Here is a 54,191-nt window from a genome sequence, read left to right as displayed (position 1 = left end):
CAGGTCCTCGACCGCCTCCTCGAGGAAGGTGGTGCGGCGCAGCAGCGGCTCCACCAGCGTGATCCGCAGGTCCGGCCGGGCGATCGCCAGCACCAGCCCCGGCAGGCCGGCTCCGGACCCCAGGTCGCACACCGTCGAGCCCTCCGGGATCAGCTCACCGAGCACGGCGCAGTTCACCAGATGCCGCTCCCACAGCCGGGGCGCCTCGCGGGGGCCGATCAGGCCGCGGACCACCCCGTCGGTGGCCAGCAGCTCGGCGTACCGCTCGGCGAGCCCCAGGCGCGCACAAGGGAACACCCCCCGCGCCAGCTCCGGCGCGGAGGGTGTTGTTTCACGTGAAACGTCGTCGTCCATCAGCTCACTCCGGGAGGACCACCACGTAGCGCCTCGGCTCCGCGCCCTCGGACTCCGAGGAGAGCCCGGCCGCGGCCACCGCGTCGTGCACGACCTTGCGCTCGAACGGCGACATCGGCTGGAGCGACACCGGCTCGCCGTGCTCCCTCACCCGCGCGATGGTCTCCTCCGCGAGCTCGAGCAGCTCGGCGCGCTTGCGGGCCCGGAAGCCGGACACGTCCAGCATCAGCCGGGAGCGCTCCCCGGTCTCGCGGTAGACCGCGAGCCGGGTCAGCTCCTGCAGGGCGTCGAGGACCTCGCCGTCGGCCCCCACCAGCTGGCTGAGGTCGGCGCCGACGATCGACACCGCGGCCCGGTCGCCCTCGACGTCCATGTCGAGGTCGCCGTCGAGGTCGGCGATGTCGAGGAGCTCCTCGAGGTAGTCCGCCGCGATGTCACCCTCGCGCTCCAGCTCGCGCACCCGGTCGTTGGCCGGGGCCTCGTCGCCGGTCAGCTCGGGGTCGGAGGCCTGGCTGGGGTTCTGGGCGTCGGTCTCGCTCACTGCTGCTCTCCCTCGGAGTTGGGCTGGTCGGTGGGACGCCCGCCACCGGACTTCCGGCGCTGCTGACGGGTCTGCCGGCGGGGCTGCTGCCGTTGGGCGGAGCGCCGCTCCTGCTCGGGCTGCTCGGACTCGACGACCTCGGCCGCCGCGGGGGCGTCGTGCCGGGCGGCCTTCGCGCGGTCGCGCTCGGCCTTCGCCGTGAACGCCGGGGTGCCCGGCGCCGGGTTGTTACGGATGACGTAGAACTGCTGGCCCATGGTCCACAGGTTCGAGGTGGTCCAGTAGAACAGGACGCCGATCGGGAACGCGATGCCACCGACGGCGAAGACGACCGGGAGCACGTAGAGCAGCATCTTCTGCTGCTGGGCGTAGGGGCCGCTCATGGCGTCCGAGGGCATGTTCTTGCTCATCAGCTGGCGCTGGGTGGTGAACGTCGTGGCGGTCATCGCGACCACCAGGAAGGCCGCCAGCACCTGGACCGCGACGCTGCCGGCCGGGCTGACGAAGGTCGCGTTGATCTTCATGACCCCGAAGATCTCGGAGTCGCCGAAGCTCTTGGCCAGCGAGTCGGTCAGGAACCCGTTGCCCTGCTGATTCTTGGCCGCGTGGTCGAGCAGCCTGAACAGCGCCAGGAAGATCGGCATCTGGATCAGGATCGGCAGGCACGAGGCGAACGGGTTGGTTCCGCTCTCCTTGTACAGCTTCATCGTCTCCTGGGCCAGCTTCTCCCGGTCGTGGCCGTACTTCTTCTGCAGCTCCTTGACCTTGGGCTGGATCAGCTGCATGTTCCGGCTGGACTTGATCTGCTTCACGAAAAGCGGGATCAGCGCGGCGCGGATCACCAGGGTCAGCCCGATGATCGACAGCACCCAGGACATCCCGCCGTCCGCGGGCAGGACCAGGGACAGGAGCGAGTGCCACGCGACCAGCACGGCCGAGATCGCGTAGTAGAGCGGGGTCATGATGAAGTGACCGATTGCGCCCAGGTTTCCCACGGGGTCAGGCTCCTTGCGTCGAGGGAGGCCCCGCGTCTGCGCGGGGAGGACTCTGTCGGACCGGCACCGGGTCGTAGCCGCCGGCCGCCCACGGGTGGCAGCGGGCCAGCCGGCGCACCGCCAGCCAGCTCCCACGGATGCTGCCGTACTCCCGCACCGCGTCCAGCGCGTAGGCCGAGCACGAGGGGTAGTAGCGGCAGACCTGGCCGTAGAGCGGGCTGATCAGCGTGCGATAGGCCCTCAGGAGGCCGATCAGGACGTACTTCACGACGACATCACCCGCCCGAGGCAACGCGTCAGGTCGCTGCCGAGTTCCGGGTACGACGCAACGGCTGCCGCCGGCAGCGCGCGCACGACGAGCACAGCAGAGCCCGGGAGCGACGACACGTGCTCCCGGGCCAGGTGGCGGAGTCGGCGCTTCACGCGATTGCGGGTCGCGGCATTGCCGACCGCCTTGCTCACCACGAAGCCCACACGCACCGCGCCCGGCGCGGCCGCCCCCGCAGGGGAGGCCGTCCCGGGCTCGGGTGCGAACAGGTGGACGACGAGGGTGCGCGACCCCGCCCGCCGGCCCTGGCGCACCGCGGTCCGGAAGGACGCGGCGTCGCGAAGCCGGTGGGTTGAGGTCAGCACAGGGCGGGTCGGCCGGCCGGAGCCGGTCTCAGACCGCCAGGCTGTTGCGGCCCTTGCGGCGCCGCGAGGACAGGATGGCGCGGCCGGCGCGGGTGCGCATGCGCAGGCGGAACCCGTGCACCTTGTGACGGCGGCGGTTGTTCGGCTGGTACGTACGCTTGCTCACGAGCTTCTCTCCATGGTGTGACAGGGCAGCCACGCCGGTGGATCGGCGATGCCTCGGAGCTCGGCTCCGTGACGCCATGTTTCGGCAGGCACCGCCCACCCACGAGCGGCAAGGCTGCGTGGACATGCGGCACCGGTCGACACCGGGTGACCGGCCAACGGTACGCGCTGGCGTTCGACAGGGTCAAACCACGGTCCGGGGGCGGTCCACCGGCCTGTGGATGACGTCTTGCTGTGCCGCCCGGGGGCTTGTTACTTTCGCTGTCTCCGAGGTTCCCTCACACCCCGGACGGCTGGGGATCATCCACCGCTTGTGACGGCGGTCACGTCCACGCGAAAAGCGGGTCTGACCTGCAACGATGATGATCACGAAGCTGTCGCGGTGCGTCTCGGGCCCAGCCTCTCCACAGGGAGAGGCCCGGGTTCACAGCCTGTGGACAAGGCTGTGGAGACTTAGACCGGCCCCGGCCCGGGCCCGATCGTTTCGCTGCGAGCGCGACGGTGGTGACCGAGCATGGGGACTTCGAGCGGCACCGATGAACACGGAAGCGAGGCGGGAACCCCGTGGAGCAGAGCACCTCGGATCTCGGCACGGCCTGGCGCGGGGTCGTCGCGGACCTCCAGCCCAACCAGCGGGCCTGGCTGCGGGCCAGCGAGCCGGTGACGCTGCACGAGAGCACCGCGATCATCGCGGTGCCCAACGACTTCACCCGCACCCAGCTCGAGGGCCGGCTACGCGGCCAGCTCGAGGACGCGCTCACGGTCGCCTTCGGCCGGGAGATCCGGATCGCGGTCACCGTGAACCCTCAGCTCGAGGAGCGGGTGGTCACCACCGAGGACCACGCCCCGGCCACCGAGACCCCGAGAAGTCGACATGACGACTTGTCGATGAATGCCTCGCCGGCGATGCCGGCGCCGGTCCCGGCGCCCGTCCCGGCCGTGGGTGAGACCAGGCCGGCGACCGCCCTGGAGACCAGGCTCAACCCCAAGTACACCTTCGAGACCTTCGTGATCGGCTCCTCGAACCGGTTCCCGCACGCCGCCGCGGTCGCGGTCGCCGAGGCGCCGGGGAAGGCCTACAACCCGCTGCTGGTCTACGGCGACTCCGGGCTGGGCAAGACGCACCTGCTGCACGCGATCGGTCACTACGTGCGCAGCCTCTACAGCGGGGCGAAGGTGCGCTACGTCTCCAGCGAGGAGTTCACCAACGAGTTCATCAACGCGATCCGCGACGACCGGCAGGACCGGTTCAAGCGGCGCTACCGCGACGTGGACGTGCTGCTGATCGACGACATCCAGTTCCTGGAGGGCAAGACCCAGACCCAGGAGGAGTTCTTCCACACCTTCAACACCCTGCACAACGCCAACAAGCAGATCGTGCTGACCTCCGACCGGGCGCCGAAGCGCCTCGAGGCGCTCGAGGACCGGCTGCGCAACCGGTTCGAGTGGGGGCTGATCACCGACGTCCAGCCGCCCGACCTGGAGACCCGCATCGCCATCCTGCGCAAGAAGGCCGCCATGGACCGGCTCACCGCGCCGCCGGACGTGCTGGAGTTCATCGCCTCCAAGATCCAGACCAACATCCGCGAGCTCGAGGGTGCGCTGATCCGGGTGACGGCGTTCGCCAACCTCAACCGCCAGGAGGTCGACATGACCCTGGCCGAGATCGTGCTCAAGGACCTGATCCCCGAGGGTGGCGAGCCGGAGATCACCGCGGCGCTGATCATCGCCCAGACCGCGGCGTACTTCGGGCTGTCGATCGAGGAGCTCACCGGCCCCAGCCGCGGCCGGCACCTCGTGATGGCCCGTCAGATCGCGATGTACCTGTGCCGCGAGCTCACCGACCTCTCGCTGCCGAAGATCGGCGCGCAGTTCGGCAACCGCGACCACACCACCGTCATGTACGCCGACCGCAAGATCAACCAGCTGCTCGCCGAGCGGCGGGCCGTTTTCAACCAGGTCAGCGAGCTGACGAACCGGGTCAAGATGCAGGCCCGCCAGGGCTGAGACCCCCCGGAATCGTTCTCCCAGCGACGATCTGGACCCCGCGGCCGGCGCCCGCACCGCACTCGCCGCCACCGGCGGGGTCCCAGAATCGTTCCCTCACAACGATTCCGGCCTGCTCGGCAGGCCTCGAATCACAGGCACCCGGCCTGTGGAGCGCCTGTGGTCGGCGGCCACCGATCCCGGGACGGCCTGTGGACAACCCGGTGGGCGTCGCCCGGCGCCGGACCCGACTGCACATTTCTTGTGACTCCTCCCGAGGCTGCTCCACACCCCCTGTGCACCCGACTCGCCACGCTGACCTGCGCGGACGGGAGTTATCCACAGTTTCCACGGTTGCTGTGACTCCCACGGACCGTCAACTGGATCGAATCCCGGTGAACATCCACTCCGCCCCCTGCCTGGGGACAACCTCCTAGGTCCACCCCCTCGGGCAACCCCCGTCAGGACCCACGAGGACCCACCACCAGCGGCCCCCGCCGGGCCCTGCCCCGGGCCCTCCTCGGGGGAATCCCCACCGAACCTCCCGCGCCCTCGCGGCGCATGGCAGGATGCACACCCCAGACCTCGCAGCCACAACGTGCACCGTTGTGATTCCACGAACCGAAGGAACACCCACTGTGAAGTTCCGCGTCGAGCGCGACGTGCTCGCCGATGCCGTCGCCTGGGCTGCCCGCAGCCTCCCCGTCCGTCCGAGCGTCCCGGTGCTCGCCGGCCTGCTGATCGAGGCGAGCGACGAGGGCCTGGTCCTCTCGACCTTCGACTACGAGACCTCGGCCCGCGCCACCCTGCGCGCGGACGTCAGCGACGAGGGCCGCGCGCTGGTCAGCGGCCGGCTGCTCGCCGACATCTGCCGCAGCCTGCCCGCCAAGCCGGTCGAGATGGTGCTCGACGGCTCCCGGGTGTCCCTGACCTGCGGCTCGGCGCGCTTCAGCCTGCAGACGATGCCCGTCGAGGACTACCCCACGCTGCCCGAGATGCCCGCCGCGACCGGCACCGTGCAGAGCGACGAGTTCGCCCACGCCGTGGCGCAGGCGGTCACCGCCGCGGGCCGCGACGACATGCTGCCGGTGCTGACCGGCGTCCGGATCGAGATCGAGGGCTCGAGCATCTCGCTGCTCGCCACCGACCGGTTCCGGCTCTCCCACCGCGAGCTCGGCTGGAACCCGCGCACCCCCGACGAGTCGCTGGCCGCGCTCGTGCCGGCGAAGGTGCTCGGCGACACCGCCAAGTCCCTGACCGCCGGCAGCGAGGTCACCATCGCGCTCGCCGCCTCCGGCTCGGGCGAGGGGATCATCGGGTTCGAGGGCGCGGCGCCCGGCGGCGTACGGCGGACGACGACCCGGCTGCTGGACGGCGAGTTCCCCAAGGTCCGCAGCCTGTTCCCCAGCGAGCACCAGACCAAGGCGCTGGTCGACAAGGGTGCGCTGATCGAGTCGGTCAAGCGCGTGGCGCTGGTCGCCGAACGCAACACGGCCGTCCAGCTCGCGTTCAGCGACGGCGTGCTCACCCTCGACGCTGGCTCCGGCGACGAGGCCCAGGCCTCGGAGTCGATCGAGGCGACCGTCAACGGCGAGGACATCACCACGGGCTTCAACCCGCAGTTCCTCCTCGACGGCCTGGGCGCCATCGACCAGCCGGTCGTCGAGCTGGCCTTCACCCAGGCGTCCAAGCCGGTCGTGATCAGCGGGTCCACGGGCGAGGACGGCGGCGAGGACTCGCCGTTCCGCTACCTGCTGATGCCGCGTCGACTGCTCTCCTGAGCCGGCCCCGACCGGTCCCGACGGGATGGCCACCGGCTCGACGAGCGGTGGCCGACGGGGTGGCCGGCGGGGTGGCCGGCCCGGCGTACCCCGCGGGGAACTAGCCTGACGAGCACCTGCAACCTTGAGGAGCACACGCATGGAGATCGGACTCGTCGGACTCGGCAAGATGGGCGGGAACATGCGCACGCGGCTGCGCGACGCCGGGCACACGGTGGTCGGCTACGACCGCAACGCCGAGCTCTCCGACGCCTCGAGCCTGGAGGACATGGTCGGCAAGCTGCCGGCCCCGCGCGTGGTCTGGGTGATGGTGCCGGCCGGTGACCCGACCCGCGAGACCGTCCGGACGCTGCGCGACCTGCTCGACGAGGGCGACCTGGTCGTCGACGGCGGCAACTCGCGCTGGACCGACGACCAGGAGAACGCCGCGCTGCTGGCCGAGCGGGGCATCGGGTTCGTCGACTGCGGGGTCTCCGGCGGGGTGTGGGGGCTGAAGAACGGCTACGCGCTGATGTGCGGCGGCTCCGCGGAGGACGTCGCCAAGGTCCAGCCGGCCTTCGACGCGCTCAAGCCCGAGGGCGACTCGGGGTTCGTGCACGCCGGCCGGGCGCCGGGCGCGGGCCACTTCGCCAAGATGGTCCACAACGGCATCGAGTACGCCATCATGCAGTCCTACGCCGAGGGCTTCGAGCTGCTGGAGAAGGTCGACCTGGTCGAGAACGTCACCGAGGTCTTCGACTCCTGGCGCGAGGGCACCGTGATCCGCTCCTGGCTGCTCGACCTGCTGGTCGAGGCGCTCAAGGAGGACACCCACCTCGACCAGATCGCCGGCTACGCCGAGGACTCCGGCGAGGGCCGGTGGACGGTGGAGGCCGCGATCGACCACGCGGTCCCGCTCAACGTCATCGCCGCGTCGCTGTTCGCCCGGTTCACCTCCCGCCAGGAGGAGAGCCCGGCGATGAAGGCGATCGCCGCGATGCGCAACCAGTTCGGCGGCCACGCCACCCGCACCGCCCCGCCTCCGGGCGGGGACGCCTCCTGACCCGACCCCTGGCTGGCCCGCGTTGTACGTCTCGCACCTGGTCCTGCACGACTTCCGCTCGTACGCCGCCGCCGACGTCCGGCTGGAGCCGGGCGTCACCGCGTTCATCGGCCGCAACGGGCAGGGCAAGACCAACCTGGTCGAGGCCGTCGACTACCTCTCCCGGCAGTCCTCCCACCGGGTCGCCACCGACGCGCCCCTGGTGCGCGCGGGGGCGGACCAGGCGGTGGTCCGAGCCGCCGTCGTGCGCGACGGCCGCACCGCGGTGCTCGAGATCGAGCTCAACCCCGGGCGGGCGAACCGCGCCCGGGTGAACCGGTCGCCGCTGCCCCGGTCGCGGGACCTGGTCGGGATCCTGCGCACCGTGGTCTTCTCCCCCGAGGACCTGACCCTGGTCAAGGGCGACCCGTCGGACCGGCGCCGCTTCCTCGACGACCTGCTGGTGCTGCGCACGCCCCGGCTGGCCGGCGTGCGCAGCGACTACGACCGGGTGCTCAAGCAGCGCAACTCGCTGCTGAAGAACCTCGGCGCCGCGCGCCGGGGCGGCCGGGACGCCCAGGAGGCGGCGCTGGGCACGCTGGCCGTGTGGGACGAGCACCTGGCCCGGACCGGCGCCGAACTGCTCGACGAGCGGCTGGCGCTGGTGCGGGCGCTCACGCCGTACGTCGGGGCGGCGTACGAGACCGTGGCCCGCGGCGCCTCCCGCGACGACGCGGGCCTGGAGTACCGGCCCTCGTTCACCCTCCCCGGCGACGCCGGCGAGGCGCCCCCGGACCGGGAGACGCTGGCCGGGGCGCTGCTGGCCGAGGTCGAGCGGCGTCGCCGGGAGGAGATCGACCGCGGGCTGTCGCTGGTGGGTCCGCACCGCGACGACCTGCTGCTCTCGCTCGGCCAGGGCGAGGCCGGCACCCGGCTGCCGGTGAAGGGCTATGCCTCGCACGGCGAGTCGTGGTCCTTCGCGCTCGCGCTGCGGCTGGCGTCCTACGACCTGCTGCGCGCCGACGGCGACGACCCGATCCTCATCCTCGACGACGTCTTCGCCGAGCTCGACACCGAGCGCCGGGCCCGGCTCGCCGAACTGGTCGCCGGCGCCGAGCAGGTGCTGGTCACCGCGGCGGTGGGCGCCGACGTGCCCGCGGCCCTGCAGGGCGCCCGGTTCGTGGTCGCCGGGGGCGAGGTCCGCCCCGAGGTGGATCCCGAGGTCGACCCCGAGGTGGATCCAGGGGTGGACCCCGGCGAGGACGCGGCCCGCGGAGAGCTGTCCGGGGTCGACGATGGTCGGTGACCGCCCGCTGCTTCCGACCGGGCCGACCGAGGGCGCCGGCGACGGCCCCGGCGCGCCGTCGGAGGACGGGGTGGACGCCGGCACGCCGGCCGACCACCAGCGGGACGGCCGGGGGGACGGCCAGGGGGACGGCCAGGAGGACGGCCAGGAGGAGCACCACGACGACGGGCTGGACCTGGCCCGGACCCTGGCCCGGGCGACCGCGCGCGCGGGCGGCGACCCGGCACGCCGGCGGCCGCGCCAGGGCGGGGGCCGCCGGGCGCGGCCGCGGGCCTCGGGCGCGCACCCCGACGACCGGGACCCGCAGCTGCTGGAGACCACGCTGGACCGCCTGGTCGGCGACCACGGGTGGGACCTCGACCTGCGGGTGCACGGGGTCTTCGGACGGTGGCCCGAGCTGGTCGGCGACGAGGTCGCCCAGCACTGCACCCCGGAGTCGTTCGCCGAGGGCAAGCTGGTGGTGCGGACCGACTCCACCGCCTGGGCCACCCAGCTGCGCCTGCTCGCGCCGACGCTGGTGCGGCGGCTGAACCAGGAGCTGGGCCACGGCACCGTCGCCCTGATCGAGGTCCTCGGACCCCACGGCCCGACCTGGAAGAAGGGTCCCCGTTCGGTCCGCGACGGCCGGGGCCCGCGGGACACCTACGGCTGATCCGGTTTCACATGAAACCACCGGCCGGGGGCGGCCCGCGGGAGGACCGCACGAGACGGCTCAGCGGGCCGGCGGACGTACAGGGACCTGACCGAGCCCCTGTTCGGCCGCCCGGGAGGCCCTCAGGAGCCGCTGTGACCGCATTTTCCTCCACAGATCCCCTCCCCGTGCGGCTCGGGAGGTGGAATGCGGGCCTCCAGCGGCTATCATGGATGCCGGGTCGCTGGCCTCTTGTCGCCGCGGCCCTCTGTATGTCCTCGCCCGATCCGGACCCCGGCGGGCCCAGCTGAAGAGGTGCGTGTGACCGACGAGCAGACCGTCGAGAACCCCGTCGAGATCCCGGTCCAACCGATCGGGGGCACCGCACCACCCGACGCCTTCTCCTACGACGCGTCCGCGATCCAGGTCCTCGAGGGCCTCGAGGCGGTCCGCAAGCGGCCCGGCATGTACATCGGCTCCACCGGTGAGCGCGGTCTGCACCACCTGATCTGGGAGATCGTGGACAACGCGGTCGACGAGGCGCTGGCCGGGTTCTGCGACCGGATCGTGCTGACCCTGCAGGCCGACGGCGCGATCCGGGTCGAGGACAACGGTCGCGGCATCCCCACCGACACCGCGCCCGGCGCCGACATGCCCGCGGTCACGATGGCCCTGACCATGCTGCACGCGGGCGGCAAGTTCGGCGGCGGTGGCTACAAGGTCTCCGGCGGCCTGCACGGTGTCGGCGTCTCCGTGGTCAACGCGCTCTCCAGCCACCTGGTGGTCGAGGTCAGGAACCGCGGCCATCTGTGGCGGCAGAGCTTCAGCCTCGGCGTCCCCGACGGCGACCTGGAGCAGGTCCGGCCGATGGAGCCGGGCGAGCGCACCGGCACCACCGTGACGTACTGGGCCTCCACCGACATCTTCGAGTCCACGACGTACTCCCTGGAGACCATCACCACCCGCATCCGGGAGATGGCCTTCCTCAACAAGGGCCTGGAGATCGTCGTCCGCGACGACCGCCCGGCGGCCTCGGAGATCGTCGACGCCGTCGAGGACGAGACCGTCTCCCACCAGGTGGACGAGGCCGGCAGCGACGCGATCAGGCGCGGCGAGGGCGGCGGCATCGAGCAGGTCTTCCGGTTCGAGCGCGGGCTGGTCGACTACGTCGACCACCTCAACCGCCGCAAGGACAAGGCGAACCCCACGGTCATCTCGTTCGAGGCCGAGACGCCCGCGACCGTCGAGAACCACATGAGCCTCGAGGTGGCGATGCAGTGGAACACCTCGTTCACCGAGTCGGTCCACACCTTCGCCAACAACATCAACACCCACGAGGGCGGCACCCACGAGGAGGGCTTCCGCGCGGCGCTCACCAGCCTCGTCAACAACTGGGGCGAGGAGTGGGGGATGATCAAGAAGCGCGAGGACCGGCTCTCCGGCGACGACATCCGCGAGGGCCTCACCGCGATCATCTCGGTCAAGCTCGTCGAGCCGCAGTTCGAGGGCCAGACCAAGACCAAGCTCGGCAACACCGAGGCCAAGGGCTTCGTGCAGCGCGTGGTCAACGACCAGCTCGGCGCCTGGCTGGAGCAGAACCCCGCCGAGGGCAAGGAGATCCTCCGCAAGGCCCAGGCCGCGGCCTCGGCCCGGATCGCGGCCCGCAAGGCCCGCGACCTCGCGCGCAACCGCAAGGGGCTGCTCGGCGGCGGCGGCCTGCCCGGCAAGCTGTCGGACTGCCAGTCGACCAACCCCGGCGAGTGCGAGGTCTTCATCGTCGAGGGTGACTCCGCGGGCGGCTCCGCCCGGCAGGGCCGCGACCCCCGGATCCAGGCGATCCTGCCGATCCGCGGCAAGATCCTCAACGTCGAGAAGGCGCGCATCGACAAGGTCCTGGGCAACCAGGAGGTGCAGTCGATCATCTCCGCGCTCGGCACCGGCATCCAGGAGGAGTTCAACCTGGAGAAGCTGCGCTACCACAAGGTGGTGCTGATGGCCGACGCCGACGTCGACGGCCACCACATCAACACGCTGCTGCTGACGCTGCTGTTCCGGTTCATGAAGCCGCTGATCGAGCACGGCCACGTCTACATGGCCCAGCCGCCGCTCTACCGGCTGCGGTGGAACAAGCCGGCCGAGCACGAGTTCGTCTTCTCCGACGCCGAGCGCGACGCCCTGCTCCGCGAGGGCCAGGCCGCCGGCAAGAAGCTGCCCAAGGAGAACCCGGTCCAGCGCTACAAGGGCCTCGGCGAGATGAACGCCAAGGAGCTGTGGGAGACCACGATGGACCCCGAGCAGCGGCTGATGCTGCAGGTGACGCTCGACGACGCCGCCCAGGCCGACGAGATCTTCTCGATCCTGATGGGCGAGGACGTCGAGCAGCGCCGTTCCTTCATCCAGCGCAATGCCAAGGACGTCCGATTCCTGGATATCTAGCCGTCTAGCGACAGCCCTAGATCCCAGTAGACGCGACCAGAGAGAGCAATCGTGACCGAGACCCCCACCGACGGCACGCCCCCGCAGGGGCCGGGCGGCCGGATCGAGCCCGTCGAGCTGCAGACCTCGATGCAGCGGGCCTACATCGACTACGCCATGGCGGTCATCGTCGGGCGCGCGCTGCCCGACGTCCGGGACGGCCTCAAGCCGGTGCACCGCCGGGTGCTCTACGCGATGTACGACGGCGGCTACCGGCCGGACCGCGGCTTCTCCAAGTGCTCCCGCGTGGTCGGTGACGTCATGGGTCAGTACCACCCCCACGGCGACACCGCGATCTACGACACCCTGGTCCGCCTCGCCCAGCCGTGGGTGATGCGCGCGCCGCTGGTCCAGGGTCAGGGGAACTTCGGCTCGCCGGGCAACGACTCCGCCGCCGCGATGCGGTACACCGAGTGCCGGATGGCGCCGCTGGCCATGGAGATGGTCCGCGACATCGACGAGGAGACCGTCGACTTCCAGCCCAACTACGACGGCCGCTCCCAGGAGCCCGTCGTGCTGCCGGCGAGGATCCCGAACCTGCTGGTCAACGGCTCGGCCGGGATCGCGGTCGGCATGGCCACCAACATCCCGCCGCACAACCTGCGCGAGGTCGCCGAGGGCGCGAAGTGGGCGCTCGAGCACCCCGACGCGACCCGCGAGGAGCTCCAGGACGCCCTGATCGAGCGGATCAAGGGCCCCGACTTCCCCAACGGCGCGCTGATCGTGGGCCGCCAGGGCATCGAGCAGGCCTACCGCACCGGCCGCGGCTCGGTCACCCAGCGCGCGGTGATCGAGGTCGACGAGGACAGCAAGGGCCGCACCTGCCTGGTGATCACCGAGCTGCCCTACATGGTCAACCCCGACAACCTGGCGCTGAAGATCGCCGAGCTCGCCGACTCCGGCAAGGTGCAGGGCATCTCCGACGTCCGCGACGACACCTCGGACCGCACCGGCCAGCGCCTGGTCATCGTGCTCAAGCGCGACGCGGTCGCCCGGGTGGTGCTCAACAACCTGCTCAAGCACACCGAGCTGCAGACCAACTTCAGCGCCAACATGCTGGCGCTGGTCGACGGCGTGCCGCGCACGCTCTCGATCGACGCGTTCATCAGCAACTGGGTCACCCACCAGATCGACGTCATCCGCCGGCGCACCGAGTACCGCCTGCGCAAGGCCGAGGAGCGCGCCCACATCCTGCGCGGCCTGGTCAAGGCCCTCGACATGCTCGACGAGGTGATCGCGCTGATCCGGCGCTCCCCCGACGTCGCCGACGCGCGCCAGGGCCTGATCGAGCTGCTCGACATCGACGAGCTGCAGGCCAACGCGATCCTCGACATGCAGCTGCGGCAGCTGGCCGCGCTGCAGCGCCAGAAGATCATCGACGACCTCGCCGAGATCGAGGCCAGGATCACCGACCTGAAGGACATCCTGGCCAACGTCACCCGCCAGCGGCAGATCGTCGCCGACGAGCTCGGCGAGATCGTGGAGAAGTACGGCGACGACCGTCGTACCCAGATCATCGCCGCCGACGGGGACCTGTCCATGGAGGACCTGATCCCCGACGAGGAGCTCGTCGTCTCCATCACCCGCGGCGGCTACGCCAAGCGCACCCGCGCTGACCAGTACCGCACCCAGCGGCGGGGCGGCAAGGGCGTGCGCGGGGCCTCGCTGCGCGGCGACGACGTCGTCGAGCACTTCATCGCGACCACCAACCACCACTGGCTGCTGTTCTTCACCACCGCCGGCCGGGTCTACCGCACCAAGGCCTACAACCTGCCCGAGGCCTCGCGCGACGCCAAGGGCGGCCACGTGGCCGGGCTGCTGTCGTTCCAGCCGGACGAGAACATCGCCCAGGTGCTGGCGATCCGCGACTACGAGCAGGCGCCGTACCTCGTGCTGGCCACCCGCAACGGCCTGATCAAGAAGACCCGGCTCGCCGACTACAACAGCCCGCGCCAGGCCGGCGTGATCGCGATCAACTTCCGCGAGGACGACGACCAGCTGATCGGGGCGGAGCTGGTGAGCTCCGAGGACGACATCCTGCTGGTCTCCCGCAAGGGCCAGTCGATCCGGTTCCGGGCCGAGGACACCCAGCTGCGCCCGATGGGCCGCGCCACCTCGGGTGTGTCCGGCATGAAGTTCCGCGACGGCGACTCGCTGCTGTCGATGTCGGTGATCCGGGCCGAGCAGGTCGCGGCCGAGGAGGCCGCCGCCGCCGAGCTGGTCTCCGAGGGCGGGGCGCCCGAGGCGATCGCGCCCGGCGACCTGCCGGGGGTCAAGGAGCAGTACGTCTTCACGATCACCGACGGCGGCTACGCCAAGCGCACCCGGATCTCGGAGTACCGCCTGCAGTCGCGCGGCGGCCTGGGCATCAAGGCGATGTCGCTGGCCAACCAGGAGCGCGGTCAGCTGGTCGGCGCCTTCATCGTGGAGGAGGGCGACGAGATCCTCTCGATCACCCAGAACGGCCAGGTCGTGCGCAGCCCGATCGACGAGCAGTTCCGGGCCACCGGCCGCTCCACGATGGGCGTGAAGTTTGTGACGCCGAAGTCCGGGGATGCTGTCGCTGTGGTCGCTCGCTCGGTGGAGGCCAGGGACGACGAGGAGACCGAGGAGGAGATCTCCGGGGACAACTCCGGGGACAACTCCGGCGAGGTCCTCGCGGAATCGCCGTCCTCAGGTGAGGATGCAACAATCGACGGATCCGTGGAGGCCCAGGCCTCCGAGGAGACCGACTCCAGCGAGACCGGCACGCAGGACGCCGGCGAGAGTGAGGACCGATGACGGAACGTCCCGTCGAGCGCACCTCCCCCCGCACCGCTCGTGGTGGGGGGCGCGCCGGACAGACCTCCGGCCAGGCCCCCGCCCGTCCGCCGATCGCTGAGCGCATCTCGGCCAAGCTCGGCAGCGCGGCGGACGAGCACCGGGCCAACGCCAACCCCGAGTCCCGCTCGGTGGTCGGCAAGGCGGCGGCCGGCCGGCGCCCACCGCGCCGGGCGCGGCTGCGGCTGACCCGGCTCGACCCGTGGTCGGTGATGAAGACCGCGTTCCTGCTCTCGATCGCCTTCGGCGTCGTGACGGTGGTCTCGGTGCTGATGGTGTGGTCCGTGCTCGGTGCGGCCGGGGTCTGGGACTCGATCAACCAGACCGTCCAGGACGTCGTCGGCGGCCAGGACTCCGCCGGCTTCGACGTCCAGAACTACCTCGGCACCTCCCGGGTGCTCGGCTTCACGATCCTCGTGGCGGCCGTCGACGTGGTGCTGCTGACCGCGATCGCCACGCTCGGCGCCTTCCTCTACAACATGGCCGCCGCCCTGCTCGGCGGCATCGAGGTGACGCTCGCGGAGGACGAGGGCTGAGACCCGGCGCCGCGCGGACGCCGTTTTGTCGGCCCGCTCGGCGGTGGGGTAATGTCCGCTCCGGTCGCTGGTCGACCACCCCCTGGCACAGCCAGGTCCCGGGCCTATAGCTCAGACGGTTAGAGCGCTTCCCTGATAAGGAAGAGGTCACAGGTTCAAGTCCTGTTAGGCCCACCACGCCAGTTCTCTCCCGGCCAATTCTCCTGGCCGGTTCTCCACCGGCCAGTTCGTCAGGCCAGGTCCCTCCCGGCCCGGGCGGAGCCGATCCGGCTCCCGGCCCGTGCCGCCGCGGCACCCCCGCGGCCGGGCGACTCGCCTGAGCAGCCGCCCGGCCGCGAGGTGCCCGCAGGGTCAGGCAGCGACCATGCCGTGCGGGTCGATGACGTACTTCTTGGCCGCTCCCTTGTCGAACTCCTGGTAGCCCTTGGGGGCCTCGTCCAGGCTGATCGTGGTGGCGCTGACCGCCTTCGCGATCTGCGCCTTGTCGGCCAGGATCAGGTTCATCAGCTGCCGGTTGTAGCGCTTCACCGGGCACTGGCCGGTGGCGAACGCGTGTGACTTCGCCCAGCCGAGGCCGAGTCGCACGCCGATCTGGCCGACCTTGGCGTGCTCGTCGACCCCACCGGGGTCGCCGGTCACGTAGAGGCCCGGGATGCCCAGCGAGGCCCCGGCCCGGGCCACGGTCATCATGTCGTTGAGCACCGTGGCCGGCGCCTCCTCCGCGCCGGCGCCGTGCCCGCGGGCCTCGAAGCCGACCGCGTCGACCGCGGCGTCGACCTCGGGCTCCCCGAGGATCTGCTCGATCATGTCCGGCAGCTCACCGCCCGAGCTGAGGTCGACCGTCTCGCACCCGAAGCTCTGCGCCTGGCGGAGCCGCTCGGCGTTCATGTCCCCGACGATCACCACGGACGCCCCGAGCAGCTGGGCCGAGTGCGCCGCGGCCAGTCCGACCGGGCCGGCCCCGGCGACGTACACCGTCGACCCGGTCGTCACCCCGGCCGTGTAGGCGCCGTGGTAGCCGGTCGGGAAGATGTCGGAAAGCATCGTCAGGTCGAGGATCTTCTCCAGCGCCTGGTCGCGATCGGGGAACTTCAGCAGGTTGAAGTCCGCGAACGGGATCATGACGTACTCCGCCTGGCCGCCGAGCCAGCCGCCCATGTCCACATAGCCGTACGCCGCCCCGGCACGCGCGGGGTTGACGTTGAGGCAGATGCCGGTCTTTCCCTCGTTGCACATACGGCAGCGCCCGCAGGCGATGTTGAACGGCACCGAGCAGATGTCGCCCTCCTTGACGAAGAGCACGTCGTCGCCGACCTCGACGACCTCGCCGGTGATCTCGTGCCCGAGGGTCTGGCCCACGGGCGCCGTGGTCCGGCCACGGACCATGTGCTGGTCGCTGCCGCAGATGTTGGTGGTGACCAGCTTCAAGATGGCGGCGTGTGGAGCCGCCTTCTTCAGGCCCAGCCCCGTCACGACGTCCTGGGGGACCTCGAGCTTCGGGTAGTCGATCGTCTCGACCGCGACCTCTCCGGGGCCCTTGTAGACCACGACTCGGTTACCTGGCATGACGGCTTCCTCCTTTGTTGGTGGCTTTGATGGTGGCTTCGTCGGTGGCTCAGTCCTGGTCGGTGGGTGCCTGGGTCGGGGCCGGCGACCCCGGCGACCCAGGCGGCTGGGGGGCCGACGGGGTCTCGGCTGTGTACGAGGCCTCGGCCGCGGCCCGCTCCGCGGGGCGGGTCAGGGCGAGGAGGTCGTAGACGAGGACCGCGGCGATCCCGCCCAGCAGCGGGCCGACGACGTAGACGCCGTACTGGGACCACGGCACGTCGCCGCCGAAGACGCTGAGGGTGAGGTAGGGGCCGAAGGTGCGTGCGGGGTTCACCGAGCCCCCGGTCAGGGGACCGATGAGCAGGATCTCCAGGGCGACGGCCAGGCCGATCATCAGGCCCGCCCAGCCGATCGGCGCTCGCGTGTCGACGGCCAGGGCCATCACCGCGAACAGCAGGATGAAGGTCCCGAGCGCCTCCGCGACGATGCCCTGCCAGTAGGGCACGCCACTGGCGAGCGTGGTCGCGCCCATGCCGAGGTCGACGGCGTCGGTGCCGAAGGCGGCGACGACGAGCAGGCCGCCGACGAACCCGCCGACCAGCTGGGCCGCCACGTAGGGACCCACCTCCGCCCAGGGGAAGCGCCGGGTCACGGCCAGCGAGATCGAGACCGCGGGATTGATGTGGGCCCCGGACACCGGCCCGAAGCCGTGGACGACCAGGGCCACCACGATGGCGAAGGCAAGGGCGACGAACCCCAGGTCGGCGTACCCCAGCTGTCCGCCGCCCACGGTCAGCGTGGCCACCACGGACCCGGCTCCGAAGAGCACCAGCAGGGCCGTCCCCACCAGCTCGGCGGCCAGCCGCCGCAGGAGATGAGTCTGCATCCCCGTCCTCCCCGTAGTAGGACGGCCCGAGCGGCGCGACTCCGGTGTCGGATGCGGGTCACGTCACAGGCCCCCGTGTCCTGCACGGTAGGTCGGTCCCTGCCGCGAGACAAGCCCCTCCGGCCCTGCCCCGGGCTCGGCGGATTACCCGCGGGCCGACCCCGATTGCTAGCCTGTGCGCCGGGTCGACCCCGGAACAGGGGACACCGGGCCGGGTCCGCCCGGTCCCCGCGACCACACCCACGTCCGACCCCTGCCAGTCCGGCAGGCGCCCCGACCCAGTTTGGGAGTCACCGTGAAGAAGCTCGTCCTGGTCCTGCTGGCCGCCGCCGGTGCGGTGATCGCCAAGAAGAAGATCGACGAGGGCAAGGCCGAGCAGGCCCTGTGGGCCGAGGCCACCGACAACGTCGAGCGCGGCTGACCCTCCCTCTTGGGGCCTTGGCGCAATTGGTAGCGCACCTGCTTTGCAAGCAGGGGGTTAGGGGTTCGAGTCCCCTAGGCTCCACCAGCACGTCGTCCGCACGCCCCTCGCGGCGCCCGAGGGTGGCGGGCGCCCTGGTCTCGGCAGCGCTCCTGCTGGCGCTGGCCGGCTGCGACGACGTCCCGCCGCCGGACGCGGACTCCTCGGCACCGCCGGCCCGGCTGAGCGGCACCCCGGCGTACGACGCGGGCGCGGAGCCGGCCGAGGCCGTGCTGCCGCTGGTGCCCGCCGACGCCACCACGCTGACGGTCACCGACCTCGACGAGGTACGCCGCCAGCTCGGCGTCCCCGACCTGACCGGCGCGGACCTGAGGACCGACCGGTCCGAGTTCTGGGCGCGGGCGGCGACCGAGGCGCCGCTGCTCACCGAGGGGCAGCTGCGGCCGGAGACCTCCCGGCTCGACCTCGACTACGGCTTCACCGAGGACGACGTCGACTGGGAGGCGCACTTCCGCGGCCCCGACGGCACCGGCTACGTGCTCGCGCTGCGCCCCGGGCTCGATCTCGAACCGGTCCGCCGGGCGGTCCGGGACGGTGTCGCGGGCCTCGCCGGCGCCCGGGTCGTCGCCGGCGAGCACCTCGTGGTCTCCGGCACCACCGCCGACTCGGTTGCCAGCTGGGCGACGGACCCGGCGGTCGTCGGCCTGGTGGGTGACCGCGCGGAGGCGACCTACGTCCGTCGCGGCTGCGTGCCGCTCACCGACGCGCTCGGCCCGGATGCCGACGCCGAGCAGCAGGACCGGGTCGCCGCCCGGGTCACGCAGCTCGACGGCCTCGACGCGTTCGCGGTCTCCTTCGGCGACCACCTGGCCACCGTGCGGATGGCGACCGGGCGCACCGACCTCTTCGACCGCCTGCACCTCGGCGACCACTGGCCGGCGGGTGAGTTCGGCGAGGCCTTCCGCAACGGTGTCGGCGACCCCGCCACCGGCCGGATCGGCTACCAGGTGCCGCGCCCGGCGCTCGCGGCCCGCCTGGTGCTGGGCGAGGAGCTGCCGTTCGCCGTCTGCGACGAGGTGACGCCGATCCCGGAGCCGACCGGCCCCTGATCCGCCGAGTCGGCGCTGGTTGACGGCGTGTGTACGCCGAGTCGGCGCTCGTTGACGCCGTACGCACGCCGAGTCGGCGCTCGTTGGCGCCGTGTTCCCGTGTGGAACGTCAACATGCGCCGACTCGGCGACAGGAGGCCCCGCCCGGTGGGCACCGTCGCCGCGCCGGCGCGGAGGGGTTCGTAGACTTCCCCACGTGCCCTCCCCGCTCGCCCCGCGCTACTGGGGCGTGCACCTGCTGGCGCTGGTGCTGACGCTGGCCGCCGTGGGTCTCGGGGTCTGGCAGTACGACGCGTGGGGGGCCCGCCGCGCGGCCGAGGCCCAGGACCTGACCCGCTCCGCCCCGGTGCCGCTGCGCTCGGTGATCGGGCCGGACGCGCCGTTCCCCGGCGACCGGGTCGGCCAGCCGGTGGTCCTGGACGGCACCTGGGTGCCGGGCGGCACCGTCTACGTCTCCGGACGCGAGCACGACGGCCAGGACGGCTACTGGGTGGTGACCCCGCTGGCGATCCCCGGCGCCCACGACCCCGCGATCCCGGTCGTGCGGGGCTGGGTCGCCCGGCCCGCGCAGGCACCGGCCCCCCCGACCGGCACCGCCCGGATGGTCGGCTGGCTCCAGCCCTCGGAGGGCTCGGGGGAGATGGACAAGGACCCCGGCGACGACGTGCTCCCCCAGCTGCGCACCGCCGACCTGCTCCAGCACGTGCACCAGGACCTTTACGGCGCGTACGCCGTCGTCGCCGACCGGGCCGCGCCGGGCGACTGGCCGGTCGGCGCGGCCGCGACCAACGACGGCACCAGCGGCCTGGTGCACGCCGACCTGCAGCAGCTGCCCCCGGCGGGAGCGTTCACCGCGCTGCGCAACCTCTTCTACGCGATCGAGTGGTGGTTCTTCGCCGGGTTCGCGGTCTTCATCTGGGGCCGGTGGGTGCGCGACGTGCGTCGCGAGGGCGAGCCGGTGGAGACCCAGGCCACTCCCGGGGACCGGGTCGGGGGTGAGCCGGCGGGCGGCCGCGGCGGGTCAGTAACCTCGAGGACGTGAAGAACCTCTTCAACGCCTACCGCGTGCTGGCGATCATCGTCGGCGTGCTGCTCGCGTTCTGCGCGCTGGTGGCGCTCCCCCTGAAGTATCTCGCGACCGAGGGCAGCAGCCTGCAGCGGTTCGGCGAGTCCGCGAGCATCCTGTGGGTCGCCCACGGATGGGCGTTCATGATCTACGTCGTGGTGGCGTTCTTCCTCTCCCGGCGGGCCCGGTGGAGCGCGACGTTCACCGTCGTCGCCCTGGCCGCCGGCCTGATCCCGCTGCTGATCTTCTGGGTCGAGCACCGGGTCACCCAACGGCTGCGGGCCGAGCACCCCGAGCTGGTCTCCACCGCCGAGGCGAGATAGTCCGTGACGTTCCGGCCCCTCCCGAGCCCCGGACGGGGCCATTTCGTCACGGACTACCCGAGGTGACCGCGTGACGACCGCGTTCGTGCTCGGCGGCGGCGGGGTCCTGGGCGCGGTCGAGGTCGGCATGCTGCGGGCGCTCTTCGACCACGGCATCCGCCCGGAGCTGGTGCTCGGCACCAGCGTCGGCGCGCTCAACGGCGCCATGGTGGCCCGGGACCCGTCGCCGGCGGTGATCGGGCGGCTCACCGACCTGTGGCGCGGCGCCAGCGAGGCCCGGCAGGAGGTGTACGGCGACCGCCCGTTCCGGACCGTGCGCCGGGCGGTGTCCACCGGCACCCACATCTACTCCGCGAAGCCGCTGAAGAAGCGGCTGCGCGAGGAGTTCGGCGACACCCGGATCGAGGACCTCCCGGTCCGGTTCCAGGTGTGCGCGGCCAGCATCGAGCGGGCCTGCGAGCACTGGTTCGACTCCGGTCCGGTGGTGGACGCGGTCGTCGCCAGCGCCGCCGTACCCGGGCTGCTGCCGCCGGCCAAGGTCGGCGACGAGCACTTCCTCGACGGCGGCATCGTCAACTCGATCCCGGTCGCCCGGGCGGTGCGGCTGGGGGCGACGCGCATCTTCGTGCTGCAGGTCGGTCGGGTGGACCGGCCGCTGCAGGTGCCGCGCCGGCCCTGGGAGGTGGCCCGGGTCTCCTTCGAGATCGCCCGCCGGCACCGGTTCGTCCGGGAGATGTCCGAGCTGCCCGACGACGTGGAGGCCCACGTGCTGCCGGCGCGCGGCACCTCCACCCGCGACGACAGCCTGCTGGGCAGCCGGGACTTCGCCGGCGTGCAGCGGCGCATCGACGAGACCTACGAGGCCTCCGGCGCCTACCTCCGCGAGCACCTGGCCGGGCCGGGCGCCCGGTGAGCGGCCCGGGGACCTGGCTGCTGCGCCGTCTCGTCCTCGCCCCGGCCGTGGTGGCGCTGACCGGCCTGGTGTGGGTGACCCTGCCGCTGTGGCTGATCGCGGCCGCGGCCCTCTCCCCGCTCCTCCCCGGCCGGCTGCGCGCCGGGCGGTTGCTGTGGGTGGCGATCCTCTACCTGACCTGCGAGTCGCTGCTGCTCGTGGTGATGCTCGGGCTGTGGCTCGCGTCGGGCTTCGGCCGGCGGATCCGGACGCCGTACTTCGAGGGCATCCACTACGACCTCGTCCAGGGCGTGACGTGGGTGTTCTTCCGGGAGGCGCGGCGGGTGCTGGGCCTGCGGATCGTCACCGACGGGCCCTCGCCGGACGCCCACCCGGGCGTCCCGCTGGTGGTCTGCTGCCGGCACGCCGGGCCCGGGGACTCCTTCACGCTGATCTACGCGCTGATGCACTGGTACTCCCGCGAGCCGCGCGTCGTGCTCAAGGACACCCTGGCCTGGGACCCGGCGATCGACGTGCTGCTGAACCGGATCCCGGCGCGGTTCATCACCCCCCACCCCGGCGACGGCGAGGACCTCGAGAGCCAGGTGGCCAGCCTCGCGCAGGGGCTCGACGACAACGACGCGTTCGTGATCTTCCCCGAGGGCGGCAACTTCACCCCCGAGCGGCGTCAGCGCGCCATCGACCGGCTGCGCCGGCTGGGCATGGAGCGGATGGCCCGGCGGGCCGAGCAGATGACCCACGTGCTGGCCCCCAAGCCGGGCGGCTTCCTGGCCGCGCTCGACGCCGCACCCGACGCCGACGTGGTGATGGTGGCCCACACCGGCCTGGACCACCTGCGCACCGTGGCGGACGTGTGGCGGGAGCTGCCGATGGACAAGGTGCTGATCATGCGCTGGTGGCAGGTCCCCCGCGCCGAGATCCCCGAGGGCCGCGAGGCCCGCATCGACTGGCTCTACCGATGGTGGGAGCAGATCGACGCCTGGGTGGAGCAGAACCGGCCGGAGGATCTCTCCTCCGGCCGGTCCAGGCGGCCTACGCCGAGCTGAGGCCCGGCCGCGGGTGGCTCAGGCCCCGTCGCTCAGGCCTTGTCGTCGCGGGCGGCGTCGAGGTCCACGACCTCGGCCGGGTCGTCCGGCGTGGTCACCGGGTGCGGCGCGTCGACCTGGTCGGCGACGGCCTCGTCGGGGGAGGCCCCGCCGGTGTCGTCGTCGGTGTCACCGGAGGCGCCCGACATGGGGGCGGCCGGCGACGCCGGGGCCGGGCTCGGCGCCGGGGTGGGCGCCGGGGCCGGGGTGTAGGCCGACTGCCAGTTGTCGCCGCCGCCACCCTTCAGCTTGCGGGCCAGCAGGCCCAGCGCGGCCGCGAGTGCGCCGATCAGGACGACCTTCTTCAGCTTGCCGCCCTTCTTCTGCTGGTGAGCGGCGTTGACCTCGGCCGCCCTGGCCGCAGCCTCGTCGGCCTTCGCCGCGGCGTAGCCGGCCCCCTTGGCGAGCTTCTCGGTCGCGACCGCGGCGCCGGCGGCGAGCACCGGCGCAGCCTTGGCGCGGGCGTCGGCGATCGCCGGGCCGGCCTTCTCCCGCGCGTCGGCGAGCGCCGGGCCGGCCTTCTCCCGCGCCTGGGCGACGTAGGGGGCGGCCTTCTCCCGGGCGTCGGCGAGGTAGGGACCGGCCTTGTCGCGGGCGTCGGCGAGGTAGGGACCGGCCTTCTCCCGGGCGTCGGCGACGTACGGCGCGGCCTTGTCCCGGGCGTCGGCGAGGTAGGGAGCGGCCTTCACCCGCGCGTCGGCCAGCGCGGGGCCGGCCTTCTCACGAGCCTCCGCGATCAGCGGCACGGCACGCTCACGGGCCTCCTTGGCGGCCGCCTTGGCGGTCACAGCGGCGGTCTGGGCGGCCGACTCCACGTGTGGGCGCACGGTCTCGACGTACTCAGAGGCTTGGTCGATGAGCGACTTCTTCTTGCGCAGGCCCATGGGCGTGACACTTCCTTATCGTCGGTGGCTTCCATTCGATCATGTCTCGCCCGACCCAACCAGCCTCGACCGGTACGGCTCGGGGAGCACCTCGTGGCACCGGTGTTGGCGTGCGTGCGAGGATCGGGGTCGCACGACATCGATGCGGATCGACCTCCACGTCGTACCCACTTCACGCGAGAGGCAGTCATGGCTGACCTGCAGGCCATCTTGAAGACCAACAAGGGCGACATCACGCTCAACCTGTTCCCCGACCACGCGCCGGAGACCGTGGCCAACTTCACCGGCCTGGCGGAGGGCACCAAGTCCTACGACGCCGGCAACGGGAGGAGCGGCCCGTTCTACGACGGCCTGGGCTTCCACCGGGTGATCGAGGGCTTCATGATCCAGGGCGGTTGCCCGCTGGGCACCGGCACCGGCGGCCCGGGCTACACCTTCAAGGACGAGCCGCACCCCGAGCTGACCTTCGACAAGCCCTACCTGCTCGCGATGGCGAACGCCGGTCCGGGCACCAACGGCTCGCAGTTCTTCATCACCCTGGGCGCCACCACCTGGCTGAACTTCAAGCACACGATCTTCGGTGAGGTGGCCGACCAGGCCTCCCGCGACGTCGTCGACGCGATCGGCACCGCGCCGACCGGCCCGGGCGACCGTCCCACCGAGGCTGTGGTCATCGAGCACGTCGAGGTCGTGCGCTCCTGAACAGCAGCCCGACCCCGACCGGGGTGCCCACCTGCTACCGGCACCCCGGTCGCGAGACCTACGTCACCTGCCAGCGCTGCGGCCGGCCGATCTGCCCGGACTGCATGCGCGACGCCGCGGTGGGCTTCCAGTGCCCGCAGTGCATCGACGAGGGCGCCCGGACCACGCGCAGCGGGCGCACGGCGTACGGCGGGCTCCGGCCGGGCAACCCCGGCCTGACCTCGATGGTGCTGATCGCGATCAACGCCGCGGTGTGGCTGCTGGTGCTGGCGACCGGGGGTGCGGCCAGCACCCTGCTCAACCGGCTGATGCTGCTGCCGACCGGCGTGTGCGGCTCGAACGCCTACCCCAGCCGCGCCTACCCGCTCTTCTCCCAGCAGGCGTGTGCGCTGGGGACCAACCCGCCGGGGGACGGCCACTGGTACCCGGGCGTCAGCGACGGCGCCTGGTGGCAGCTGCTCACCAGTGCGTTCACGCACGTCGAGATCTGGCACATCGGCTTCAACATGCTGGCCCTGTGGTTCCTCGGCCCCCAGCTCGAGATGGCCATCGGGCGCGCGCGGTTCCTCGCGCTCTACCTGCTCTCCGCGCTGGCCGGCTCCACCATGGCCTACTGGTTCTCACCCCCGCACGGCGCCACGCTCGGCGCCTCGGGGGCCATCTTCGGCCTGATGGGCGCCCTGCTGGTGCTCGCGATCAAGGTGCGCGCGAATCCTCAGCAGATCCTCCTGTGGATCGGCATCAACTTCGTCATCACCGTCACCTCGCCCAACATCTCCTGGCAGGGGCATCTCGGCGGCTTCCTCGGCGGCGCCCTGATCGCCGCGATCCTGGCCTGGTCCCCGCGCCCGCGCCGGGTGCTGTGGCAGACCGCCGGACTCGGTGCGGTCGGCGTGGGGCTGGTCGTCGCGGTCCTCGCCCGGACCGCGGTCCTGGGCTGAGCCGGCTCCGGCGGCGACTCGGGGGCCGAGGCTGCGCAGGGGGTGCCTCCGCGGTTTGAACAAATGTATGTTCAAACCGCGGAGGCACCCTCCGCTCGCGCCCACCCACGCGCGCCCCGGGCCCACGGCCAGCCGCCGCCCCCGCCAGCCGCCGTCCCGCCAGCCGGCCGCCGTCCCCCGGAGGACCGGACCGGACCAGACCAGACGGTCACCTGCCGTTTCCGCATACCCGATCTGGGGGAAGCGTCCTTCTCATGGCGTCGGTGCTCCGCCATCCTCGGGAGGGTTGATGCACAACTGTGGAGACGTCTGTGGAGAATCACATCGATGTAGTTCTCCACAGGAGTTATCCACAATGTGCAAAACCGCCGGACCATTCTGACGAACGGTCCGGCGGTTCCAGGTGGCAGCCTGTGGACAAGGTCGGGCCCCGGCCGCCGCCGCTGTGGATGAGGCCCGCGGTCGTCCACATGTCGTGGACAAACCTGTGAGGTGGCCTACACGGCGCTGGGCGGGTGTCGACAACAGCGGGTCAGCGCCCGGACCGGCGGGTCACTCCCACCGGGTGGCGTAGACGAAGCCGACGGCCATGAAGCCGATGCCGACCAGCAGGTTCCGCTGGCCCAGGTCGTCGAAGACCGGCAGCGCGCTGATGTCGTTGCTGATCACGTAGAACGTGCAGATCCACAGCAGCCCGAGCACGAAGCAGCCGAGCATGCCCACCACGACCCCGCTGCCCCGGCCCAGCGGCGTGCTCGGGTGCGCGGCGAGCACCAGGCCGAGGAAGAGCAGCCCGAAGCCGATCAGGTAGTTCCAGTCACCCAGGTCGGCCATCCAGGAGGGGCTGCCCGGCTTCGGCGCGGGGACCGCGGTGGGGTCGACCCGCACCGCGGCGTAGTAGTAGGCCATCCACGCGATGCCGAGGACCACCAGGACCAGGACGGCCACGAAGCGTGCGGACACCACGGGTCCGCGGGTCGAGTTGAGGTAGTCCGGCTGCTTGGCCTTCGGCTTGGACACGAGATCGCTCCTCGGTGACGGCCCCCGGCGGGGCCGGGATATCGGCTAGCACCAGTGGCGCAGCGCCACGGGTTTCGGGCTACCTTAGTCCGCGTGACACCCGGTTCCCACGCGCGGCCCGCCGACGACGAGGCCCCAGCCCCCCGCCGTCCGCGACGGGGCTGGCGAGCGTGGCGGATCGGCACCCCGCTGGTCCTGCTGCTGTGCGGGGGCCTGTTCGTGGTGAGCGCCGCGAACAGCGAGGGCACCGACCTGCGTCCGGGGCGTTACACCAACCTCTCCTCGCTGGTCAGCGGGGAGGCCCGGGACTACCAGCACCTCGAGCAGCGCGTGAAGGACCTCAACTCCGAGGTCGTCTCGCTGACCGACGCGGTCAACGACCGCGACGTCCAGCGCTCCCAGCGGCGCATCGAGAAGCTCAAGGACCCCGCCGGGCTGGTCCCGCGCTCCGGCCCCGGGGTCACGGTCACGCTGTCCGACGCCCCCGAGGACGTCATCAACTCCACCACCCGCGACCTGAAGTACCTCGTCGTGCACCAGCAGGACATCCAGGCCGTCGTCAACGCGATGTGGACGGCCGGGGCCACCGCGGTCACCGTCCAGGGCCAGCGGATCGTCAGCACCACCGGCATCAAGTGCGAGGGGAACGCCGTCCAGCTGCAGGGCGTGCCCTACTCCCAGCCCTACGTGATCTCCGCGGTCGGCGACCAGGCCGCGTTGCTCGGCGCCATCGACGGCAACCCCTACCTGCAGCTCTACCGCGCGCAGGCCGCCGACCCCACGATCTCGGTCGGCTGGGACCTGCAGCTGGAATCCGACATCACGGCCCCGGCGTACGACGGGCTCCTCGACCTCAACTACGCCAAGCCGCTCGACAACTGACCCGCCCGGCCGCGGCCGGCGTCAGTGCGCCCGACCCGGCGCCGACCGCCGGCCGGTGGGGCTCGGCGGCCCGGTCGGCAGCGGCGGGGACGTGGTCGGCGGACCGGACGGGGGCCCGGTGGGCGACGCGGACGGCGAGCCGGTCGGCGACGGCGACTCGCTGGGCTGCTGGAAGCTGGAGACCACCAGCGTCACCGTCGAGCCCTGGCTGGCCTTCTCCCCGCGCTTCGGGCTCTGCCGGATGACCGTGCCCTCGGGCTTGGTGGTGTCGGAGGTCTTGACGACGTCGGGGGTGAAGCCGGCGTCCCGGATCGCCTGCTCGGCGGCCTTGCGGTCCATGCCGACCACGGCCGGCACCGTCTCGGGGCCGTCGGACCAGTAGACGGTCACCTTGGTGCCCTCGGGCACGCTCTGGCCCGGGGCCGGGTCGGTGGAGAGCGCCTGGCCGCGGGGATCGTCGGAGTCCCTCATCGAGAACGTGACCCGGAGGTTGTCGCCCCGGAGCGTGGAGGCGGCTGCGGCGCGGTCGAGCCCGACGACCGACGGCACGCTGATCAGCGGCTTGCCGGTGGACACCACCAGGTCCACGTCGGAGCCCGGGGCCACGTAGGCGTCCTTGGTGGGGTCGGGGTCCTGGCTGATGACCTGGTTCTTCTTCACGCTGTCGTCGGACTGGTAGTCGACGTTGCCGATGCCCAGGCCCGCGTCGCCGATCTCGGCGCGCGCCTTCTTCTCGCTCAACCCGGTCACCGACGGCACCCGGACCTGGTCCGGCGGGCTGTTGAACAGCTTCGGCACCAGGAACACCGCCGCGGCGATGAGCACCAGGAGCAGCAGCCCGAGCCCGACCAGCAGGCCGGTGCGCGGGCCGCGGCCCGCCGGCTCCTCGGGGGGTACGGCGGCCCGCACCGCGGTCGCGTCGGCCGCGGCCTCCACCGGCGCGATGACCGAGGTCGGCGGCGCCGGCGGCACCACCGCGTGCACCGGCCGGCCGGCCAGGTAGCGCTCGATGTCGCTGCGCATCGCCGCCGCGGACTGGTAGCGGTCCTCGAGGCGCTTGGCGAGCGCCTTCATCACGATCGCGTCGATCTCGGGGGGCAGGTCGGTGTCGTGGTCCGACGGCGGCGCCGCGGGCTCGCGGACGTGCTGGTAGGCGACGGCCACGGGACTGTCGCCCACGAACGGCGGCCGCCCGGTCAGCAGCTCGTAGAGCAGGCAGCCCGCGGAGTAGACGTCGGAGCGCGAGTCGACCGTCTCGCCCCGGGCCTGCTCGGGGGAGAGGTACTGCGCGGTGCCGACCACCGCCGCGGTCTGGGTCATCGTCGAGGAGGCGTCGCTGATCGCCCGGGCGATGCCGAAGTCCATCACCTTGACGTCGCCACTGGGCGTGAGCATCACGTTGCCGGGCTTGATGTCGCGGTGGATGATGCCCGCGCGGTGGCTGTAGTCCAGCGCCGAGAGCACGCCGCTGGTGATCTCCAACGCCCGTTCGGGGAGGATCTTGCGGCCCTCGCGCAGGATGTCGCGCAGCGTGCGGCCGGCGACGAACTCCATCACGATGTAGGGCTGGGCGACCCCGTGACCGTCCTCCTCGGCGTACTCCTCACCCGTGTCGTAGACCGCGACGATCGCGGGGTGGTTCAGCGAGGCCGAGGACTGGGCCTCGCGGCGGAACCGGGCCTGGAAGGTGGCGTCGCTGGCGAGATCGGTGCGCAGCCGCTTGACCGCCACCACGCGCCCGAGCCGGGTGTCGATGCCCTTGCGGACCTCGGCCATCCCGCCGCGGCCGAGCAGCTCGCCGAGCTCGTAGCGTCCGCCGACCAGGGTCGGCTGCGGGTTGCTCATCAGCGGGTGACCTTTCCGTCGTCGGCCGGCACCGACCGACGGCTGCTGGTGCTGCCGGCGGTGCTCGGGGAGGAGGTGGCGGGAGCTGGGGACTGGCCGGAGGCCGCGGTGGACCCCCGGCTGGCGGGGGCGCTGGCGGTGGGGGTGGCGCTGGCGGAGGGGCTGGCCGGGGTCGTCGGGCTCGTGGTCGGGGAGCTGCTCGTCGAAGCGCTCGGGGAGGTCGAGGGCGACGAGGGCGCCGAGGTGCTCGGCGAGCCGGTGGGTGACGTCGGTGCCGTCGAGCTCGGCGAGGCGCTCGGGGACTCGGTCGGGGAGCTGCTCGAGGACTCGGTGGGCGACGGTGCGGTCGTGCTCGCGGAGCGGGTCGGCTGGGGGGAGGGGGTGTGGCGGTGGTGCTTCCCGGTCGGCGTGGGGTTCGGTGTCGGGGTGGTGTCGTCGCCGGTCCGGGCGAGGACCACGAAGCCGATCACGATCACGAGCAGCACCGCCAGCGCGGCCAGCAGCAGCCACAGGACGGCGCGCCGGCGGCCGCCGCCCGGGGTGCCTGCGCCCCCCGCAGCCCCCTCGGTCGGGCCCGCGGCCGGTCCCGCGCTGGTCGGGGGCGCCTCCTCCGCAGCGGCCGCGCCGGCGAGCCCCGCCGCACCCAGCCCGGCCGCACCGGCGGCGCCGGCGAGCACCTGGGTGTGGTCGCCGTCGGTCGGCGGCGGGACGATCGCGGTGGCCGCCGTGGCCGGGTCGCGCAGCGCGGTGGCGAACGCGGCGCCATCGGCGAAGCGGTCGTGCGGCTCCTTCGACAACGCCTTGCGTACGACGGCCGCGAGGTCGGCGGGCACCTCGGGCGGCAGCGCCGGAACGGGCTCGCGCAGGTGGGCCAGGGCCGTGGCGACCGGGCTGTCGGCGACGAACGGCCGCCGGCCGGCCAGGCACTCGAAGGCGACGACACCGAGCGCGTAGACGTCGGAGGCCGGCGTGGCCGCGTTGCCGCGGGCCTGTTCGGGCGAGAGGTACTGCGGGGTGCCCATCACCTGGCCGGTCTGGGTGATCGCCATCGCGTCGGCGGCCCGGGCGATGCCGAAGTCGGTGATCTTGACCCGGCGATCCGGGGTGACCAGCAGGTTGGCGGGCTTGATGTCGCGGTGGACGATGCCGGCGGCGTGGGCGGCGCCGACCGCCGCCGCGGCCTGGCCGAGCAGGTCGCGCGCGGCGTCGGGGTCCATCGGCTCCCCGGGGCGCAGCAGCGCCGAGAGCGGCTGGCCGTCGACGAGCTCCATCACGAGGAACGGTCGGGCGCCGGAGCCGCCGATGCCCGAGCCCTCCCCGAAGTCGAAGACCGCCGCGATCCCCGGGTGGTGCAGCGAGCCGGCGTGCCGCGCCTCGGTCTCGAACCGGGACCGGAACGAGGCGTCGTCGGCGTACTCGTGCTTGAGCAGCTTGATCGCGACCTCGCGGCCCAGCACCGTGTCGGTGCCGCGCCAGACCTCGCCCATCCCGCCGGTGGCGATCCGGGAGTCGAGCCGGTAGCGCCCGCCTTCGTCGGCGAAGCCGTGGTCGGGCCCGTCCGGGGGGCCACCGCTCGTGGGGTCGGGGCTCACTGGAGCACCGCCTGCATGACGGCCTTGGCGATCGGCGCGCACAGCGCGCTGCCGGCGATCTCGCTGCGCGCGGTGTCGCTGGACTGCACCAGCACCGCCACCGCCACCTTGGCGTCGTTGGCCGGGGCGAAGGAGACGAACCAGGCGTACGGCGGCCGCGAGGGCGTCGACTGGGCGGTGCCGGTCTTGCCGGCCACGGAGATCCCGGGGATCTGGGCGGGGGTGCCGGTGCCCTGGTCGACGACCGAGACCATCATCTGGGTCAGCTCGGCGGCCGTCTGCGGCGAGACCGCCTTGGACAGCTCCGAGGGCTGGGTCTTGTCGAGGACGTCGTAGTCGGAGGACTGGACCTCGTCGACGAGGTAGGGCTTCATCACCGTGCCCCGGTTGGCGATGCCGGCGCCGACCATCGCCATCTGCAGCGGGGTGGCGGCCACCTCGTACTGGCCGATCGCGGAGTACGCCTCGAACGGCGGCGCCAGGTCGCCGGAGGGGAAGCGACTGATGGCCTGCTGCGGGAGGTCGTCGAAGTAGTGCTGGCCGAAGCCGTACTTCTGGGCCTGCTGGCGCAGGGCGTCGCCGCCGATCTGCAGGCCGAGCCACCCGAACGAGACGTTGCAGGACACGTCGAGCGCCCGGGTCAGCGTGATCTGGCTGCCGCCGCAGCTGACGCCGTTCTCGTTGTGCAGGTCCTTGCTGGTCTGCGGCAGGTCCAGGGAGGTCCCGCCGGGCACCCGCGACTGCGGGTCGAAGTTCCCGCTCTCCAGCGCGGCCGAGGCGGTGACGAGCTTGAACGTCGAGCCGGGCGGCAGCACGGTCTGGATCGCCCGGTTGATCATCGGCTGGGCGGGGTCCTTCTGGAGTCGGGAGTAGGTCTGCAGGACCGAGGACAGGTCGTGGGAGGCCAGCTTGTTGGGGTCGTAGGTCGGCGTCGACGTCATCGCGAGGATCTTGCCGGTGTTCGGCTCGATGGCCACCACCGCGCCCTGGACGTTCGGGCCGAGCGCCTTCAGGCCGTTCCACGCGGCGTCCTGGGCGGCCGGGTCGATGGTCAGCTCCACGTTGCCGCCCTTGGCGGAGTCGTTGCTGAGCAGGCCCACGAGGTTGTTGACGAACAGCTTGGAGTCGTCACCGGAGAGCACGTCGTTCTCGGTCTGCTCCACGCCGGTCTGGCTGTAGAAGGAGAAGAACCCGGTCAGCGGGGCGTACTCGAACGGCTTGGGGTACTTGCGCTGGTACTTGTAGCGGTCGCCGGACTTCACGCTCTGCGCCACCGGGTCGCGGCCGACGAGGATCGCCCCGCGCTCGCGGGAGAACGCCGCCGTGATCACCCGCCGGTTGCGCGGGTCGTCGTTCAGGGCGCCGGCCTTCCAGTACTGCAGGTAGGTCGCGTTGATCATCAGCGCCAGGAACAGCAGCAGGCAGAACAGCGAGATCGTGCGGATCGGCTTGTTCATCGCGGAAGCTTCACCACCTGGGTCGCCTCGGAGTCGGCTTCCTCGTCCGTGACGGAGAGGTCCGGCACGGGTCGACGGGCCTGGTCGGAGATGCGCAGCAGCAACGCGATGATCACCCAGTTCGCGACGAGCGAGGACCCGCCGTAGGAGAGGAACGGTGTGGTGAGGCCGGTGAGCGGGATCAGCCCGGTGACGCCGCCGACGACGACGAAGACCTGCAGCGCGAAGATCGCCGCCAGACCGGAGGCCAGCAGCTTGCCGAACCCGTCGCGGCACACGAGCGCGGCGCGCAGCGCGCGCTCGACGATCAGCCCGTAGAGCAGGATCACCGCGATCACCGCGGTCAGCCCGAGCTCCTCGCCGATGGAGCTGACGATGAAGTCGGAGTTGGCGTAGGGCACCCGCTCGGGGCTGCCGTTGCCGAAGCCCCGGCCGATCAGGCCGCCCCAGCCCATCCCGAACATCGCCTCGACGGGCTGGAAGCTCTTCGCCCCGTGCAGGTCGCTGTAGTAGTACATCGGGTGCAGCCAGACGTCGACCCGCTCGGTGACGTGACTGATCAGCTTGTACGCCGCGAACGCGCCGACCAGGAACAGCCCGCCGCCCACGACCAGCCAGCCGGGCCGCTCGGTCGCGACGTAGAGCGTGATCAGGAACAGGCCGAAGAACAGCAGGCTGGAGCCGAGGTCGTGCTGGAAGACCAGGATGCCCAGGCTGATCAGCCACATCGCGAGGATCGGCCCGAGGTCGCGGCCGCGGGGCAGGTCGATGAACAGGAACCGCCGGCCCGCCAGCGCCAGCGCGTCGCGGTGCAGCACCAGGTAGCCGGAGAACGCGATCACCAGCAGCACCTTGGCGACCTCGCCCGGCTGGAAGCTGAACGGGCCCAGGTGGATCCAGATCCGCGCGCCGTTGATGCTGGCGCCGATGATCGGCAGCATCGGCAGCAGCAGCAGCACGATCGCGGCGAGCCCGCTGGTGTAGGTGAACCGCTGCAGCACCCGGTGGTCGCGCAGCAGCAGCAGCGTCGCGATGAACAGCAGCACGCCCAGCGTCATCCAGATCAGCTGCTGGCGGGCGAACCCCGAGGGGGTCGCGTCGCTGCCGTCGGTCGCGTAGGCGAGGTCGAGGCGGTGGATCACCGCCAGGCCCAGGCCGTTGAGGGCCGCCACGACGGGCAGCAGCACCGGATCGGCGTACGGCGCGACGAGGCGCACGACCACGTGGCAGCCGATCACCAGCAGCGCCAGCCAGCCGCCGTACCCGACGATGTCGGCCGGCACCTCGCCCTGGACGCCGAGCCCGACCGCGGCGTAGGCGCCGATGCCGACCGCGAGCGCGAGCACGAGCAGGAACAGCTCCGCGCCCCGGCGCCGCCGGTGCACGAAGCCCAGGAGCGCGCCGCCGTTCTGAGCGGTCCGGTGGCCCATCCCGGGCATCGACCGCTGGCCCGACTTCTGGCCCGACTTCTGGCCCGACTTCTGGGCCGACCTCTGGGCCGACCTCTGGCCCGTCTTCGACGTCTTCAGGCCCATGTCAGCTCCCGGTCCCCGTGTCGGAGGTCCCCGTCTGGCTGGCGGTGCCCTGGCTGGCGGGCGCACCGGTCTGCTTCGCGGCGAGGGTGTCGACCGCCCGCTCGGCGTCGCCGAGGTCGCCGACGTCGATGCCCTCGCGGACGCGGCCGGCGTCGAAGTCCGAGAGCCGGTCCAGCTGCACGTCGCTGGTCTCGTACGCCGTGGAGAGCGCCAGGCCCGGCAGCTCGCCGTTCAGGCCGCGGAAGATCACGACCCTCCCGTCCTGCTGGCCGACGTAGTACTGCTGCTGGCTCCACGACCACGCGGCCGCCCCGGCGATCCAGACCAGGCCCACGAGCACCAGCAGGGCCAGCAGCCGCTTGAGCCAGATGTAGCGGTGCGGCGGGCGCGGGGCGTAGCGCATCGCCTCGGGGTCCAGCGGGTCCGCGGTGATCGCGAACCCGACCTCGTCGGGGATGTCGGCGGTGACCGGCTCGAGCTCGCCGGTGTCGCCCGAGCGGTGTCCGCGGAACAGGCTGCCCTTCTGGGCCCGGGCGCGCTTGCGCATCTCGGCGGCCGCGCCGACCAGCAGCGGGTGGGGCGGCGACGCCTCGGCGGTGGCGTCGACGGCGTCGGCGACCAGGCAGGTCACGTTGTCGGAGCTGCCCGCCTCCAGGCTCGCGCGGACCAGCTCGACGGCGGCGAAGTCGGGGCTTCCGGTGGACAGGATGTCGGCGAGGCGGGGCTCGTCGAGCACCCCCGAAGCGCCGTCGCTGCACAGCAGCAGCCGGTCGCCGGCGGCCAGCCCGATGTGGAAGAGGTCCGGCTCGGCCTCGTGGATGCCGTCGAGGGCCCGGAGGATGAGGTTGCGGTGCGGGTGCACCCGGGCCTCCGCCTCGGTGATCCGGCCCTCGTCGATGAGGCTCTGGACGAACGTGTGGTCCTTGGTGAGCTGGGTGATCTCGCCGGATCGGTAGAGGTAGGCCCGGCTGTCGCCCACGTGGCCGATCCCGAGCCGCTGGCCGTCGAAGAGGGCGACCGTCGCGGTGGTGCTGGTGCCGTTGAGCGAGGGGTCCTCGTCGACGAGCTCGGCGATCCGGTCGTGGGCCCGGTGCAGGGCGCCGGCGACCTGTCCGAGGAGGTCCTCGCCCGGCGGCCGGTCGAGCCGGCGCAGCTGCTGGACGGCGGTCGCGGAGGCGATGTCGCCGCGGGCGGCCCCGCCCACGCCGTCGCAGACGGTGAGCAGCCAGGGGCCGGCGTACCCGGAGTCCTGGTTGTCCTTGCGGACCCTGCCGACGTCGGAGATCGCGGCGAAGTCGAGGCGCAGCGGGCTGGGGGCCCCGCTCGGGCCGTCGGCCGGACCGGTGGCTGGGCCGGTGGCTGGGCGCGTGTTCGGGCCGGTGGTCGGGCCCGGGGCCGGCTCCGGCGTCGACTCGGTGGTCGGCTCGGTCATCGGCGACTACTTCCGCAGCTCGAGGATGGTCTTGCCGATCCGGATCTGGGTGCCGACGGTGACCGTCGTGGGCTGGGTCAGCCGGACGCTGCCGATGTAGGTGCCGTTGGTGGAGCCGAGGTCCTCCACGAACCACTGGTCGCCGGAGGCGGCGATCCGGGCGTGGCGGGTCGAGACGTAGTCGTCGTCGAGCCGGATGGCGGCGTCGCTGCCGCGGCCGATCAGGATCGGCGCCTGGTCGAGCTCGGCGCGCTCGCCGCTGTTGGCGCCCTCGGTGACCAGCACGTGGGTCGGCGCGCCGCGGCGCCGCTTGGAGGGCTGGGCGGAGCGCGCGGACCGGCTGCGGCGTTCGCCGCCGCGCGCGGCCTCGGGCACCCGGGCGCCGAACATGTCGGACCGGATCACCGAGACCGCCGACAGGACGAAGATCCAGAGGATGGCGAGGAAGGCCAGCCGGATCAGGAACAGCGTCAGCTCAGACATCCGCGTCCTCCTCGACGACGTGCACGGTCATCGTGGTGTTGCCGATCTTGACCGTCGAGCCGTCCCGGAGGCCGGTCTGGGTGACCCGGTGGCCGTCGACGTGCATGCCGTTGGTCGAGCCCAGGTCGCGGACCTCGACCCGCGGCGGCTCGCCGGTGACGGTGAACTCGACGTGGCGGCGGCTGACCCCGGGGTCGTTGATGCGGACGTCGGCGTCGGTGCCGCGGCCGATCACCAGCCCCGGGGGCTGGAGCGGGTGGCGGGTGCCGTTGACCTCGAGCAGGGCCCGGGCCCGGCGTACCTGCGTGTGGCTGGCGTCGCCGCTGACCGCGGCCTGCGCGCGGCTGCGGATGCGGAACCGACCGGTGGTGAGGTCGTCGGCGGGCTCGAAGTCGATGCTGACCGCGCCCGGGAAGACGTAGCCCTGCTGCTCGGCGTGCTCCTGCAGCTGGTGGCGCAGCTCCTCGGCCATCGCGGAGTCGTACGGCGCGAGCCGGTCGAGGTCGGTGCGGGAGAGCTCGACGTGGAAGTCGTTGGGGACCATCCGGCGGTTGCGGGAGAGGATCTGGGCGTTGTTGTCGCACTCGCGCTGCAGCGCCGCGGCGATCTCCACCGGCTGCACCGCGGAGCGGAAGGTGCGGGCGAACGCGCCGGAGATCAGCTCCTCCAGCTTGTGCTCGAACCGTGACAGTCCGCTCATCCCTGACCCGCCTCCCTTCGGTTCCTCGGCCGGGTCGGCCGCTTCGACCACGGCAGGCCGACGAGCCCAGCCTGTGCGCCGGGTCGCACCGATCGTAACGGGCTGCGGACAAGGGGTGCGGCAGCCCCTCGGCCCGGTTTGGGACATACGTGGACGGTGGGATAACGTGAGCCCCGCTTCAAGCGCGAGTGGCGGAATAGGCAGACGCGCACGGTTCAGGTCCGTGTGTCCGAAAGGACGTGGGGGTTCAACTCCCCCCTCGCGCACACGAAGCACTTCGGCCCCTGGCCTGCGGAAACGCAGACCGGGGGCCGAAGTGCATTTCGCCTAAATGCACTCCCGTACACACCGCCCCCTGTCGGTGCCCGCGACTAGCGTCCGGCCACGACGACAGGAGACACCGATGCGCAAGGTCGAGACCCTCACCAACAGCGACGGAACGACCACCTACCGGGTCCGGTTCCGGCACGGCACCAGCCCGAAGACCGGGAAGCCGCTGCAGACCTCCGAGTCGTTCACGAAGAAGAGCGACGCAGAGACCTTCTCGAAGTGGCTCGACGCGCTCGGCCCGCAAGGCGCGCTCGACAAGCTCTACGAGGGCGAGCAGGAGAAGGGCATCCCGACGCTGGACGAGATCGCCGCCGACCACATCCGGCTGCTCACCGGCATCGAGGAAGGAACCCGCCTCGGCTACGAGCGCCTCTGGTCCCGGAGCTGGGGCCACCTGATCGGCACTACGCGCGCCGACCAGCTCACCGCCGACGTCGTCCGCCAGGCCGTGAACGACCTCGCCGCCGGCAAGGGCGCGACCGGCGAGGCCTACTCGACGAAGAGCCTCGAGAACCAGCGCGGCCTGCTCTCGGCCGTCGTCACCCGCTGCATCGAGCTCGGCCACCTCAACCGCAACCCGGCCAAGGGCGTCCGCCTGCCGGAGGGCCGGCGCGTCGCCGTCGACTCCGAGGACGACGAAGACGACGCCGAGATGGTCTGCATGACCCACGCGGAGTGGGACGCGCTCTACGACACCTTCCACCCGCACTACCGCCCCTTCCTCCGCTTCCTGGTCGGGACCGGCTGCCGCTGGGGCGAGGCCGTCGTCCTCCGCCGCGGCGACGTCGACCTCGGCGCACGCACCGTGAAGATCCGCCGCGCACTCAAGTGGTCCAGCGACGGCCAGCGCGTCATCGGGCCGCCCAAGACGAAGAAGGGCCGCCGCACCGTCGTACTACCGGCCGAGGTCGTCGAGGACCTCCGGCCGCTGCTCGACGGCAAGGCCGGCCGCGACCTCGTCTTCACCGCGCCCCGCGGCGGGATGATCGTCCACCGCACCTTCTGGTCGAAGAACTGGCGCCCCGCGCTCTGGCGCGCCCAGCACTGCCCGACCCACACCCCGGCGGCCTGCCGGTGCGGGACCGGCGAGCCGCAGCGGTGCAAGCTCCACAAGACCCCGCCGGCGCCGTGCGGGTGCACGGGCACGCTCGCCCAGGCCCCACGGATCCACGACCTCCGCCACACCCACGCGTCCTGGCTGCTCGCCGCCGGCACGCCGATCCACGTCGTCCAGGCCCGCCTTGGCCACGAGTCGATCCAGACGACCGTCGACACCTACTCGCACCTGCTCCCCGACGCCCAGCTGCTCGCCGCGGACGCTGCGTCCCAGGCGTTCGCCGGCCGGACCTCGACCGGTTCATGGCTCCCGCGGGTCCAGTCACTACCCGATGACGCGCTGCGCCAGCTCGCGGCCGCGCTTGCCGACGAGGCCGAGCACCGTGGTCTGCAGCTCGGGCCAGCGGCCATCGACGCTGCCTGATCGGTTCTCCACAGGCCACGCCGGCCTGCGCGCTGCCGGGGGAGCCCGACCGTAAGGTTCTGGCCGTGACCGCTACCACTGGACGCCGGCTGCTCCGCGTCTACATCGACGAGACCGGCGATCGGGGAGTTGGCCCGAAGGCCTCCCCGTTCTTCGCCTTCTCTGCCGTGCTGGTGGCGGACGAGGACGAGGCCCACCTGATGCAGGCCGTCCGCGATCTACGCCAGGACTTCGGCATCCCCGCAGGCAAGGCGCTCCACTGGAACGAGCACGTGAAGACCTTCCCGCGCCGACAGCGCGTCGCGTCCCTCCTCGGCGCGCTGACGCCTGCGATGGTGGTGCACGTCGCCGTCGAGAAGGCCGGGATCCCGCAGCAGGCCGGAATGAGGAACGATCACGCCCTCTTCTACAACTTCGCTGCCGGCATGGTGATGGAGCGGGTACTGCTTGCCGCCCGGGACTGGCCCGGAGGAACCCGCGATGCGCTCGTCCGCTTCGGCCACGTTCGCGGCTTCAAACACGACACCACGGCGGACTACATCGACCACCGCCGTCGTAGCAACAACCCGCACTGGGTGCCGTGGCACCTGATGCACAGCCTGCACTTCGACGGCCAGGCGAACTACCTCGGGCTCCAAGCCGCAGACCAGTACGCCGGCATGCTCGCGCTGGCCTTCCGACCGGACGAGTTCGGCGGCTTCGAGGAGCACCACTTCCTACGCACGGCGCACCAGATCCGCGCGGTCAACGGACGGCGCGTGAACTACGGCTTCAAGTGGCTCGGAAGGCCGGCGACCCTGGCCGCCATCCCGTGGTGGCGCCAGGCGGCGTGGAGATGAGGAAGCGACTGCTCGAGGGGCCCGGGGGCGCTGCATCCGGTCGAACCGGAAGGGTCTGGCAGCAGACCAAGCGCATCCCCGCGACCTCTCCAACAGCCGCTATATCCCGAATCTAGCGCGGTCCTGTTCGGGCGTACACATCCTCGGCGTGTTCAGCGCGCCGCGGCTTCTCAGAAATCCCGCCGGTCACGGGGCACTCACTCCGCCTGCGCCAGCCGGCGCTCGAGGTAGTGCAGCTCGCTGGGGTGCAGGTGCCGCAGCCGCTTGCGCAGGACGTATAGGTCCACGCCGAGCTCCTCGGCGGCCTCCATTGGTGTGTGCGCCCAGGCCAGGGCCTCACCGACCTGCCAGATGTCCGGGAGCATCTCGCGCGCCGTCTGGCGCCGGACGGTCTCTTCCTCCTTCGCCTTCAACCCGAACGGCTGGGGGCCGTTGTCCAGGTGGAGAAGCTCGTGCAGAAGCGTGCATCGGCGCTCCTCCCAGGTGAGGCCAAGTCGAAGGCTCACGGTCTGGGTGCCGTGGTCGACCTGGCCCATCTTGCCGCCCTCATGCCACTGGAGCGTGACGTGCGCAAGCTCTCGGAGCTGGCGCCAGGGGTGGGGAAGTGGCACGGGCGGGACCATAGGTGCCAGCTCCGACAGAGCTGCGGTCACTCGTCCCCCATGCGGGGTTTCTCGCGGTCTTCGTCGCGGGCGGCCTGGTCGGCTTCGTCGAAGGAGAACATCGGGCGCCGGGCGCGAATCGGGGTCGGCTCGGCGCTGGCATCACCCTGCAGCGCGTCGGCCACCAACTCCACAATCGCCGGCATTAGCCGGGCGCGCTCGTCTGTCGCCAGCCGCTGGAGCAGGGGCCCCAGCATGGCGACGAAGTTGCGGACGTCTGGGTCGAGCTCGAGCGACTGGGTCAGCCCGAGCGCCGTGAGGATCCGCTTGAGCACGTCGGTCTGCGCCGTCGTGTCTCCGCGCTCGATCGATCCGATCGTTCGGCGGGTCGTGCCCGCCATCTGCGCGAGCTCTTCCTGATCGATCTTCTGCGCCTTGCGCGCCTCACGGATGAGCGGGCCCCAGGCCCGCCTCTCATGTGCATCCATAGTGTCAAGCGTGCCTGATTCTTTCCCATTTGTGAAGTATCTGGGAAAGAATCGCCCAGGTTAGGCATGACCACCCTTGCCCCGATGGGAAGAAAAGATTAGGTTTCTTCCCATGACGGAAAGCATCAGCACCGGAGGGGTCGGCCCCGCTTTGCGCGCCCTTCGGCTCGCCGCCGACATGACGCTCGAGCAGGTTGCCGAGGCGGCCGGCGTTAGCCCCTCCTACCTCTCACGCGCCGAGAACAACCGGGTCACCCCGACCGCCGGCTGGGTCCAGCTCGTCGCGGTCGCGATCGGCGATCGGCTCGCGAGCGCGGCATGACCGACGCGAAGGTCTTCACTGTCTACGAGGTCGCCGAGGAGTTCCGCTGCGGACGCCAGAAGGTGGCCGACGTAGCCCGCGAACACGGCATCGGCGCCCAGCTCGGCGGCCGCGCCGGCTGGCGGTTCACCGAGGCCGACAAGCGTGCGCTCTGGGAAGCGATGAAGCCCAAGGAGAAGGCGCCCGTATCGCGGCGCCGGCGACGGAGGTCTGCCGCATGATCGCACCACCGGGTACTGCCCACGTTGCGGAGCCGCTGCCGGGCTATCAGGCAGGTGGGAGAACCGCCCCCACATCGAAGCGAGACGCGTTCCGCATCCTCCGTGCAGAGCTCGGCGTCACGGGTGCCCAGGCACACGCGCTGTACGTCGCCTACGAGCGCGACGTCGCCGACGCCATGCGGATCGGCAACGACACCGGCCGGTCGGACTTGACGTTCATCGACTGGCTGATGCGCCAGGCGCCCTCCCAGCGGCCCAGGTCGCGACGCCGCTGGCGCGTCGGTGAGGGCGGCGGATGGGCGGTGACGTCGTGAGCCATCGAGGCAGCAGCCCGCGCCCAGCGAGCATGGGTCGGCGCCGGATCGAGACCACCGACGAGCAGGACGTGCACACCCGGTGGTACCGCGTCATGACGAGCTACCGACGTTCCCGGAACCGGGCGAAGGTGAAGCGCCTGACGCGCCGTCGCGAACGGATGCAGGCGCGGCGCGAGATGCGATCCGAGGAGACCTGGTGAGCGGCGCGGGTCAGCCGCGCCACGCGCGCGCCGAGATCCGGGCATTCGCTAAGTGGCTGCGGACCAACGGCTGGGTGTACGAGTCGGTCGACTCCTCCGGGCACACGATCTGGTCGCACCCGAAGGCCTCCGGTCAGTACAAGCTGCCGGAGACCCCGACCCACTTCAGCGTGCAGGCCGCCCGCCGCGACGTCGCCCGCCTCCTGGGGCAGAGGGTGCCCGGGAAGCGGAAGGGCAAGGGGAAGCCGAAGCCCGAGCGCCGCGACTTCGCCCTCCAGCAGGCCCAGCGGCAGGCCGCGGTCCGCGAGCGAGAACGCGCCAGCAGTGAAGAGTCACGAGCCAGCGAGCGGCCGGTCCCATCGGGGCCGGCCGCTTCTGTTCGGCGCCCGGCGCGGCGCTTGCCGTGGGAGGACGGGGACGAGGACTACGACCGCGGGATCGAGCGGCTCATGCGCGAGATCCCGGGCGGCCGGAAGTGACCGCCGTCGGCATCGGCCCGCTCGACGAACCGGACCTGCTGATGCTGCTCGCCGACACGGTCACCCCGCTCGGGCACGTGCGCATGGACGACTTCCGCGCCGCGTGCCGCACAGACGCCGAGGCGCACGACGGCTGGGTCCACCCGTCCCGGGTCTCCGCGCTGCTCCACGCCCGGTTCGGGGAGATCAACCCGCAGAGCTTCTCGGCGAAGTGGGCGCCCGCCTGCGGCCCGGACGGGTTCCTCGACAAGACCAGCCGCCTCGACCCCATCAACGCCGAGCACTCGCGGGGCAACGGCAACAAGAAGGTCCCGCTCCGCCGCTGGCGCGGGTGGGCAGACACGGAAGGAAACGAATGACCGACACCAGCGCGGACGACGACCAGGTCGTCCGCCCCTTCGCGGACTGGCTTCGCGAGCAGGCCGGGGGCAAGTCGCACGACGAGCTCTCCGAGGCCCTCTTCGACCTGGTGCAGCGCGTGCGCGACACCGGCAAGAAGGGGTCCGTGCAGTACACGATCTCGGTCGGCCCGATGAAGGGCGACAAGGACGTCCTCGTCATCGACGACCAGATCAAGCTGAAGCTCCCCGAGCACGACCGCAAGGCGAGCCTCTTCTACACCGACAAGACCGGCAACCTCACCCGCAACGACCCGAACCAGCTCGCGTTCGAGTCGCTCCGCGAGGTCGGGGACGGGCAGGTCGTCGACACCCAGACCGACGAGCTCAAGGAGATCCAGGCGTGACCACCGACAACAGCAACGCCCAGGCCGTCATCGACGCGGCCACCCGCGCCACCCAGCCCGCCGAGCTCGTTGGCAGGTTCTTCACCGTCGTCTCCCCGGACGGCACGGTCAGGCTCATCGACCTGGAGGCCGAACGCGAGAAGGCGGAGTACGCCCACAAGCCGCGTCGGAAGACCGGCGAGTACCGGGTGCACGACGCCGAGAGCTTCGTCGCCTACCTCGCCAAGCACGCCGACGCCGACACCGAGGTGTGGGCCGACGCGGTCGCCGCGAAGATCACCGGCGTCCTCGACGCGAACACCACGGTCGACGGCCCTCGCCACGAGGAGCACCGCGTCATCTACGGCGTGCTGCTCACCGAGGCGTGGAAGACCTGGGCCAAGTACGACGGACACCTCCCCGACCAGCAGGTGTTCGCCGAGCTGATCGAGGAGCGCGCCACCGACGTCGTCACTCCCTCCGGGGCCGACATGCTGGAGATCGCGCAGACCTTCAAGGCCACGATCGGCGTCAACGTCGAGTCGTCCAAGCGGCTCTCCGACGGGCAGCGGCAGTTCGAGTACCGCGAGACCGTCGACGCGAAGGCAGGCAAGGCCGGCCGGATGGAGATCCCCGAGACGTTCGTCCTCGGCCTCCGCCCGTTCGAGGGCGCCGACGCTTTCAAGGTCACCGCGCGGCTCCGGTACCGGCTCGCCGACGGTGCGCTGCGGATCGGCTACAAGCTCGACCGGCCCGAGGACGTCCTCCGCGAGGCGTTCCTGTCCGTCGTCCAGAAGGTCGAGACCGGCATCACCGAGCTCGAGCTCATCAACTCCCCGGTCTTCCTCGGCTCCCGCTGAGGACCATCAGCTCCACCCCATAGAGCGCGGTGCCGGCTACCTAGCCGGAGCACCGCCACCCCCGGCGAAGGCCGGTCACCGCATCCCCCAGCGGTGGCCGGCCTTCGCGTTTCCCAGCCTCCCGAATGCGAGGAACCGATGAACACCACTGGCCTAGGAGCCGAGCACCCCGAGGAGCCGACCGACATGGCCGCGCGCGTGATCGACGCGCACGGCGTCGAGTGGGCCATGAGCGGCCGCGGCTGCTGGTTCGCGAGCCGCGGCCAGATCGACTGCTGCACGTGGGCCGAGCTCACCGCGCGCGGACCCCTGGAGGTGCGGTCGTGACCGACTTCCTGATCGCCCTGTGGCACCTCCTCCCGATCGCCGCCGTCGCGGCGCTCCTCCTGGCCGCCGCTGCCCTGGGGTCGGCATGAGTGCCGCGACCGGGGCGACCACGGTCGCGGCGACCGCCCCGCTGCAGTGCCAGGTCGAGGCCGGCCGGTTCTCCTCGACCGTGGTCGACGCCGAAACGGTCAGGGCCAGCACGATCAGGCTCGCCCTCCGCGAGCTCCGCGCCGGGCATGGCCGGGGCGCGGCGCTCGAGGTGATGTACGCGGGGCTGAAGGACCAGTGCCCACTAACCTTCCGCGCCCCAGCCACACCCGGTGGTGTCGCGTGAGCGGGAAGACATCGACCCGTCGGCCGCGCATCACGGGCTTCTGCAACCCAAGCAACCCGGCCGACTCTCACGCACGGTGCACCGGCGACTACCTACGTGGCCCGGCGTTCGACCCGGCCGTGTGCGAGTGCGACTGCCACCGCGCGCCGGAGCGCGACGTACAGCCCACGCTCACGGACGACGTTTCCGCAGGTCAGGAGCGTCGTACAGGCGAGACGCGGCTGGGCGTCTACGAGGACCTCGACGAGCTCGTCTACCACGCAGACCCGACCTCGGTCTCCGCCTCAGGGATGAAGCAGATCCTCAAGTCGCCGGCCCACTTCCTGCACTCCCGCACCCACCCGCAGACCTCGGCCGCGCTCGACCTCGGGACGGTCGCGCACTCGATGGTCCTCGGTACCGGGCCCGGGTTCGTGGCCGTCGAGGGGAACCGGAACCGCAACGACGTCAAGGCCGCGATCGCCGAAGCCGAAGCCGAGGGCAAGGTCGTCCTCAAGCCCGAGCAGCTGGCCGCCGCGGAACGGATGGCGGACGCCGTCTTCACGCACCCGAAGGCGTCGCGGCTGCTCACCAGCCCCGGCCGGTCCGAGTTGTCGATGTTCTGGCGCGACCCGGCTTACGACGTCATCCGGCGCTGCAGGTGGGACCGGCTCGGCGACGACGGGATTGGGGTCGACCTCAAGACGTCCCGCACGTCGGACCCGGCCGCCCTGCCGAAGCACATCGTCGAGTACGGCTACGACCTATCCGCGGCCTGGTATCTCGACGTGGCCGCCGGGCTCGGCGTCGACATCGCCGCCTACGCCCTCGTGTTCGTCGAGTCCACAGAGCCGCACCCCGTCGTCGTCGCCGAGCTCTCGGGCGACTTCCTCGAGCGCGGTGCCGCGCTCGCCGGCAAGGCACTGGCCACCTACCGCCGGTGCCTCGACACCGGCACGTGGCCGGCGTACTGCGACGACGACTTCCTGACCATCCACCCGCCCCGCTGGGCGGACACCGCCGAGTTCATCGCCAACACCATCCCCGAAGGGACAGCAGCATGACCGAGATCCAGCAGTACCAGCAGCCGACCGACCTCCTGCCCGGCAGCACCGAGACCCGCGTCGCCGGTTCGGCCCTCATCCGCGAGGCCGCAGCCGTCATGGCCGACGCGCGCGCCCTGGCCGAAGTCATCTGCCGCACCTCGATGGTCCCCGACCACTTCAAGGGCAAGACGGACGAGACCGCGGCCGCCATCCTCTACGGCTCCTCCCTCGGCCTCGACCCCATGCAGGCCGTCAAGGCCGTCTACGTCGTGCACGGCAACGCCGCGCTGTACGGCCGCTCCATGGACGCTCTGGTGAAGGCCGCGGGCCACCAGACCTGGACCATCGAGGCAGGCCCCGAGAAGGTCGTCATGGGCGGCCGCCGACGCGGCAGCAACACGGTCGAGACCGCCGAGTGGACCATCGAGCGGGCCACCAAGGCCGGATACGTCCCCGTCATCGACGAGAGCACCGGCAAGTACGCCGTGAACAAGAACGGCAAGATGCTCGGCAACGAGAAGTACCTCACCGACCCCGAGACGATGCTCCGGGCCAAGGCGACCGCCGAGATCTGCCGAACGATCGCCCCCGACGTGCTCAACGGCGTCTACTCCGTCGAAGAGCGCGAGATGGAGTACATCGACGCCGAGGTCGTCACGGTCAGGCGGCCCAGCGCGCCGAGCAAGGGCCTCGCGGCTGCACTCGAGCAGCCCAAGGACGACCCGGCGCCGACCCAGATCACGAAGGCGCAGATCTCCACGATGGGCCAGCTGATGAAGCAGGCCGGCGTGGACGGCAAGGACATGGCCCTCGCCTACGTCGCGGACGTCATCGGCCGGCAGGTCGAGCGCCGCGAGGACCTCTCCAGCGACGAGGCCCAGGCAGTGAACGACGCCCTGGCCGCCGAGGTCGCCGAGCAGCAGAAGGTGGAGAGCTGATGGCGCACCACACGCTCAAGACCTGGCCGAACTTCTTCGAGGCGGTCTGGCGCGGGGACAAGACGTTCGAGGTCCGCATCGACGACCGCGGCTACCAGAAGGGCGACACGGTCACGCTCTCCGAGTGGGACCGCAAGGACCCCTGCGACTGCTCCGGGAGCGACCACGGCGACCGCTGTGCGAAGTTCTCGGGCCGCACGGTCACCGCCCGCGTCGGCCACGTCATGGCATCCACCCCGCCCCGGGGCAGCCAGCGTGGCTTCGTCGGCAACGGCTACGTCGTGTTCTCGCTGTGCGACCCAGAGAGGCACGACGGCCGGGCCCGCGCCGACTCGTCCGGACAGTCGCGGGTCAACGTCCTCATCGACACGACCGACGCGAGCGAGGCGTCACGGATCATGGCCGCCGCCAATCGAGCGGCAGCCGCCGCGAAGGCAAATCTGGAGGGCCGATCGTGACGCGCCAACGCTCGCGGACCAGCTACCACGGTTCGGGGCTCGCGTCGTCGTCGATGGAGAACGAGTGCCACCGGTGCGGGCGGGACATCGAGGACTGGCGGCAGGCCACCAAGGTCAAGGACCGCTGGATCCACAAGACCTGCGCGGGAGGTGCAGACGATGAGTAGCGCCGTGACGCTCACCGGTCAGGAGCTCCGAGAGCTCTACGGCCCGATCGGCAACGAGGACGCCTACCCCGAACTCCCGGGAGTGGTTGGCGAGATCATCGACCGGCGCCTCGCCGGCGCCCCCGACGCTCTCGACCGCGTGAAGGACCTCCTCTACGACTGGGGCCAGGACTTCGCCGAGGACGAGGACGTGCGGATGCTCGACGTGCTCGAGGACATGTGGTCCGCGATCGCCGGGATGCCTGAGGGCACGAAGGTCGACGCCCTGCCCAGCCGTGCGCCGGTTGTCTGCCCGCACCTGCGCGAGGAGCAGCCGGCGTTCGCCGCCACCTGGGACTCCCTCTGGGAGGAGCTGACCCGGCTGCGCGCGGCTCGCGACCGGATCCGCGGGGTCTGTGACCTCGCTCAGCAGATCGCCAGCAGCGTCGCTGGGCCCCCGATCCTCGCCGTCGACGACGTCCGCACTGCGCTCGGAGGCGGCTCGTGAGCGACCGATTCGAGATCGTGCACACCGACGCCGGATGGCACGCCAGGTTCCGCGCCGCCAACGGTCGGGTCGTCTGGACGACCGAGAGCTACTCGCGGCGACGGACGGCCGCATCCGCGATCACCACGTTCGGCAAGGGTCCGCTCCACAGGACCGTCGTGCCCGGCGTCTACGTCAACGGTGAGTGGGTCGAGGTCCGTGACGTCGACGAGCGGACGGAGGCCACCCGGTGACCGCCCAGCAGATCGCCGTCGTCTCGATCATCCTCGCCGCCCCGGTGGCCCACGTGATCGCCGACGTGCTCGCAGTCCGATGGCTCGAGCGGTGGGAGCGCCGGTTCACCGAGGTCACCGACACCCGGGAGGCCACCGATGCCTGAGGCTCTCAAGCCCGTGAGGGCGCAGCTCACGGGGGACGAGTACATGGCACTGCTGCAGGAGCGCCAGGCAGCTTACGTCGCCGAGCACCCGCCGGCCAAGCCGTGGCTGGTTCCGCTCCTGGAGTGGTTCATTCGGGCCGGCGACGAGCTCCTGTTCACGCCACCCAAGGAGACCTCGCAACCGAAGCGGAGGACCAAGCCGCCGAGGACGTACCGGAGCGCCGCGTCGCTGCGCGACGAGCGCGCCAGGCTGATCGCCCAGCGCGCCCCTCTGCTCGAGCCGATCTCGCCCGACCGTGCCGCGTCCGGAGGCGTCGCGCTCGGCCCGAAGCGCACCGCGCGGATGCAGCGACGCGAGGACTCCCGACTGCAGAAGTACGTCGCCCTCACGCGCCGCATTGACTCCCTGACCAACCGCATCGAACGAGCAGAGATCCGCGAACGGAAGGCCAGCGGCGGCGGTGGTGGATCGTGAGCGCCCCGAGGAAGTTCGAGGCCCGCTACCCGGGCCGGTGCCCGGCCTGTCACGAGCCGATCGACGTCGGCGACGACCCGGTCATGGAGGACCACCGGGCCGTGCACTTCGAGTGCGCCGGCGACCAACCCCGCCCGCAGCTGGTGCCGCGCGAGATCTGCCCCCGCTGCTTCACCGAGAAGTCCGTCAGCGGCGCCTGCGCCTGCGACGACGCCTGAACCTCCCTCCCGCCGCCCGAGGCCATAGCCAGCGGCGGGAGGGACCCAACCCGAAAGGACGCACCCACATGGTGCACCGCCGGATACTCGCGATCGACCCGGGCAACATCGAGTCCGCCTGGGTCGTGCTCGACGCCGACACACGGCGCCCGCTCGCGTTCGCCAAGGAGCGCAACGAGCATCTGCTCGACATCATCTCCGGCACCGACGACGGGCCGCCTGCGGACCACTACGCGATCGAGATGGTCGCGAGCTACGGCATGCCGGTCGGCGCCGAGGTGTTCGAGACCTGCGTCTGGATCGGCCGCTTCCAGCAGACCATCGACCACTGGAGCCCGTCCGCGCCCTGCGACCTGGTGAAGCGGCAGCCCGTGAGGCTCCACCACTGCCACTCGACGAAGGCGAAGGACTCCAACGTCACCCAGGCGCTCGTCGACCGCTTCGCACCCGGCCAGCCCAACAAGGGCAAGGGCACCAAGGCCGAGCCCGGCTGGTTCCACGGCTTCCGAGCCGACGTCTGGCAGGCCTACGCCCTCGGCGTCTACATCGCCGACACCACCTCCGAGGAGACCACTCGACCATGAGTCACCAACCCACCACCCAGCAGCCCCCGGCGGCGCCCGAGACCCAGGTCTCAGGGCGCCGTTCTGTTTCTCCGGGCGACGTCGTCCTCCGCGCCATCCGCACTCACGCGGACTACGAGGTCGCCGACATCGACACGGACGGCCCGGACCGCTGCACCTGCGGAGCCGGGCTGGAGTGGTCGCGCTACGCGTCGATCGACGAGGTTCACCAGGAGCACCAGGCCGACGCCATCCTCGCGGCGCTGCTGCGGGAGGTGCTCGCGTGAGCCTCACCGTCACGGACCTGTTCTGTGGCGGCGGCGGGTCCTCGACCGGCGCCATCCAGGTTCCCGGCGTCGAGATCCGCATGGCCGCCAACCACTGGGACCTCGCCGTCGAGGTCCACAACCAGAACCACCCGACCGCCGACCACGCCGCGGTCGACCTCCACGAGGAGGACCCCCGCTACTTCCCCCGCACCGACATCCTGTGGGCCTCCCCGGAGTGCACGAAGTGGTCCCAGGCGTCCGGCGGCAAGTACGCGTCCGTGTCGGTCGAGGCGGACCTGCTGAGCCTCCTCGACCCCGAGCTCGTCGACGAGGACCCCGAGACCGCCATCGTGCAGCGGTCCCGGCTGCTGATGTTCGACGTCCTCCGGTTCGCCGAGCACCACCGGTACGCCGCCATGGTCGTCGAGAACGTCGTCGACATCGCCACGAACCCGAAGTACGCCGAGGCGTGGGCGCTGTGGAAGAAGGGCCTGCGGAACCTCGGCTACGACTTTCGGGTCGTGTCGCTCAACTCGATGCACGCCCAGGCCCACGGCGACCCGGCCCCGCAGTCCCGGGACCGCCTCTACATCGTGTGCTGGCTCCGTGGGAACCGGGCGCCGGACGTCGACGAGGTGATGCGCCCGCTCGCCTGGTGTCCGACCTGTCAGGGCGTGGTCGAGTCGCAGCAGGTGTGGAAGAACGGCCGGACCGTCGGGAAGTACCGCGCCCAGTACGTCTACCTCCACGGCGCCTGCGGGACCACCGTGGAGCCCGGCTACCTCCCGGCCGCCGCCGCCATCGACTGGTCGATGCGCGGTACCCGGATCGGGGACCGCACGAAGCCGCTGGCCGAGAAGACCCGCCGCCGCATCGCGGCCGGGATCGCGAAGTACTGGGCCCCGTTCCACATGGAGCAGGGCGGCAACCAGTACGACGCGGCCGACCCGAAGCACGCATCGTTCGGTGACCCGAACGGCTACTACCGGGCGTGGTCGACGCACGACGTGCTCCGGACGCTCCACACGATGGAGACGAAGGCCCTCGTGGTGCCGCTCGAGGGCCGCGCCGGCGACCGGTGCTCCAGCACCGACCAGACGCTGCGCACGCAGACGAGCCGCCACCTCGACGCCCTCGTCATGCGGAACAACGGAGAGAAGGGCGGCCACCCAGCCAGGCACACGACTCCGGCTTCGGAGTACCTGCGCACGCTGACCGCGAACGGGCCGATCCCGTCCCTCATCGAGCCGCCGTTCATCGCCGAGCTCCGCGGCGGCGGATCCACCGCCCGGCCGGTCTCCGAGCCCGCCTCGACCTTCACGGCGTCCGGTAACCACCACGGCCTCGTCGTGCCTGCCGGGGGGACGTGGAACGACGACGCGCGCCCGACCGACGAGGTACACCGCACGATGACCACCCGCGAGACATCGGCGCTCGTCATGCCCTACTACGGCTCCGCCCAGTCCTCGCAGCCCACCGACAAGCCGATCGGCACCCTGACCACCGTCGACCGGTACGCCCTGATCCAGCGGCACAACTCCAGCAAGGGCGACGGCGCCGAGATGGTCACCCCAGCCAGCGAGGTCATGCGGACGCTCACCACGAGCGGCCACCAGTCGATGCTGACGCCCGGCGACATCGCGGCGGCCGAGGCGCAGGTCGACGACTGCCTGTTCCGGATGCTCGAACCCCACGAGGTGGCCGCCGGCATGGCGTTCCCCGCCGACTACATCTGGGGCGGCACCCGCCGGCAGCGCGTGAAGCTCTGCGGCAACGCCGTCACCCCGCCCGCCGCACGCGACCTCATCGCCGCCGTGGCCAAGTCCCTCGGGGGTGCAGTGTGAGCCGCCTCGACGACCTCCTCCAGCTGCGCCGCCAGCTCGACCAGGAGATCGAGCGGGAGAAGGCCGCCGAGGCCCGGGTGCGGCGCCTCGCGGTCCAGGCCGCAGCCACCATGACCCGCGGCAACTGGTCCACCCGCGTCTTCTACGCCGCCTGCGAGCACTTCGGCGTCACGCCCGACCACGTCCTCGCCGGCCACCGCGACAAGACCAGCACGAACGCCCGCCACGTCGCCATGTGGCTCATGCGCGACGCCGGCCGCTCGTACCCCGAGATCGGCAGCCAGTTCGACATGGACCACACCACCGCCCTCAACGGCGTCCGCCGCGTCGAGGGCGACCCGCAGCTCCTCGGCGCCGCCACCCAGATCCGGACCGACCTCACAGGGGAGAACGCAGCGTGAGTCCCGAGGACCGCAGGTACCTCGACGGCCTCCGCGACGACCTCTGTGCGCGCTGGGGCTTCACCTGGCGCGACGTCGAGCGGGCAGAGCAGCGGCGACGGCTAGCCGATCTGACGGCCTTCGTCGACGCGACTTGGGCGAAGTTCGCGGCGAGCTTGGCGTCGTTCCGCGAGGCGTTCGCCGCACCCACCACCACCCCCCGAGACACCCACGAGGAGACCCGATGAACTGCAAGTGCAACGACGGACGCCACGACATGAGGACCGCACTCTGGCACCGCGCCTACTGCAACTGGTTCGACCACGACCGGGCCGGCCACAACGTCCGCGCCGCCGTGTGGGGTTGGCTGGCTGACCGGCTCGTGAGGTTCGTCCGATGAGCTCCGACCAGCGACTCACCTGCACGACCTGCCGAGCGAGCGACGTCGACGCCGAACACGTCGATCGGTGCGCAGCCCGGGCCAAGGCCCGAGCCGACGCCATCGCTCACGGCCGCGGCGACACTGGCATCCACGCCACCAAGACCGCCGACCTGTGGGCCCATATCCACACCCGCACAGGTGACCCGGAGGTGGCCCGCGACATCACCAAGCAGGTGATCGACCTCGGGTGGCGGCCAGTCGTCGGCCATCACGACCTCTGGACCGCGCCGAGTGGACGCGGGGACGAGACCGACCGCGCCATCCGCGCGCTGACCACCGACCCGCGTGCGACCGCCCGCGAGACCACCGAGCCTGAGGAGGGCGAGCGATGACCGTGTACGTGGACGACATGCGACGGCCGGCGCGGCTGACCGGACGGCCCGCGAAGTGGTCGCACCTGATGGCCGACACGTCCGACGAACTGGAGGCGTTCGCGGCGGAACTGGGGTTGAGACCGTCGTGGCTCCAGCACGAGGGCACGCACCGCGAGCACTACGACGTGACCGAGAGTCTCCGCGTCGAAGCGATCCGGCTCGGGCCGTGCCGATGTCCTACCCGCGCGGGACGGGGGCACTGCTGGCCCGCAAGCGCGCCACCTCGCCCACCTCGCCCACCGTGGCGACCGAGGGCGACGGGGACAGCGATGTCTGAGGATCGTTGCGCCTGCGGGTCGCTCACGCTGAGTACCACCGTCAGCGAGCGGCACGACCGGGGCCTGCATGGCGCGGACGGGTGTGTCGGCGTCCTGCCGTGGCTCCGCCCCGCTCCCGACTCCACGCCAACGGAGCGCCTTGAGGAGGCCGTGGAAGCGGTGCTCACCGCAGACAGCCGGCGCACCGACCCCATCCCCATTGATCTCGCAGACGCCCTCGACCAGTTGCGCCGCTGCCGCTACGGCGCGCGGCGGCTCCTACCTGCCAACGCCGACCCGCGTGCGACCGCCCGCGAGACCACCGAGCCTGAGGAGGGCGGACATGTCTGAGCAGCAGAGGCCCGAGAAAGACGTGCCTGACGACGTGCGGGATTGCGGCCACGAACGCTGCCAGTGGGACGACGAAGCGTGGGCATCGTGCGTCATGGCGAGCGCCCGGTCGGGCGTCCCGGTGCCGCCCTCGCCGCCGAAGCGTGTCGGACGCCCTCGCATCATTCCGCCCGGAGTGCCCACCTCATCCACCGTGGCGACCGAGGGCGACGGGGGTGAGGGTCGTGGGTGAGGCTGTCGTGCACGGCATTGACCGGCGCACGCAGGAGCACCTCTGCGGAGCCCTGGCCGGGCTCGGGACCGATGCCCTGGCGCCCGGCATGAAGATCACGTGCCCGGCGTGCGTCGAGCTCCTTGGGGCGTACCGATGAGCGAGGACTTCCGCGAGTCGCTGCGGCGCCTGCTCGCGTTCAACTCCCGCGACTGGGCGCAGGACCGCGCGGACGCCTGGCTCTGGGGGGTCGTGCTCGGATGGGACGCCGACGAGAACGAGGTCGGCGAGGAGTCCGCAATGGACGAGGTCGCAGCTCGCCACGGCTGGGACGCTTCCGAGGTCGCCCGTCTGCGACGCTTGCACGCACAGTTCGCTGCCCCCGACTCCACGCCCACGGAGCGCGAGGCCGGGGACGTGGGGGAGGTCGCGGCGGTGCTGGCGGCGCACGTGACGCGCGTCGGCCCCATCAGCGGCGCATGGCATTGCCCGTGCGGTGCCACGAGCAGCAACGGGGACATTCGCGAGGGCAACCTGACGTCCCGCGCAGAACGAACCACTGAGTTCATCACCCATGTTGCCGAATCACTCGCACCCCTGATCGCTGAGCGTGAGCGGGCTGCTGGTGCGCGGGCGCTGCGGGAGGCGGCGGACGCATGGGAAACCGACGTCACCGACCCGACTCCGCGCACGGGGGCACATGCCGACTGCTGGCTCCGCGAGCGGGCCGACACCTACGCCGAGGGAGGCGAGCACTGTGGCTGAGCACCAGGTGTGGGAGCAGCGCATCCCCGGCACCGACGTCCCCACCACGAGGGCTCCACCATCGACATCGACGACCAGGGCCGCGCCCGCGTGCACGAGGCCGTGCTCGCCCAGCTGCTGCTCGACGCCGGATGGGAGCGCGCCCAGTGAGCGCCCCCAAGCGGATCCAGCGCCAACGCACCGCCGGGTGGCGCATGCCAGTCGACACGGTCTACGTCGGCCGCCCCACGCCGTGGGGGAGCCCGTTCCCCATCGCCTCCAAGGGCGGCGAGCTGTTCCCGCGTGAGGACTCGGTCCGCATGTACCGCGAGCTCGTCACCACCGGCGAGACCACCTTCACCGACGCCGGGGGAGTAGCCCACCGCTTCACCCGGACCGAACGCTCCGGCCCGCTCCACGTCCCCACCATCGACACCATCCGGCGCATCCTCGCCGGCCGCGACCTCGCCTGCTGGTGCCCCCTCACAGACACCGACGGCCAGCCCGTCCCATGCCACGCCGACGTGCTCCTCGAGCTGGCGAAACTCGAGCGAGCACGGGTGACGACGACGTTCACCAACGTCCCACCAGGGCCGCTACTACGGCTACAGCTACAGCGGACCGAAGTGGCGGGTGCGCCGTCTGCGGCCGAACGGGCTACGGCGACCCGGCCACCGCCGGCCGCCACCACTGGTCGGAAGCGTGCAAGCGCGGCCACTCGCCCTGCGAGTGGTGCGGCCGGCTACTCACCCTCCGGCTCGATGGCACCCCACGGGTGCACGCCCGCTGCCCAGAACGGCCAGAGGACGTCGAACTTCTCCGCCTGCTCGCCGCCGAAGTCCGCACCGACACCCGTGGCCGCCGTGCGCGGGCCCACCACCGACACCGCCGCCGCTCTCCTCGAGCGCCTCACCACCGACCTCCCAGGAGGAGACACCTGATGAGCCAGACCATCACCATCGCCACCCCGGCCGGGCTGGAGTGCTCGCACTGATGGCGCGCATCCGATCGATCAAGC

Annotated in this window: 67 protein-coding genes, 3 tRNA genes and 1 pseudogene (1 of these 71 running past the window's edge); 52 read left to right on the top strand and 19 right to left on the bottom strand. The window is 71.7% G+C overall.

The genetic code is table 11. The features are described from left to right. The 6 genes in view from rsmG to rpmH are tightly spaced (at most 44 nt apart) and all read right to left on the bottom strand, a layout consistent with a single transcriptional unit that may run on beyond the window. On the bottom strand, window positions 1–354 hold the beginning of the coding sequence (rsmG, locus tag BJZ21_RS00345; RefSeq protein ID WP_179661936.1) for a 16S rRNA (guanine(527)-N(7))-methyltransferase RsmG. The gene continues 393 nt to the left of window position 1, outside the view; 354 of the gene's 747 nt are visible here — the first part of the coding sequence; it begins with the start codon at window positions 352–354; its stop codon lies off the left edge, out of view. 4 nt (window positions 355–358) lie between these two features. Next, window positions 359–847, bottom strand: coding sequence for a Jag family protein (locus BJZ21_RS00340; protein ID WP_218851583.1), 489 nt, complete (start codon window positions 845–847; stop codon window positions 359–361). Between the two features lie 44 nt (window positions 848–891). Continuing rightward, window positions 892–1,857 (bottom strand): membrane protein insertase YidC, encoded by a 966-nt coding sequence (yidC, locus tag BJZ21_RS00335; RefSeq protein ID WP_218851207.1) that lies wholly within the window; start codon window positions 1,855–1,857, stop codon window positions 892–894. Window positions 1,858–1,894: 37 nt separating this feature from the next. Continuing rightward, on the bottom strand, window positions 1,895–2,158 hold the full coding sequence (gene yidD, locus BJZ21_RS00330; RefSeq protein ID WP_179661933.1) for a membrane protein insertion efficiency factor YidD: 264 nt from the start codon (window positions 2,156–2,158) through the stop codon (window positions 1,895–1,897). Continuing rightward, a complete protein-coding gene (rnpA, locus tag BJZ21_RS00325; RefSeq protein ID WP_179661932.1) occupies window positions 2,155–2,523 on the bottom strand; it encodes a ribonuclease P protein component in 369 nt (122 codons plus the stop codon). Before rnpA ends, yidD begins: the two co-directional genes overlap by 4 nt. A gap of 28 nt (window positions 2,524–2,551) precedes the next feature. Continuing rightward, window positions 2,552–2,689, bottom strand: coding sequence for a 50S ribosomal protein L34 (gene rpmH / locus BJZ21_RS00320; RefSeq protein WP_179661931.1), 138 nt, complete (start codon window positions 2,687–2,689; stop codon window positions 2,552–2,554). 563 nt (window positions 2,690–3,252) lie between these two features. Here rpmH and dnaA point away from each other — a divergent pair. The 9 genes from dnaA (at window position 3,253) to BJZ21_RS00275 (ending at window position 15,421) form a co-directional block, all read left to right on the top strand. Further along, window positions 3,253–4,695 (top strand): chromosomal replication initiator protein DnaA, encoded by a 1,443-nt coding sequence (dnaA, locus tag BJZ21_RS00315; RefSeq protein WP_179661930.1) that lies wholly within the window; start codon window positions 3,253–3,255, stop codon window positions 4,693–4,695. Between the two features lie 617 nt (window positions 4,696–5,312). After that, window positions 5,313–6,455: a DNA polymerase III subunit beta gene (gene dnaN / locus BJZ21_RS00310; RefSeq protein WP_179661929.1), complete on the top strand. Its 1,143-nt coding sequence runs from the start codon at window positions 5,313–5,315 to the stop codon at window positions 6,453–6,455. Between the two features lie 139 nt (window positions 6,456–6,594). Then, complete coding sequence (gene gnd, locus BJZ21_RS00305) at window positions 6,595–7,497, top strand: phosphogluconate dehydrogenase (NAD(+)-dependent, decarboxylating) (RefSeq protein WP_179661928.1); 903 nt, start codon at window positions 6,595–6,597, stop codon at window positions 7,495–7,497. A gap of 22 nt (window positions 7,498–7,519) precedes the next feature. Next, a complete protein-coding gene (gene recF, locus BJZ21_RS00300) occupies window positions 7,520–8,782 on the top strand; it encodes a DNA replication/repair protein RecF (RefSeq protein ID WP_179661927.1) in 1,263 nt (420 codons plus the stop codon). After that, window positions 8,772–9,434 (top strand): DciA family protein, encoded by a 663-nt coding sequence (locus BJZ21_RS00295; RefSeq protein WP_179661926.1) that lies wholly within the window; start codon window positions 8,772–8,774, stop codon window positions 9,432–9,434. The genes recF and BJZ21_RS00295 overlap by 11 nt, the downstream gene beginning before the upstream one ends. A 300-nt stretch (window positions 9,435–9,734) precedes the next feature. After that, window positions 9,735–11,849, top strand: a complete 2,115-nt coding sequence (gene gyrB, locus BJZ21_RS00290) for a DNA topoisomerase (ATP-hydrolyzing) subunit B (protein ID WP_425490496.1) — start codon at window positions 9,735–9,737, stop codon at window positions 11,847–11,849. A 51-nt stretch (window positions 11,850–11,900) separates the two neighbouring features. Beyond that, entirely contained in the window at window positions 11,901–14,669 is a 2,769-nt protein-coding gene (gyrA, locus tag BJZ21_RS00285; protein ID WP_179661925.1) for a DNA gyrase subunit A, read from the top strand. After that, window positions 14,666–15,244, top strand: coding sequence for a DUF3566 domain-containing protein (locus tag BJZ21_RS00280; RefSeq protein WP_179661924.1), 579 nt, complete (start codon window positions 14,666–14,668; stop codon window positions 15,242–15,244). The genes gyrA and BJZ21_RS00280 overlap by 4 nt, the downstream gene beginning before the upstream one ends. A gap of 100 nt (window positions 15,245–15,344) precedes the next feature. Next, a tRNA-Ile gene (locus tag BJZ21_RS00275) sits at window positions 15,345–15,421 on the top strand. A 174-nt stretch (window positions 15,422–15,595) separates the two neighbouring features. Here BJZ21_RS00275 and fdhA read toward each other — a convergent pair. Next, on the bottom strand, window positions 15,596–16,810 hold the full coding sequence (fdhA, locus tag BJZ21_RS00270) for a formaldehyde dehydrogenase, glutathione-independent (protein ID WP_179661923.1): 1,215 nt from the start codon (window positions 16,808–16,810) through the stop codon (window positions 15,596–15,598). A gap of 49 nt (window positions 16,811–16,859) precedes the next feature. Continuing rightward, complete coding sequence (locus tag BJZ21_RS00265) at window positions 16,860–17,678, bottom strand: MIP/aquaporin family protein (protein WP_179661922.1); 819 nt, start codon at window positions 17,676–17,678, stop codon at window positions 16,860–16,862. Between the two features lie 295 nt (window positions 17,679–17,973). Here BJZ21_RS00265 and BJZ21_RS20545 point away from each other — a divergent pair, with 295 nt between their 5' ends. The 7 genes from BJZ21_RS20545 to BJZ21_RS00235 all read left to right on the top strand — a co-directional run bounded on the left by BJZ21_RS20545 (window position 17,974) and on the right by BJZ21_RS00235 (window position 22,556). After that, the gene (locus tag BJZ21_RS20545; RefSeq protein ID WP_218851191.1) at window positions 17,974–18,099 is read left to right on the top strand and encodes a DLW-39 family protein; all 126 of its coding nucleotides are present in this window, start codon (window positions 17,974–17,976) and stop codon (window positions 18,097–18,099) included. 11 nt (window positions 18,100–18,110) lie between these two features. Next, window positions 18,111–18,186, top strand: a tRNA-Ala gene (locus BJZ21_RS00260). A 35-nt stretch (window positions 18,187–18,221) separates the two neighbouring features. Beyond that, window positions 18,222–19,208, top strand: coding sequence for a hypothetical protein (locus BJZ21_RS00255; RefSeq protein WP_179661921.1), 987 nt, complete (start codon window positions 18,222–18,224; stop codon window positions 19,206–19,208). A gap of 196 nt (window positions 19,209–19,404) precedes the next feature. After that, on the top strand, window positions 19,405–20,250 hold the full coding sequence (locus BJZ21_RS00250; protein ID WP_179661920.1) for an SURF1 family cytochrome oxidase biogenesis protein: 846 nt from the start codon (window positions 19,405–19,407) through the stop codon (window positions 20,248–20,250). Continuing rightward, window positions 20,247–20,597 (top strand): DUF3817 domain-containing protein, encoded by a 351-nt coding sequence (locus BJZ21_RS00245; protein ID WP_179661919.1) that lies wholly within the window; start codon window positions 20,247–20,249, stop codon window positions 20,595–20,597. Before BJZ21_RS00250 ends, BJZ21_RS00245 begins: the two co-directional genes overlap by 4 nt. A gap of 70 nt (window positions 20,598–20,667) precedes the next feature. Next, window positions 20,668–21,510 carry a patatin-like phospholipase family protein gene (locus BJZ21_RS00240; protein ID WP_179661918.1) on the top strand — a complete coding sequence of 281 codons (843 nt, stop codon included), beginning with the start codon at window positions 20,668–20,670 and terminating at the stop codon, window positions 21,508–21,510. Next, a complete protein-coding gene (locus BJZ21_RS00235) occupies window positions 21,507–22,556 on the top strand; it encodes a 1-acyl-sn-glycerol-3-phosphate acyltransferase (protein WP_179661917.1) in 1,050 nt (349 codons plus the stop codon). Before BJZ21_RS00240 ends, BJZ21_RS00235 begins: the two co-directional genes overlap by 4 nt. 32 nt (window positions 22,557–22,588) lie before the next feature. Here BJZ21_RS00235 and BJZ21_RS00230 read toward each other — a convergent pair whose 3' ends face one another. Beyond that, window positions 22,589–23,479: an apolipoprotein A1/A4/E family protein gene (locus BJZ21_RS00230; protein WP_179661916.1), complete on the bottom strand. Its 891-nt coding sequence runs from the start codon at window positions 23,477–23,479 to the stop codon at window positions 22,589–22,591. A gap of 189 nt (window positions 23,480–23,668) precedes the next feature. Here BJZ21_RS00230 and BJZ21_RS00225 point away from each other — a divergent pair, with 189 nt between their 5' ends. After that, window positions 23,669–24,181, top strand: a complete 513-nt coding sequence (locus BJZ21_RS00225) for a peptidylprolyl isomerase (RefSeq protein WP_179661915.1) — start codon at window positions 23,669–23,671, stop codon at window positions 24,179–24,181. A 23-nt stretch (window positions 24,182–24,204) separates the two neighbouring features. Beyond that, the gene (locus BJZ21_RS00220; RefSeq protein WP_343051874.1) at window positions 24,205–25,122 is read left to right on the top strand and encodes a rhomboid family intramembrane serine protease; all 918 of its coding nucleotides are present in this window, start codon (window positions 24,205–24,207) and stop codon (window positions 25,120–25,122) included. 552 nt (window positions 25,123–25,674) lie between these two features. Here the strand turns inward: BJZ21_RS00220 and BJZ21_RS21615 are convergent. Beyond that, complete coding sequence (locus BJZ21_RS21615) at window positions 25,675–26,142, bottom strand: cell division protein CrgA (RefSeq protein ID WP_179661914.1); 468 nt, start codon at window positions 26,140–26,142, stop codon at window positions 25,675–25,677. A 93-nt stretch (window positions 26,143–26,235) separates the two neighbouring features. Between BJZ21_RS21615 and BJZ21_RS00210 the strand changes: the two genes are divergently transcribed. Next, window positions 26,236–27,024, top strand: a complete 789-nt coding sequence (locus BJZ21_RS00210) for a DUF881 domain-containing protein (protein WP_179661913.1) — start codon at window positions 26,236–26,238, stop codon at window positions 27,022–27,024. A gap of 21 nt (window positions 27,025–27,045) precedes the next feature. Here the strand turns inward: BJZ21_RS00210 and pknB are convergent, their stop codons facing one another. The 7 genes from pknB to BJZ21_RS00175 all read right to left on the bottom strand — a co-directional run bounded on the left by pknB (window position 27,046) and on the right by BJZ21_RS00175 (window position 36,068). Next, window positions 27,046–28,869: a Stk1 family PASTA domain-containing Ser/Thr kinase gene (pknB, locus tag BJZ21_RS00205; protein ID WP_179661912.1), complete on the bottom strand. Its 1,824-nt coding sequence runs from the start codon at window positions 28,867–28,869 to the stop codon at window positions 27,046–27,048. After that, entirely contained in the window at window positions 28,869–30,461 is a 1,593-nt protein-coding gene (locus tag BJZ21_RS21285) for a protein kinase domain-containing protein (protein ID WP_179661911.1), read from the bottom strand. The genes pknB and BJZ21_RS21285 overlap by 1 nt, the downstream gene beginning before the upstream one ends. Further along, the gene (locus BJZ21_RS00195) at window positions 30,458–31,918 is read right to left on the bottom strand and encodes a peptidoglycan D,D-transpeptidase FtsI family protein (protein ID WP_179661910.1); all 1,461 of its coding nucleotides are present in this window, start codon (window positions 31,916–31,918) and stop codon (window positions 30,458–30,460) included. Before BJZ21_RS00195 ends, BJZ21_RS21285 begins: the two co-directional genes overlap by 4 nt. Continuing rightward, complete coding sequence (locus tag BJZ21_RS00190) at window positions 31,915–33,348, bottom strand: FtsW/RodA/SpoVE family cell cycle protein (RefSeq protein WP_179665413.1); 1,434 nt, start codon at window positions 33,346–33,348, stop codon at window positions 31,915–31,917. The genes BJZ21_RS00195 and BJZ21_RS00190 overlap by 4 nt, the downstream gene beginning before the upstream one ends. Before the next feature lie 106 nt (window positions 33,349–33,454). Then, window positions 33,455–34,885, bottom strand: coding sequence for a protein phosphatase 2C domain-containing protein (locus tag BJZ21_RS00185; RefSeq protein ID WP_179661909.1), 1,431 nt, complete (start codon window positions 34,883–34,885; stop codon window positions 33,455–33,457). A gap of 6 nt (window positions 34,886–34,891) precedes the next feature. Continuing rightward, entirely contained in the window at window positions 34,892–35,368 is a 477-nt protein-coding gene (locus tag BJZ21_RS00180) for an FHA domain-containing protein FhaB/FipA (RefSeq protein ID WP_179661908.1), read from the bottom strand. Next, window positions 35,361–36,068 (bottom strand): FHA domain-containing protein, encoded by a 708-nt coding sequence (locus BJZ21_RS00175; RefSeq protein ID WP_179661907.1) that lies wholly within the window; start codon window positions 36,066–36,068, stop codon window positions 35,361–35,363. Before BJZ21_RS00175 ends, BJZ21_RS00180 begins: the two co-directional genes overlap by 8 nt. 182 nt (window positions 36,069–36,250) lie before the next feature. Between BJZ21_RS00175 and BJZ21_RS00170 the strand changes: the two genes are divergently transcribed. The 3 genes from BJZ21_RS00170 (at window position 36,251) to BJZ21_RS00160 (ending at window position 38,717) form a co-directional block, all read left to right on the top strand. Beyond that, window positions 36,251–36,334: transfer RNA gene (locus tag BJZ21_RS00170), tRNA-Leu, on the top strand. 137 nt (window positions 36,335–36,471) lie between these two features. Beyond that, window positions 36,472–37,878 (top strand): tyrosine-type recombinase/integrase, encoded by a 1,407-nt coding sequence (locus BJZ21_RS00165; RefSeq protein ID WP_179661906.1) that lies wholly within the window; start codon window positions 36,472–36,474, stop codon window positions 37,876–37,878. Between the two features lie 65 nt (window positions 37,879–37,943). Further along, window positions 37,944–38,717, top strand: a complete 774-nt coding sequence (locus BJZ21_RS00160; protein ID WP_179661905.1) for a DUF3800 domain-containing protein — start codon at window positions 37,944–37,946, stop codon at window positions 38,715–38,717. A 197-nt stretch (window positions 38,718–38,914) separates the two neighbouring features. Here the strand turns inward: BJZ21_RS00160 and BJZ21_RS00155 are convergent, their stop codons facing one another. Beyond that, complete coding sequence (locus BJZ21_RS00155) at window positions 38,915–39,328, bottom strand: hypothetical protein (RefSeq protein ID WP_179661904.1); 414 nt, start codon at window positions 39,326–39,328, stop codon at window positions 38,915–38,917. 38 nt (window positions 39,329–39,366) lie between these two features. After that, window positions 39,367–39,807 carry a helix-turn-helix domain-containing protein gene (locus tag BJZ21_RS00150; protein ID WP_179661903.1) on the bottom strand — a complete coding sequence of 147 codons (441 nt, stop codon included), beginning with the start codon at window positions 39,805–39,807 and terminating at the stop codon, window positions 39,367–39,369. 112 nt (window positions 39,808–39,919) lie between these two features. On the opposite strand from BJZ21_RS00150, the gene BJZ21_RS00145 reads away from it, so the two are divergent. From BJZ21_RS00145 to BJZ21_RS00005, 30 genes and pseudogenes are all read left to right on the top strand, one after another. Next, the gene (locus tag BJZ21_RS00145; RefSeq protein ID WP_179661902.1) at window positions 39,920–40,129 is read left to right on the top strand and encodes a helix-turn-helix domain-containing protein; all 210 of its coding nucleotides are present in this window, start codon (window positions 39,920–39,922) and stop codon (window positions 40,127–40,129) included. Beyond that, window positions 40,126–40,350: a hypothetical protein gene (locus BJZ21_RS00140; RefSeq protein ID WP_179661901.1), complete on the top strand. Its 225-nt coding sequence runs from the start codon at window positions 40,126–40,128 to the stop codon at window positions 40,348–40,350. The genes BJZ21_RS00145 and BJZ21_RS00140 overlap by 4 nt, the downstream gene beginning before the upstream one ends. Beyond that, the gene (locus BJZ21_RS00135; RefSeq protein ID WP_179661900.1) at window positions 40,347–40,664 is read left to right on the top strand and encodes a hypothetical protein; all 318 of its coding nucleotides are present in this window, start codon (window positions 40,347–40,349) and stop codon (window positions 40,662–40,664) included. The genes BJZ21_RS00140 and BJZ21_RS00135 overlap by 4 nt, the downstream gene beginning before the upstream one ends. 199 nt (window positions 40,665–40,863) lie before the next feature. Next, entirely contained in the window at window positions 40,864–41,346 is a 483-nt protein-coding gene (locus BJZ21_RS00130; protein ID WP_179661899.1) for a hypothetical protein, read from the top strand. After that, complete coding sequence (locus BJZ21_RS00125) at window positions 41,343–41,705, top strand: hypothetical protein (protein WP_179661898.1); 363 nt, start codon at window positions 41,343–41,345, stop codon at window positions 41,703–41,705. The genes BJZ21_RS00130 and BJZ21_RS00125 overlap by 4 nt, the downstream gene beginning before the upstream one ends. Next, window positions 41,702–42,091 carry a hypothetical protein gene (locus BJZ21_RS00120; protein ID WP_179661897.1) on the top strand — a complete coding sequence of 130 codons (390 nt, stop codon included), beginning with the start codon at window positions 41,702–41,704 and terminating at the stop codon, window positions 42,089–42,091. The genes BJZ21_RS00125 and BJZ21_RS00120 overlap by 4 nt, the downstream gene beginning before the upstream one ends. Then, the gene (locus tag BJZ21_RS00115) at window positions 42,088–42,930 is read left to right on the top strand and encodes a DUF2303 family protein (protein ID WP_179661896.1); all 843 of its coding nucleotides are present in this window, start codon (window positions 42,088–42,090) and stop codon (window positions 42,928–42,930) included. The genes BJZ21_RS00120 and BJZ21_RS00115 overlap by 4 nt, the downstream gene beginning before the upstream one ends. Window positions 42,931–43,068: 138 nt before the next feature. Next, on the top strand, window positions 43,069–43,257 hold the full coding sequence (locus BJZ21_RS00110; RefSeq protein WP_179661895.1) for a hypothetical protein: 189 nt from the start codon (window positions 43,069–43,071) through the stop codon (window positions 43,255–43,257). 85 nt (window positions 43,258–43,342) lie between these two features. Beyond that, window positions 43,343–43,591, top strand: coding sequence for a hypothetical protein (locus BJZ21_RS00105; RefSeq protein ID WP_179661894.1), 249 nt, complete (start codon window positions 43,343–43,345; stop codon window positions 43,589–43,591). 119 nt (window positions 43,592–43,710) lie between these two features. Beyond that, window positions 43,711–44,634 (top strand): PD-(D/E)XK nuclease-like domain-containing protein, encoded by a 924-nt coding sequence (locus BJZ21_RS00100; RefSeq protein WP_179661893.1) that lies wholly within the window; start codon window positions 43,711–43,713, stop codon window positions 44,632–44,634. After that, window positions 44,631–45,554, top strand: coding sequence for a hypothetical protein (locus BJZ21_RS00095; RefSeq protein WP_179661892.1), 924 nt, complete (start codon window positions 44,631–44,633; stop codon window positions 45,552–45,554). Before BJZ21_RS00100 ends, BJZ21_RS00095 begins: the two co-directional genes overlap by 4 nt. Continuing rightward, window positions 45,554–46,012, top strand: coding sequence for a DUF3850 domain-containing protein (locus tag BJZ21_RS00090; protein WP_179661891.1), 459 nt, complete (start codon window positions 45,554–45,556; stop codon window positions 46,010–46,012). Before BJZ21_RS00095 ends, BJZ21_RS00090 begins: the two co-directional genes overlap by 1 nt. Next, window positions 46,009–46,179, top strand: coding sequence for a hypothetical protein (locus BJZ21_RS00085; protein WP_179661890.1), 171 nt, complete (start codon window positions 46,009–46,011; stop codon window positions 46,177–46,179). The genes BJZ21_RS00090 and BJZ21_RS00085 overlap by 4 nt, the downstream gene beginning before the upstream one ends. After that, on the top strand, window positions 46,172–46,666 hold the full coding sequence (locus tag BJZ21_RS00080; protein ID WP_179661889.1) for a hypothetical protein: 495 nt from the start codon (window positions 46,172–46,174) through the stop codon (window positions 46,664–46,666). The genes BJZ21_RS00085 and BJZ21_RS00080 overlap by 8 nt, the downstream gene beginning before the upstream one ends. Then, on the top strand, window positions 46,663–46,899 hold the full coding sequence (locus tag BJZ21_RS00075; protein WP_179661888.1) for a DUF1508 domain-containing protein: 237 nt from the start codon (window positions 46,663–46,665) through the stop codon (window positions 46,897–46,899). The genes BJZ21_RS00080 and BJZ21_RS00075 overlap by 4 nt, the downstream gene beginning before the upstream one ends. After that, window positions 46,896–47,045: a hypothetical protein gene (locus tag BJZ21_RS00070; protein WP_179661887.1), complete on the top strand. Its 150-nt coding sequence runs from the start codon at window positions 46,896–46,898 to the stop codon at window positions 47,043–47,045. Before BJZ21_RS00075 ends, BJZ21_RS00070 begins: the two co-directional genes overlap by 4 nt. Before the next feature lie 13 nt (window positions 47,046–47,058). Further along, window positions 47,059–47,520, top strand: a complete 462-nt coding sequence (locus BJZ21_RS00065; protein WP_218851190.1) for a hypothetical protein — start codon at window positions 47,059–47,061, stop codon at window positions 47,518–47,520. After that, complete coding sequence (locus BJZ21_RS00060) at window positions 47,517–47,738, top strand: hypothetical protein (protein ID WP_179661885.1); 222 nt, start codon at window positions 47,517–47,519, stop codon at window positions 47,736–47,738. Before BJZ21_RS00065 ends, BJZ21_RS00060 begins: the two co-directional genes overlap by 4 nt. Before the next feature lie 68 nt (window positions 47,739–47,806). Next, window positions 47,807–48,322 (top strand): hypothetical protein, encoded by a 516-nt coding sequence (locus BJZ21_RS00055; protein ID WP_179661884.1) that lies wholly within the window; start codon window positions 47,807–47,809, stop codon window positions 48,320–48,322. Further along, window positions 48,319–48,588 carry a hypothetical protein gene (locus tag BJZ21_RS00050; protein ID WP_179661883.1) on the top strand — a complete coding sequence of 90 codons (270 nt, stop codon included), beginning with the start codon at window positions 48,319–48,321 and terminating at the stop codon, window positions 48,586–48,588. The genes BJZ21_RS00055 and BJZ21_RS00050 overlap by 4 nt, the downstream gene beginning before the upstream one ends. Continuing rightward, the gene (locus BJZ21_RS00045) at window positions 48,585–50,414 is read left to right on the top strand and encodes a DNA cytosine methyltransferase (protein WP_179661882.1); all 1,830 of its coding nucleotides are present in this window, start codon (window positions 48,585–48,587) and stop codon (window positions 50,412–50,414) included. Before BJZ21_RS00050 ends, BJZ21_RS00045 begins: the two co-directional genes overlap by 4 nt. Beyond that, window positions 50,411–50,815 (top strand): helix-turn-helix domain-containing protein, encoded by a 405-nt coding sequence (locus BJZ21_RS20680; protein WP_179661881.1) that lies wholly within the window; start codon window positions 50,411–50,413, stop codon window positions 50,813–50,815. The genes BJZ21_RS00045 and BJZ21_RS20680 overlap by 4 nt, the downstream gene beginning before the upstream one ends. Continuing rightward, a complete protein-coding gene (locus BJZ21_RS00035; RefSeq protein ID WP_179661880.1) occupies window positions 50,812–51,042 on the top strand; it encodes a hypothetical protein in 231 nt (76 codons plus the stop codon). Before BJZ21_RS20680 ends, BJZ21_RS00035 begins: the two co-directional genes overlap by 4 nt. A 29-nt stretch (window positions 51,043–51,071) precedes the next feature. Then, window positions 51,072–51,194, top strand: coding sequence for a hypothetical protein (locus tag BJZ21_RS21280; protein ID WP_281380807.1), 123 nt, complete (start codon window positions 51,072–51,074; stop codon window positions 51,192–51,194). Continuing rightward, window positions 51,191–51,568, top strand: a complete 378-nt coding sequence (locus tag BJZ21_RS00025) for a hypothetical protein (protein WP_179661878.1) — start codon at window positions 51,191–51,193, stop codon at window positions 51,566–51,568. Before BJZ21_RS21280 ends, BJZ21_RS00025 begins: the two co-directional genes overlap by 4 nt. Continuing rightward, a pseudogene (locus BJZ21_RS21900) lies at window positions 51,565–51,726 on the top strand (DUF4031 domain-containing protein); the annotation flags it as partial. The gene BJZ21_RS00025 and the pseudogene BJZ21_RS21900, both read left to right, overlap by 4 nt. Window positions 51,727–51,879: 153 nt before the next feature. Then, complete coding sequence (locus BJZ21_RS20675) at window positions 51,880–52,218, top strand: hypothetical protein (RefSeq protein ID WP_179665409.1); 339 nt, start codon at window positions 51,880–51,882, stop codon at window positions 52,216–52,218. 367 nt (window positions 52,219–52,585) lie between these two features. Beyond that, on the top strand, window positions 52,586–53,194 hold the full coding sequence (locus tag BJZ21_RS00015) for a hypothetical protein (protein ID WP_179661876.1): 609 nt from the start codon (window positions 52,586–52,588) through the stop codon (window positions 53,192–53,194). A 9-nt stretch (window positions 53,195–53,203) separates the two neighbouring features. Next, a complete protein-coding gene (locus BJZ21_RS00010) occupies window positions 53,204–53,344 on the top strand; it encodes a hypothetical protein (RefSeq protein WP_179661875.1) in 141 nt (46 codons plus the stop codon). Continuing rightward, window positions 53,326–54,114, top strand: coding sequence for a DUF4326 domain-containing protein (locus BJZ21_RS00005; RefSeq protein WP_179661874.1), 789 nt, complete (start codon window positions 53,326–53,328; stop codon window positions 54,112–54,114). The genes BJZ21_RS00010 and BJZ21_RS00005 overlap by 19 nt, the downstream gene beginning before the upstream one ends. Window positions 54,115–54,191 lie beyond the last annotated feature (77 nt).

It is taken from the genome of Nocardioides panaciterrulae (assembly GCF_013409645.1).
Lineage (GTDB): Bacteria > Actinomycetota > Actinomycetes > Propionibacteriales > Nocardioidaceae > Nocardioides > Nocardioides panaciterrulae.
Note: the sequence above shows the minus strand (reverse complement) of the source record. Positions and strands in the feature narration are given on the sequence as shown.

Bases quoted from the DNA above. Each gene is read 5' to 3' on its own strand.
- yidC (WP_218851207.1), bottom strand. From the start codon at position 1,857: ATGACCCCGCTCTACTACGCGATCTCGGCCGTGCTGGTCGCGTGGCAC.
- gnd (WP_179661928.1), top strand. From the start codon at position 6,595: ATGGAGATCGGACTCGTCGGACTCGGCAAGATGGGCGGGAACATGCGC.
- BJZ21_RS00295 (WP_179661926.1), top strand. From the start codon at position 8,772: ATGGTCGGTGACCGCCCGCTGCTTCCGACCGGGCCGACCGAGGGCGCC.
- BJZ21_RS00280 (WP_179661924.1), top strand. From the start codon at position 14,666: ATGACGGAACGTCCCGTCGAGCGCACCTCCCCCCGCACCGCTCGTGGT.
- fdhA (WP_179661923.1), bottom strand. From the start codon at position 16,810: ATGCCAGGTAACCGAGTCGTGGTCTACAAGGGCCCCGGAGAGGTCGCG.
- BJZ21_RS00265 (WP_179661922.1), bottom strand. From the start codon at position 17,678: ATGCAGACTCATCTCCTGCGGCGGCTGGCCGCCGAGCTGGTGGGGACG.
- BJZ21_RS00230 (WP_179661916.1), bottom strand. From the start codon at position 23,479: ATGGGCCTGCGCAAGAAGAAGTCGCTCATCGACCAAGCCTCTGAGTAC.
- BJZ21_RS00225 (WP_179661915.1), top strand. From the start codon at position 23,669: ATGGCTGACCTGCAGGCCATCTTGAAGACCAACAAGGGCGACATCACG.
- pknB (WP_179661912.1), bottom strand. From the start codon at position 28,869: ATGAGCAACCCGCAGCCGACCCTGGTCGGCGGACGCTACGAGCTCGGC.
- BJZ21_RS00195 (WP_179661910.1), bottom strand. From the start codon at position 31,918: ATGAACAAGCCGATCCGCACGATCTCGCTGTTCTGCCTGCTGCTGTTC.
- BJZ21_RS00190 (WP_179665413.1), bottom strand. From the start codon at position 33,348: ATGGGCCACCGGACCGCTCAGAACGGCGGCGCGCTCCTGGGCTTCGTG.
- BJZ21_RS00185 (WP_179661909.1), bottom strand. From the start codon at position 34,885: ATGACCGAGCCGACCACCGAGTCGACGCCGGAGCCGGCCCCGGGCCCG.
- BJZ21_RS00180 (WP_179661908.1), bottom strand. From the start codon at position 35,368: ATGTCTGAGCTGACGCTGTTCCTGATCCGGCTGGCCTTCCTCGCCATC.
- BJZ21_RS00175 (WP_179661907.1), bottom strand. From the start codon at position 36,068: ATGAGCGGACTGTCACGGTTCGAGCACAAGCTGGAGGAGCTGATCTCC.
- BJZ21_RS00165 (WP_179661906.1), top strand. From the start codon at position 36,472: ATGCGCAAGGTCGAGACCCTCACCAACAGCGACGGAACGACCACCTAC.
- BJZ21_RS00150 (WP_179661903.1), bottom strand. From the start codon at position 39,807: ATGGATGCACATGAGAGGCGGGCCTGGGGCCCGCTCATCCGTGAGGCG.
- BJZ21_RS00145 (WP_179661902.1), top strand. From the start codon at position 39,920: ATGACGGAAAGCATCAGCACCGGAGGGGTCGGCCCCGCTTTGCGCGCC.
- BJZ21_RS00140 (WP_179661901.1), top strand. From the start codon at position 40,126: ATGACCGACGCGAAGGTCTTCACTGTCTACGAGGTCGCCGAGGAGTTC.
- BJZ21_RS00135 (WP_179661900.1), top strand. From the start codon at position 40,347: ATGATCGCACCACCGGGTACTGCCCACGTTGCGGAGCCGCTGCCGGGC.
- BJZ21_RS00120 (WP_179661897.1), top strand. From the start codon at position 41,702: ATGACCGACACCAGCGCGGACGACGACCAGGTCGTCCGCCCCTTCGCG.
- BJZ21_RS00110 (WP_179661895.1), top strand. From the start codon at position 43,069: ATGAACACCACTGGCCTAGGAGCCGAGCACCCCGAGGAGCCGACCGAC.
- BJZ21_RS00105 (WP_179661894.1), top strand. From the start codon at position 43,343: ATGAGTGCCGCGACCGGGGCGACCACGGTCGCGGCGACCGCCCCGCTG.
- BJZ21_RS00095 (WP_179661892.1), top strand. From the start codon at position 44,631: ATGACCGAGATCCAGCAGTACCAGCAGCCGACCGACCTCCTGCCCGGC.
- BJZ21_RS00090 (WP_179661891.1), top strand. From the start codon at position 45,554: ATGGCGCACCACACGCTCAAGACCTGGCCGAACTTCTTCGAGGCGGTC.
- BJZ21_RS00080 (WP_179661889.1), top strand. From the start codon at position 46,172: ATGAGTAGCGCCGTGACGCTCACCGGTCAGGAGCTCCGAGAGCTCTAC.
- BJZ21_RS00055 (WP_179661884.1), top strand. From the start codon at position 47,807: ATGGTGCACCGCCGGATACTCGCGATCGACCCGGGCAACATCGAGTCC.
- BJZ21_RS00050 (WP_179661883.1), top strand. From the start codon at position 48,319: ATGAGTCACCAACCCACCACCCAGCAGCCCCCGGCGGCGCCCGAGACC.
- BJZ21_RS21280 (WP_281380807.1), top strand. From the start codon at position 51,072: ATGAGGACCGCACTCTGGCACCGCGCCTACTGCAACTGGTTCGACCAC.
- BJZ21_RS00025 (WP_179661878.1), top strand. From the start codon at position 51,191: ATGAGCTCCGACCAGCGACTCACCTGCACGACCTGCCGAGCGAGCGAC.
- BJZ21_RS20675 (WP_179665409.1), top strand. From the start codon at position 51,880: ATGTCTGAGGATCGTTGCGCCTGCGGGTCGCTCACGCTGAGTACCACC.
- BJZ21_RS00015 (WP_179661876.1), top strand. From the start codon at position 52,586: ATGAGCGAGGACTTCCGCGAGTCGCTGCGGCGCCTGCTCGCGTTCAAC.
- BJZ21_RS00005 (WP_179661874.1), top strand. From the start codon at position 53,326: ATGGGAGCGCGCCCAGTGAGCGCCCCCAAGCGGATCCAGCGCCAACGC.